The sequence below is a fragment of the Halorubrum sp. GN12_10-3_MGM genome, assembly GCF_005435235.1.
Classification (GTDB): domain Archaea; phylum Halobacteriota; class Halobacteria; order Halobacteriales; family Haloferacaceae; genus Halorubrum; species Halorubrum ezzemoulense.
Window position 1 is genome coordinate 1 of the sequence record NZ_SGUB01000015.1, and the last position, 55057, is coordinate 55057.

The window sequence follows — 55057 nt, forward strand, 5'->3', positions numbered from 1 at the left end:
CGGGATGGGCTCCACGACGGAGCCCATCCCTGAGAATCATCGCGAACCTCTGCTGCCAGTTCATACAGGCTAAGTTGTGCGCCTTCTATGAGATAGCAGCGAAATCAGTTCGGGCTAAACACGTACGATATTTATATACCCCTCCGTTGGGGTGTGACAGAAGTCCAATGTTCGACCGCATCCGTACCGCGGCCCTCTTCGGGCTGCACCAAGCGTCCGTCGCCGTCGGAATCTCGCTGTTCCCGGTGGCCGTCTTCGCGCGTCAGCACCTCGGCATCAACGTCCCGGTCGGTCGGCTCGTCGAGACGACCACCGAGGCCGTCGACCAGGAGTGATCGCGCGCCGACAGTAGCTCGTTCTCCCCAACCGACCAGACGCCGAGCGACGGAGAGACCCTCCTTCGACCCGCGATCCCGCACAGCTCTCCTCGTGCCCGTCGCAGCCCCGCAGCGCCCGCTCCGAGGTCCGTCGCGATCCAGTGTCCCCCGCCGCGGTCGGCCGGTCGCGGCCCGGCGACGGATAGGCCCGTCGGAACCGGTCGGCGGCCCCCGAAGGGTTGCCTTTATCAGCGCGCCGGGCGAATGTGGGCGTAATGCGAACACCGACTGGCGACCTCTCAGACGGGCCGGCTGCCGACCTCGGCCGCGACCAGCCTGTCTTCGGACCGGAGCTCGGCGAGTTCGAACACAGCGAGCGCCGCGCCGCGAAGGCGGAGGGCGACGGCGAGATGAAGACGGGGACCACTACCGTCGGCATCAAGGCCGACGAGGGCGTCGTGATGGCGACCGACATGCGCGCCTCCCTCGGCGGCATGGTCTCCTCGAAGGACGTCCAGAAGGTCGAGGAGATCCACCCGCGCGGCGCCCTGACCATCGCGGGCTCCGTCTCGGCGGCCCAGAACCTCATCTCGACGCTTCGCGCCGAGACGAGCCTCTACGAGGCCCGCCGCGGTAAGGACATGTCCATGGAAGCGCTGTCGACCCTGACGGGGAACCTCCTCCGCTCCGGGGCGTTCTTCGTCGTCCAGCCGATCCTGGGCGGCGTCGACGACGAGGGCGCGCACATCTACTCCATCGACGCCCTCGGCGGCACGACCGAGGAGGAGTACACCGTCACCGGCTCCGGGTCGCAGTACGCGCTCGGTGTCTTAGAGCAGGAGTACGACGACGAGGTCAGCATCGACGAGGCGAAGACCATCGCCGCGAAGGCGATCCAGTCCGCCGTCGAGCGCGACCTCGCCTCGGGCAACGGGATCAACGTCGCCGTCGTCACCGAGGACGGCGTCGACATCACCCGGTACAAGGAGTTCGACGACCTGCTGTAGTCGGCGTCAACGGGACGCCGCTTCGGTATTTCTTCGCGAGTCCCGACCCGCCAGCGGAGGCGCTCGCGGCCGCTCGGTCACCGCCGGAGCTCCGGCGGCGCCTGAATCCCGTCACCCCAGTAGAACCGCGGGCCGAGGACGAGGTAGCCGCTGGCGAGGAACAGTAGCGCGAACGCGAACCCCTCGCCGATCCACGCCGGGAGCGCGCTCGTCGCCATGTGACCGGCGGGGGTGAGGATCACGGCCGCCTGAACGACCCCCATCACGAGCGCGTCCTGCGCGTGGAGGTCCGGGTAGGTGACCGTCGACCCCATGAGCAGCGCGAACGCCGTCGTGGCCGCGACGAGCGGGACCGGGGCGGTGTAGCCCGCGATGACGGCGGCGGCGAGCACCGTCGCGGCCAGCGTCGTCGGAACGCCCACCGTCTCGCGGGCGCCGTCCTCGTCGGCCGTGTAGAGGCCGAGGCGGGCGACCGCGGCGGCGACGAACAGCGCGCCCGCGCCGACGACGGCGGCGACGAGCGCGGGGTCCGTCGCGAGCGAGCGCCCGTCGCGGACGACGGCGGCGACGAGCGCGGCGGGCGCAACGCCGAAGGAGGCGACGTCGGCCAGCGAGTCGAGGTACGGGCCGGCGGGAGTCGACCCGCGGTGGCGGGCGACGACCCCGTCGAGCCCGTCCGCGACGGCGGCGAGGAGGACGAGCCTGGCCGCGAGCGCGACGTCGACCGTCGCGGCGACGACGGCGAGGAACCCGACGGCGGCGTTGGCCACGGTCACCGCGTCCGCGAGCCCGAGCCGCCGAGCGAACCGCAGAGGCATACCGTATCGGTCGCCGAGCCGGGTTTTAGGGTTTGTTATCTCGTCGACCGCGCGGCGGCGGCCCGGTCGCGAGAGTCCGGGACTGCCGAGGTGTGTGTCGACCGAAACGGAGGGCGCGGCCGCGAGGCCAAGACGCCTCGGTCAGGGGACGTACCAGATGCCGCGGCCGAAGTCGAGCCATTCGCCGACCACGACGTGCGGCATCGCGATGACGCAGACGAAGATGGTGTAGAAGGCGACCGCGCCGGAGAGCAGCGAGCCGCCGGCCAGCGGGTTCGGCGCGACGGTCCACAGGGCGGTCGCGACGCTCGCCGTGACCAGCGCCCCGACGACGAGGACGCCCCACGCGACGACGAGCGAGACGCCTTCCGTCCGGTCGGGCTGCTCCTGTTCGACGACCATGCTCCGCGCCGACTGCCGAAGCGAGTACCACAGCGGGAAGTAGAGCCCGATGGCGACGACCACGGGCACGAGCGCGAAGTACGCGACGAGCAGCAGCGTCTCCGCGGCGTCGAGGAGCCACGACCGGCTGACGCCGCCGGTCGAGCGCAGGCTAGTCGCGAGGCCGCCGCCGAGGTGCGTCATCACGCCAAGCCCGAAGACCGCGCCGAGCGCCGTGGTGAACGTCTCCGGGTTCGAGGCGGCCGGGCCGGCCAACCGACCGTCGAAGACGCCCAACATGATGCCGGTGAAGCTGTAGTAGGTCTCGGTCCAGAAGACGGCGGGGACGATCATCACGGCGCCGCCGCGGATCAGCGCGGCGAGCGCTCGCTGGGGCTTGGTGGGGAGGTGGTCGGTTCCGATCAGCGCGTCCATCACGCGGAGGTCGCCGTGCCCGCCCTTCGCGACCGCCGTCCCGAACGCGAGCGCGAGCGCGGGCAACGGCGCGACGACGAACAGGGCCACGAACGACGCGACGAAGCCGAGGTAGAGCGCCACGTACCGCGCGCCGAACGGGAGCCCCCGCCGGCGGAGATTCGAGAAGTGTTCGTACCCCCCGTGCGGGAGGTTCAACGCGACCATCCCGACGAGGTACGCGATCATCTGAGTCCGGAGCGACACGTCGGTGCCGACCGCGGACAGGGCGCCGAATCCGACCGCGAGGAGGAGCAGCGCCACGCGCGAGGCACCGATGGCCGTCCGTTCCGGTTCACCGAGGAGTCGCCGCACCGGGCTCGCCGTCGTCGTCGACATGGACGTACGTACGGCCGTTACCGGGTTAGGGCCTCGTCGCCATTATTCGGTGTTTTATATTCGGGTCGTCCCCGCGACCGTCTCCGCGAGCGTTTCGCCGCTCCGAAGGGGGCGGTTCGGGCGGCGGCGTCAGTACGTGTGAATCACTTCGCCGCAACGCGTGCACTCGATCGTGTCCGATCTGAACAGCCGCTCCTTCTTCTCCGTGGGGCCGTTACACTCGGGGCAGACGCCGATGTTCCGTCCGTCCGCCACGCGCGCGGACAGATCGAGGAACTGCCCTTCGAGCCGTTCGATCTGTTCGGACTGTTCTTCGACGACCGATTGGAGTTCCTCGATCGTCTCCTCGCGCTCCTCGACCGCGGTGGACAGCTCCTCGATGCGCTGCTCGTAGGCGTCTATCGCCTCGACGTCGATGGTGACGTCGTCGGTCTCCTCCGCTTCCTGTTCCGCAGTGCTTTCGCTACGCTGTTCGGCTTCCGCCTCGGCGTCGTCGTCTGCCATACGAGACTGGTAGAGCCCCAGGGTCATTACTTTCAGGCCGACAACGTCACCCCGACCCGCAGCCCGTCAGGGTCGACCGGCGCCGGACCCCGCGCCAGAAGGGGGCGTCGTCACGGGGCGATACCTGACTAGGTTGGCATCGATCTGAATAGAATATACACAGTATAACGAAGTGGGTATGGACCCGATAGCGCTAACCGCAGCCGTTGGAGCTGATCTGCTCGGGGACGGTCGCCCCGAGACGCTCTGGTTGGGCATAGGCACGCTACTGATGCTCATCGGGACCTTCTACTTCATCGTTAAAGGATGGGGGGTCACTGACAAGGAGGCCCGTGAGTACTACTCGATCACGATCCTCGTGCCGGGGATCGCGTCGGCAGCGTACCTGTCGATGTTCTTCGGCATCGGCCTGACGGAAGTTCAGGTCGGCAGCGAAATGCTGGACATCTACTACGCGCGGTACGCGGACTGGCTGTTCACCACGCCGCTGCTGCTGCTCGACCTCGCGCTGCTGGCGAAGGTCGACCGCGTGAGCATCGGCACGCTCGTCGGCGTCGACGCGCTGATGATCGTCACCGGACTCGTCGGCGCGCTCTCGCACACGCCGCTCGCGCGGTACACGTGGTGGCTGTTCAGCACGATCTGCATGATCGTCGTGCTGTACTTCCTCGCCACGAGCCTGCGCGCCGCTGCGAAGGAGCGCGGTCCCGAGGTCGCGAGCACGTTCAACACCCTTACGGCGTTGGTGTTGGTGCTCTGGACGGCCTACCCGATCCTGTGGATCATCGGTACCGAGGGTGCCGGCGTCGTCGGCCTCGGCATCGAGACCCTCCTGTTCATGGTGCTCGACGTGACCGCCAAGGTCGGGTTCGGCTTCATCCTGCTCCGCAGCCGCGCGATCCTCGGCGACACCGAGGCACCGGAGCCCTCCGCGGGCGCCGAGGCCTCCGCCGCGGACTGATCGGCTAGCGGACCCGACGCGGCAGAACAACACGGTTCAACCGTTTCCAGCGTTCATTTTTCGACATGACTGACACTACCACCGAACAGCCGCCAGTGCTGCGTACACGGTCCGTCGTCGGACTCGCCGCCTGCGTCGTGACCGCGCTCGTCGGGATATTCCTGATCCCGACGCTACAGGAGCCGGGAGGCGGGTTCAACGCCCGGTTCTGGACGATGGCGGCCTTGGAGCTGGTCGCCATGATCGGCGTCGTCTACTTCGTCCTCAACCTCCACGAGGAGTCGGACTGAGGCGGGCGAGAAGCGCGGCTCGCGTCGCACCGCCGATCGCGGCGGTGCCGTCGTTCTCCGCACGAGCCGCGCCCGTTCCCTGACCGTTCACTTCTCAGGCAGCCCGGCGTCGGCCCTCCCGTCCCGGGTCGAGGGCGATGTCTCGGCGAGCGCGCGCTCGAAGTGGTCACGCCCGACGGTCGGGTCGACCGGTCCGTCGTCGACGATCGCGTCCTCGATCGCGAGCAGCCCGGCCTCCCGGACCAGCGCCGCGATGTCGCCGCCGCTGTAGCCGCCGGTGCGGTCGGCGAGGGCGTCGAGGTCGACGCCGGCCGCCGTCGGCATCTCGCGGGCGTGGATCTCCAGGATCTCCCTGCGCGCGTCTCGATCGGGGAGCGGCGTCTCGACCGCCTTCTCGATCCGGCCCGGCCGGAGCAGCGCCTCGTCGATGGCGTCCGGGCGGTTCGTCGCCGCGATCACCGCGACGTCGGTCAGCGGCTCCAGCCCGTCGAGTTCGGTCAGCAGCTGCGACACGACGCGCTCGCCGGCGCCGGTGTCGTCGCCGCGGCGCCGGGGCGAGATCGCGTCGACCTCGTCGAAGAAGATCACCGCCGGGGAGTTCTCGCGGGCGGTCGCGAACAGGTCGCGGACCGCCTTCTCCGACTCGCCGACGTACTTGTCGAGCAGTTCGGGCCCGTTCACCGGGATGAAGTTCGCGTCGCTGAGACTCGCCGCCGCGCGCGCGAGCAGCGTCTTCCCGGTTCCGGGGGGGCCGTACAGCAGCACGCCGGACGGGGGGTCGATCCCGAGTTCCGCGAAGCGGTCGGCGTACTCGAAGGGCCAGTACACCGCGCGCACCAGCTCCCGCTTCGCCTCGTCGAGCCCGCCGACCTCGTCCCAGCCGACCGCGGGGAACTCGACGGTGACCTCTCGCAGCCCGGTGGCCTCGACGTCGTCGAGCGCGGCGTCGAAGTCGGCCATCCGGATCGCGGTCCGGCCGTCGCGGCGGACCGCGCGCTCCAGCGCCGCGTCCGCGAGGACCGCCAGATCGGCGAACACGTACCCGTTGAGCCGCGCCGCGACCGCCTCGAAGTCGACATCCATCGCGAGCGACGCGCCCTCGCAGAGCGCTTCGAGCGCGTCGGCGCGCTCGGCCGCCGTCAGCGGCTCGACCTCCAGTTCGCGGTCGAACCGCCCGCCGCGGCGCAGCGCCGACGGCACGCCGCTGGGGTCCGTGGTCGCGCCGATCACGACCGTCCGGTCCCCCGCGCGGAGCTCGTCGACCGTCGACCGGAGGCGGTCGGCCAGCGCGGAGTCGGCGCCGTCGTCGGCCCCGAGCGCTTCGAGGTCGTCGAGGAGGACCACCGTCGGTTCCCCCGCGGGAACCGCCTCGACGAGCCGGTCGAGGCGGTCCGTGCGGTCGCTCGTCCGCTCGCCTCGGAGCCGGGCCGCCGAGGCGCGGACGAGCGTCGCGTCGGTCGCGGCCGCGACGGCCTCGACGAGCGTCGTCTTCCCCGACCCGCGCGGCCCGTGGAGGAGCAGCCCGAGCGTCGGAGAGCCGGCGGACTCGAAGGTCTCCGCCGCGTCGAACCGCGTGGAGACGGCGTCCAGGAGGCGGTCGAACGTCGCCGTCGGAACGACGCCGGCGCCGGGGCCACCGGTTCCCGGGGACTCGGCGACGACGTCCGGGCCGTCGTCGGCCGCGACGGCGATCTCGGTGTCGTCGCCGACGACCGCCGGCGACGAGGGGGTCACGTCCCGCACGTCGAACCGGAGCGTGAGCGCGCCGCCGAGGCGCGTCACCTCGACCTCGTCGCCGACGGCCACGGCCCGCCGATCGAGCCGGCGGCGGATGGCGTCCTCGCTCCGCTCGAGGTCGACGGACTGCCGGTGCCGGAGCGTGATCGACGACGCGACCGGGAGCGACGACGCCGCGACGGTCGCGTTGTCACCCGGATCGAGTCCGGCGCTCCGGCGGAGCCGCTCGGGGAGGAAGACGGCACGCGTCTGGGCGTCGACCGCGACGACCGGGGCGACGACGCGGTGCGACCCCTCGACGGCGATCGAACCGCCGGGGGCGACGCCGAGGTCGGCGAGGACGGCTTCGGGGAGGCCGACGCGGTCTTCGGGAACCGACGCGGGCGGCTCGCGGACCGGAACGCGCACGCTCATCGTGTCCGGGCTCGCTCGCGGGACGGTCCGGCGGCGACTATCGTCGACAGCATACGTCGATCGTTACGCCTACCGACCACAAAGTAATCACCCCCTAACTGGACAGCCGACTGGAGCCCGGGCGGTCGGTCCACGCCGTCCAAGTCGTCCGACCCGCGGGGGGAGACCCGGACCGCCGGAAGGCAGGCAAGCATTAACCCGTGTCGGTGCGAAGGGCGGAGCATGGCGAACGCTCGGGCGCTCCTCGTCCACCCGGAGGAGGGGAGCGATCGGATTGAGACGGCGCTCGGCGCCGCGGGGTTCGAAGTGACGCGCACTGACACGGCCTCGTCCGCGGTCGCGAAGGCGACGACCGGGGAGTACGACTGCGTCGTCAGCGAGTACGCCCTCGCCGGCGACGACGGGGTTGCGCTCGCGACCGCGATCGAGGAGTCCGACGCGGGCGTCCCGGTCGTGATGTTTACCGAGACGGACGAGGAGGGCGTCCCCGAGGCCGCCTTCGAGAACGGCGTCGACAGGTTCCTCCAGAAGAACGGGTCGGCGTCGATCGAACGGCTCGTCTCCGACGTCTCGACGGTCTGCTCGGGGGTGCCGACCTCGGAGCCGCGACAGGACGTGTCCGACCACGAGCCGTCCGCGGGAGAGGTGACGCGGGCCGTCGAGGACGCGCCGATCGGGATCAGCATGAGCGATCCGGACCTCCCGGACTACCCGCTCGTGTACGTCAACAACGCGTGGGAGGAGCACACCGGCTACCCGGTCGAGGAGGCGCTCGGCCGTAACCCGCGGTTCCTCCAGGGACCGGGGACGGACCCGGAGACCGTCGACGAGATCGGGGAAGCGATCGCGAACGAGGAGGAGGCGACCGTCGAGATCCGGAACTACCGGCGCGACGGGACCCCGTTCTGGAACGAGCTGACGGTCGCGCCGATCTACGACGAGGAGGGCGAGCTGGCCCATTACGTCGGGTTCCAGAACGACATCAGCGAGCGGAAGGCGGCGGAGCGGCTCGCCGAGGAGCGCGCCGAGAAGCTCGCGACGGAGCGGCGCTCGCTGGACAGGGTGTTGGGCCGCGTGAACGGGCTGTTCAGCGATATCAGTCGCATCCTCGTCGAGAACCGCGACTCGGGCGTCATCTCGGAGCGCGTGTGCGAGGTCGTCGCCGGCGAACCGGGGTACGCCGGCGGGTGGATCGGCGAGGTGTCGTCCGCGACCGGTCGGCTCGAGATACGCGCCGCGAGCGGCGTGGCGGTCGAGTCGGGCGCGACGTTCGACATCGAGGAGACGCCGGCGGAGGTACGGGAGACGGTCGAGACGGGGGAGCCGCACAGCGGCTCGATAGAGCACGTCGCCGACGGCCCGCTCGAACCGAAGACCGCCGGCGGGCGGCGCCTCCTCGTCGTGCCGCTGACGTACGGAGAGCGGCAGTACGGCCTGTTGGCTATCTACGGCAGCGGCGCGGACGTGCTCGACCGCCGCGAGCGGCGGGTGTGCGAGTCCGTCGGGAAGATGATCGCGAACGGGCTCCACTCCATCGAGACCACGGAGATACTCACGACCGACCGCGTGGTGGAGCTCGTGGTCGGGATCCGCGACTCGACGGCGTCGCTCGCGCGGATCGCAGACGCGGTCGGCGGGGAAGTCGAACACCTCGGGACGACGCGACTCGACGACGACGCCTGCGAACTGTACTTCCGCGCCGACGGCGAGGGCGTCGACCTCGACGAGCTCGCCTCCCTCCCGCTGGTCGAATCGATGCGGACCGTCTCGGAGACGAACGACGGCGTCAGCTTCGCCGTCACCATCACCGAGTCGCCGCCGCTCACCCAGCTGGCCGATCACGGCGGCGTCGTCGCCGAGGCGACCGCCACGCCGGAGGGAGCGACGCTGACGATAGAGGCGCCGCCCGAGCGCGACGTCCGGTCGATCCTCGACGTGTTCCGCGACGAGTACGAGGGCGTCGAGCTCCGCTCGCGCGTCGAGCGCGAGAGCCGCGACCGGACCGTCGCTGAGTTCGCGGCCGCGGTCGACGAGCGGCTCACCGACCGGCAGCGGGCGGCGCTGAAGACCGCCGAGCTGAACGGCTACTTCGAGTGGCCGCGGCCGGTCGACGGGTCGGAGATCGCGGAGCGGATGGGGATCACCCGACAGACGTTCCACCAGCACCTCCGCGCGGCCGAGCGGAAGCTGGTCGAGGCGTACGTCGATCCCCGGTCAAACTGATGGCCCAGGGGTCTGTGAGCGGGGGTGCCGCCGCATGAGCGACGAGCAGTCGAGCCCGAGCGACGACGGGCCGGACGCGGGCGACGATCCGTTCGCCGCGAGCGACGTGATCGTCGTCGCGGCCGACCCCGAGTCCGTGTTCGCGTTCCTCGACGATCCGGCGAACCACGCGGCGGTCACGCCCGGGCTCACGGACGTTCGGGACGTCGAACCGCTGGCGAACGGCGGGAAGCGCCTCTCGTACACCTACCGGATGGCGGGAGTCGGCATCGACGGCGAGATAGTCCAGACCCTCCACGAGCCGTCCGAGCGCCACGTCTTCGAACTCCGGGGGCGGCTCACCGGCACCATCGACCTCCGGACCGAGCCCGTCGACCGGGGGACGGAGCTGACGTACGCCGCGACGTACGGCCTGCCGGAGAACGCGCTCACGAGGCTCGGCGCACCCGTTGTCCGTCGGTTCAACGAGCGGCAACTCCGGGCGGCGCTGGAGAACGTCGCGGCCGAGTTCGACGGGAACGAGTGACGCTTCGGGAGCGGGCAGCGCGCGGCCGCGGCGCCGCGACCCGGGGACTGCGGGACGGTACGGCGTCGACAGGCGAACTATTAACCGTGGGATAGCCTAACTAGGAGGCATGGAACCGATCACCCTCCAAGCCGGCCTCGGCTTCGGGCTCGTGAGCGTCGGCCTGCTCGCGCTTCTGCTCGTGGTCGTCACGCTCTGGCAGTCGTTCGAGATTGTCGACGCCTACGAGAAGAAGACGCTCACCGTCTTCGGCGAGTACCGCAAACTGCTCGAACCGGGGATCAACCTCATCCCGCCGTTCGTCTCCCGCACGTACCCGTTCGACATGCGGACCCAGACGCTGGACGTGCCCCGGCAGGAGGCGATCACGCGGGACAACTCTCCCGTGACCGCCGACGCGGTCGTCTACATCAAGGTGATGGACGCGAAGAAGGCGTTCCTCGAAGTCGACGACTACAAGAAGGCCGTCTCGAACCTCGCGCAGACCACCCTCCGGGCGGTCCTCGGCGACATGGAGCTCGACGACACGCTGAACAAGCGCCAAGAGATCAACGCGAAGATTCGCAAGGAACTGGACGAGCCCACCGACGAGTGGGGGATCCGCGTCGAGAGCGTCGAGGTCCGCGAGGTCAACCCCTCGAAAGACGTCCAGCAGGCGATGGAGCAGCAGACCTCCGCCGAGCGCCGCCGCCGCGCGATGATCCTCGAAGCGCAGGGTGAACGCCGCTCCGCGGTCGAGCAGGCCGAGGGTGACAAGCAGTCCAACATCATCCGCGCGCAGGGCGAAAAACAGTCCCAGATCCTCGAAGCGCAGGGGGACGCCATCTCGACGGTCCTCCGCGCCCGCTCCGCCGAGTCGATGGGCGAACGCGCCATCATCGAGCGCGGCATGGAGACCCTAGAGGAGATCGGGAAAGGCGAGTCCACCACCTTCGTCCTCCCGCAAGAGCTCACCAGCCTCGTCGGCCGCTACGGCAAGGCCCTCTCCGGCTCCGACGTCCAGGAGATGGAGGGGCTCGACGGGAAGGAGTTCGACGCCGACACGCGGAAGATGCTCGGCCTCGACGACATCGACGAGATCCTCGGCCAGATCGAGGAGTCGGCGGAGATGAACGTCGAGGAGTTAGAGAAGGAGGCCGAGGCCGTGAAGTCGGGCGACGCCGGCGCGAGCATCAGGTCCGCGGACGAGGTCATCCAAGAGATGGACGACGAAGAGGCGGCGGAAGTGGAGAAGGAGCAGTAAATCGGCGCGGAGCGCGGTCAAGGCTGTCGATTCTCCGCGCCGAATTGGATCGAACGAAGTGTTTTTGTCGGGGCGTAGACTACTACTCGGCGTGACAGAGGGGTTCGACGGACGGAAACGCGAGACGCTCCGCCGCTTCGCCGCGGTCGGAGCGGCCGCGCCGTTCGTCGGCACCGCGAGCGCGGACGACGGAAGCGGGGACGCGAACGAGACGCGGGAGGCGATCCGCGGCTACGTGCCGACGACCCCCGGCGCGCACTTCTCGAAGCTCCGCGACGACCTCCGGCTCGGCACCGGCGAGGCGCAGTACCACCTCCGGAAGCTCGAAGAGGCGGGCGAGATCGAGTCGGTGAAGGACGCAGACTACCGGCGCTTCTTCCCCGCCGGGCGCTTCGACGAGACCGACAAACGGGCGCTCGGCTACCTGCGGCGAGAGACGCCCCGCGGGATGATCCTCGCGCTGTTGCGCGACCCGAGCGCCACCGGGGCCGACCTCGCGGAGGCCCTCGGCGTCTCGCGGCCGACGATAAGCGCGGCGGCCGCCGACCTGGAGGGCGCGGGCCTCCTCGACCGGACCGACGGCTACGCGCTGACCGAGCCGGAACGGCTGCTCACGCTCGTCGTCCGGTACGCCGACTCATTCGACGCCGAGGCCGTCGCGTTCGCCGACGAGGCGGCGTCGCTGGTCGCGTACGACCCCTGACTTCGGTCAGGCCGTGACCATCCACGTCGTGCCGGAGGAGTACCCCCACTTCTCGACGTCGATATCGGTGGCCGCGTCGACGACCGCGCTCATGTTCGCGCCGACCTCCTTCGCCGAGAGGTCGAGGTCGTTGGCGATCAGCCGCGACTTGAAGTACGTCCGGTCGGACGCGTTCTCGCGGAGGTACCGCAGGATACGCGCCTGTTTCGCGGAGAGGCCGGCCGATTCGGCTGCGACCGCGTCCGGGTGAGCCGTGCTCATACAGCCATCACGTCATCACCCCGCATAAGCCGGTTGGTAGGTCGGGTTAACACGCCGCTGTCCTGCGGTTTTCTACGGTGAGACGAGCGAGAGTCCCGTCCCAGCAGCGGGTTTGGGTACGGTCTTCGAACCGGGGCGGCGACGCGGACAGGCTCAGTACAGTTCGGCGACGAAGGGACCGAGCGCGCCGCTCACCGCGGCCGCGAGCGCCTCCGCCCGGTCGACGCGACCGTTCGTGAGCGCCCCGACGGCGCCGCCGCGCGTCGCGACGCCGTCGGTGCCGAGGAGGTCGTCCATCACGGGACCGAGTTCCGCCCCGTCGTCGATGCGGGCGGCGACGTTCGCCGGGAGCGCGAGGCTCGGCCCGGCGGCGCGGCCGACGCGGTCGCCGTCGGTCACGGCCGCCCACATGATCAGGAACCGCTCGTCGGCGCCGTCGAATCCCGCGACGCCGCCCTCGATGCCGACGCCGAGGTCGCGGTCGGGTTCGAGCGCCGCGCGGGCCCGGTTCTCCGCGCCCGCGACCGTCTCGGCGTGGCCGGTCGGCTGCTCGCTCACGCGGGAGTCGACCGGGACCGACTCGACCGCGACGCCGGTCGGACCGCCGGGGAGGTCGTCGTCGCCCGCCGACCCGACCGCCAGCTCGACCGCGCGCCGCTTCACCGGGTTGCCGCTGCCGACGCCGACTCGCAGGATCGTCATGTCCGGGCGTCGTCGTCCGGCGCCGAAAACGCCTCGGGATGGAGCAAGCGCGCCAGCCGCTCGACGCCGTCGATCAGGGCGGGGCTCGGCTGGTTCAGGAGGGAGTCGTCCAGGACGTGAACGGGGGCATCGACCCACTCGCGCCCGGCGACGCCGGCGGGGTCGACGCGGTCGCCGTGCCCGCAGACGTGGACGACGACGTGGTCGGGATCGGCGCGCTCGACGTCTGCGGGCTCCACCTCGCGGGAGCGCTCGCCCGGCTCGGCGAACGGGTAGCGTCCGCCGGCGGCGCGGACGGCGTCGGGGACCCAGTTGCCGGCTGCCATCGGCGGGTCGGACCACTCCTCGCAGTACACGGTCGGACGGCGGCGGTCGGCGACGGCCTCGGCGATTCGGTCGAGTCGCTCGCGGGCGTCGGCCGCGAGGCGCTCGCCGGCCTCGGGGCGGCCCACGTCGGCGCCGCGGGCCGCGAACCCGTCCAACGCGTCGTCGAGCGTTGCGGGCTCGCGGTGCGCGACGTCGAGGCCGCGGTCGCGGCAGGCGGCCGCGAGGTCGGCCTGGAGCGCGTCGCTCGTGAGGACGACATCCGGGTCGAGGGCGGCGACGCGGTCGAGGTCGGGGTTCAGCCACCCGCCGACGGCGGTCGGGAGGTCGGGACCGTGCGCCGACCCGGGGTCGGAGCCGTCCGGGAGGTCGCAGTGGGCGGTGACGCCGACGAGGCGGTCGGCCGCCCCGAGGCCGGCGACCGTCGCGGTCGCGCTCGGTGCGAGCGAGACGACACGGGGCGCGGACATGGCGTCCGATCCGGTCGCGGTCGTCTCAACGGTTTCGATCGCCACGCTGACGCGGCGCCGCGGCGGTGATAGCGGCCGCGGGCGGCCGAGGTCGTCCGCGCGTCCCGACCGATCGGGGATCGGCGAAAACGCGTGATAGATCGTGTTCTTTTGTCGAGATCCGAGCGACACGTTCCGGTCGTTTTAAGTTATCTTCTGCCGACGGTAACGTAAGATCGCTCTCGGGCAGTTTCAGTTTCCGGGGGCCACCGAGCTATGAGTGAACGACTACACACACGGGGGAGTCGCTCCCGAACGGAGACGAACGAGGAGGAATCGGAGAACACGGACGAGACGCTCAGCTGCCCGGAGTGCGGCGGGCACGTCATCAACGACGAGGAACACGGGGAGACCGTCTGCAGCGACTGCGGGCTCGTCGTCGAGGCGGACTCGGTCGACCGCGGCCCGGAGTGGCGCGCGTTCGACTCCCGCGAGAAGGACGAGAAGAGCCGCGTCGGCGCCCCGACGACGAACACGATGCACGACAAGGGGCTCTCGACGAACATCGACTGGCGCGACAAGGACGCGTACGGCCGGTCGCTCGGCGCGCGCCAGCGCCAGAAGATGCAGCGGCTCCGCAAGTGGAACGAGCGGTTCCGCACCCGCGACTCCAAGGAGCGCAACCTGAAGCAGGCGCTCGGCGAGATCGACCGCATGGCGAGCGCGCAGGGGCTCCCGGACAACGTCCGCGAGACGGCCTCGGTCATCTACCGACGCGCGCTCGACGAGGACCTGCTCCCCGGTCGCTCCATCGAGGGCGTCTCCACCTCCTGCGTGTACGCCGCCGCCCGGATGGCCGGCGTCCCGCGCAGCCTCGACGAGATCGCCGACGTGTCGCGCGTCGAGAAGGCCGAGATCGCGCGGACGTACCGCTACGTCGTCCGCGAGCTGAAGCTCGAAGTGAAGCCGGCCGACCCCGAGCAGTACGTCCCCCGGTTCGCCTCCGACCTCGAACTGAGCGAGGAGTCGGAGATGCGCGCGAAGAGCCTCCTCCGCAACGCCAAGGAGAAGGGCGTCCACTCGGGTAAGTCGCCGGTGGGCCTCGCCGCGGCCGCCGTCTACGCCGCCGCGCTCCTCACGAACGAGAAGACGACGCAGGCCGCCGTCTCGGAGGTCGCCGACATCTCCGAGGTCACCATCCGGAACCGGTACCACGAGCTGCTGGAGGCCGAGGACGGCCTCGTCGCGTAAGCGGACGCTTTCCCCGCCGACCCGACCGACCCCCACGCCGTTCTACCCCGACCAGCTAAGTCCCCGCCCGCGGTACGCCCGCGTATGTTCGAGGAGTTCGTCCTCGCGGCGAGCACGGCCGACCTCTCCGAGGAGCCGCGGGCCCGCGACCACGCCGACGCGGTGGAGTTCCGGATGGACCTCGCGGACGCCCCGCGCGACCAGCTGGCGAGCTACGACGGCGAGCTCCCCCTGCTCGTCACGAACCGGGCGTCGTGGGAGGGCGGCGAGGCCGACGGGCTCGCGCGCTACGACGCGCTCTCCGACGCGGTCGCCCGCGACGCGGTCGCCGCGGTCGACGTGGAGCTCGCCGCGCTGCGCGGGACGCACCCGGACCCGGCCGAGGAGTCGCACGCGACAGCGCTGCGTGACGCGGCCCGAAGGGAGGGGGTGGCGGTGGTCGCGTCGGTCCACGACTTCGAGTCGACGCCCGAGCCGGCCGCGCTGGTCGACCTGCTCGCCGACGCCGCGAGCGAGGGCGACGTGGGGAAGCTAGCGACGACCGCGACCGCCCCGGCGGACGCGCTGGCGATGCTCGAGGCGACCCACGAGGCGACCGTCGCTGGCCATCGGGTCGCGACGATGTGTATGGGCGAGCCGGGGCGTCACACCCGCGCGGTCGCCCCGGTCTACGGCTCGAAGATCGGCTACGCGCCCGTCGACCCCGCGGAGGCGACCGCGCCGGGGCAGTACCCGCTCGCGACGCTCCGAACCCTCGTCGACAGGCTTCGAGGCGGCGAGCCGGGCGCGTAGAGGCGGCGAGCCGGACGCGTAGGGACAGCAAACCGGGCGCGCGTAGGGGCGGACACTTTTCACGCCCGCCGTCGAACTACGGCGGTGAGATGGCCCTCATCGGATCGGATCAGTCGTCGGTGGTCTCCGCGTTCGGCCTCCTCATCGCCCTCGTCGCGGTCGTCGGCACCCGATTCCTCGGGTGGGAGTGGGGGTCCGGCCGACTCGTCCCGACGCTCGTCGGCGTGGCGGTCGCCGGGGTCGCCGTCGCGGTCGTCGCCGGGCGGGTACTGGACTGAACGCGGCGACCGCGTCGCCGTCGCGCACGTCGATCCGGTCGCCAGGCCCGGCTCGCCGCGTCGCCGACCGGCCGACGCGCCCGGGACGGAGCCAAACCGCTTTACGACCGCCCGCGTAAGTGTCGTCAATGGCGACGTGCGACGAATGCGGGGAGTACGAGAACCTCCCGTACCAGTGTAAGCGGTGCGGCCAGACGTTCTGCGCCGAGCACCGACTGCCCGAGAACCACAACTGTCCGGGCCTCGCCGAGTGGGACGACCCCGGCGGGGTCTTCGACAGCGGCTTCGACGAGAGCGTCGAGGGCGGGGCCGCGGGCGGCGCCGCCGACGCGCGGGGCGGCGGGGGCGGAGTCGTCGACCGCGTCAAGCGTCGGGTCGACCGCGAGACCGGCACCGGCGGGTTCGTGAGCTTCTTCCGCAACAACGCGACGTACGCGATCCTGCTGGCGATGTGGGTCACGTTCGTCGCGCAGTGGGTCGCGCTGTTCGTCGGCGGCCAATCGCTCCACAACACCCTGTTCGTGCTCCAGTCGGAGGCGGTCACGAACGTCTGGACGTGGGTGACTTCGGTGTTCTCGCACGCCCCGGGACAGCTGTTCCACATCATCGGCAACAGCGTGGTCATCCTGTTCTTCGGCCCCCTCGTCGAGCGCGCCGTCGGGTCGAAGCGGTTCGCGGCGTTCTTCTTCGGGGCGGGGATCGCCGCGGGGCTCGGCCACGTCCTCTTCGCGATCGCGACGAACGCCCCGCCGACGGGGGTCCTCGGCGCCAGCGGCGCCGGCTTCGCGATCCTCGGCGTCCTCACCGTCTGGCGGCCGAACATGCAGGTCCTCCTCTTTTTCGTCATCCCGATGAAGATCAAGTACCTCACGTGGGGGATCGCGGTCGTCTCCGCGCTGCTCGTGGTCACGAGCGGCACGGGCGGCGTGGGCGGCATCGCGCACCTCGCGCACCTGATCGGGTTCGCCATCGGGCTCGCGTTCGGCAAGCGCAACGAGGGGCTCGCCCGCTCCGCGGGCGGCATGGGCGGCGTCTCGATGGGCGGCGCCCGCGGCCCCGGGGGTCCAGGAGGCCCCGGCGGTCCGGGCGGACGCTTCTAATGGACCTCGCGCGGCCCGATCTCCGTCCCGACCCGTCGCTGTCGCGGCAGGAGATGGAGTCGCTCCAGCGCGAGATCGCGGCGGCCGCGGCGTTCGACGACGACCACGCGCTCGACCCGGCCGCCGTCGCGGTCGAGTCGGCCGCCTCGCTCGCCGACGGCCTCCCGCCGGCTCGCCCGGACGCGGTCGCGAACGAGACGCTCCCCGGTACCGGCGGCGCGGTGGAGGAGTCCGGTGTGCCCACCGTCGTCGGCGTCGACCAGGCGTTCCGCACCGACCGCGCGGGCGACCGTCCCGACGCCGCCGTCTCCGCCGCGGTCGCGCTCCGCGGCGGGACCGTGGTCGAGTACGCAAGCGCGACCACGCCGCTGTCGATCCCGTACATTCCGGGCCTGCTCGCGTTCCGGGAGGGCGAGCCGATACTGGCCGCGCTCGACGCGCTCGACGCCGAGGCCGATCTGCTGGTCTGCGACGGCTCCGGGCGGATCCACTTCCGGGAGGCGGGGCTCGCGACGCACGTCGGCGTCCTGTGCGACGTGCCGAGCGTCGGCGTCGCGAAGAGCCTCCTCTGCGGCGAGCCGGACGAGCCGACGGCCGAGCGCCCCGCGGGCTGGCGGACGCCGATCCGCGCGGACGACGCGGTGACGACGGCCGAGCCGGGGACGGTGATCGGCCACGCGTTCCAGTCGCGCCAGTACCCGAACAGCAGGCGGGTGAACCCCCTCTACGTCAGTCCCGGGCACCGCGTGTCCGCGGAGAGCGCCGTCGACCTCGTCGCGGCGCTGTGCGCGGGCTACAAGCTCCCCGAGCCGACGCGGCTCGCGGACGCGCACGCGGAGCGGGCGAAAGGCGACGCGGAGTGAGCGCGGAGGCCGTTTCGGACCGACACTGTGTCACCTGTTACCACGGGCAGGCGGTTTTTAGACGGTCGCCCGCGAACGCAGAGACATGGGAGACGACGACGCCGAGAGTCCGATGTCCGCCGAGGAGTTCCGGTCGCTGACCGACGGGCTGGTGCGACAGAGTTCGGGCGGCGGGACCACCGTCTACAAGAACGCCGCGGGGGTCGGCTGTCCGAACCCGGACTGCGACCGCGGCGTCTTCCAGACGCTGTTCGTCAGCGACCACGGCTGGCAGCAGATCGGCGCCACCCGCGACGGGATCGACCTCTGTCTCGTCAACACGGAGTCGAAGCGGCTCGTCTTCATCCACGACGAGTAAGCGGTTCGGCGCGACGCCGTCAGTCGTCGTCCGCGGGGGAGCCGGCGTCCGGCTCGGCGGCGCAGCGGTTCGGACCGAGTTCGAGTTCGATCGCGGCGGTCTCGTCCGCCGGCGACTCGACCCCGCGGTTGGCCGCGATCACCGACTCGTAGTTCGGCGGCTTCTCCGGCAGCGTCCGCGTGATCCGTTCGACGAAGTCGTCCGCGTCGAGGCCGAGGACGTCGATCTCGCCGCGCGCGGCGCCGACCGTCGTGAAGACGGGCTCGCCGGGCTCGACCTCCCCGGTCGAGCCGTCGTTCGCGACGGCGAAGTGGCCCGGGCAGACGACGACGCCGTCCGGCTGCGCGAGCAGCGTCCCGTGGAGCGAGTCGTACAGCCGACGGGCCGCGCCCGCGGCACCCCCGTCCGAGACGCCTCCACCGTCCGCGCCGCCCTCGCCGCCGTCGTCCGCCGAGAACTGGAGCTCCGTCCGGCCGACGCTGTCGGTGAACAGCGTGTCGCCCGTGAGCACCGCCGCGTCGCCGACGAGGTAGCTCGCGCCGTCGTCGGTGTGCCCGGGCGTCGCGAGCGCCTTCAGGTCGACGCCGCCGGCGTCCAGCGTCTCGTTGCGTTCGATCGGCTCGAACTCGGAGGCCACGTCGCGGGCAGCGGCCGCGGCGGGCAGGTAGTACGGGACACCGAGGTCGTCAGCGAGCGCCCGGCCGCCCGAGAGGTGGTCCGCGTGAACGTGCGTGTCGACAACGGCCGCGATCGACGCGCCGCGTTCGGCGGCCGCCTCGACCCACTCGTCGCCGTGTCTGGAGACGTCGATAGCGACGGCGACGCGGTCGGAGCCGTCCCGGGCGTCGGATCGGTCGGCGGGAACGTGGTCCGCGTCGCCCGGCTCGCGACCGCCGACCACGAGGTAGCCCAGACACCCCTTCGCGCGGCGCTGGACCTGGACGAGGTCGAGCGGCGGGGCCGCGTCGGGCCGGTCGCCGAGCGGGACCTCGGTGCTGTCGTACACCGCGGACCAGCCGCGCATGCCGTCGGCGACGACGGTCACGTCCTCGTACCCCGCGGCGTCGAGCTCGGCGGCGAAGTCGTCGGAGGCCTTCCCCTTCGCGCACAGCGTGATTACGCTGTCGTCGGTCGAGAGCCCGGTCTCGCGTTCGAAGTCGTCGACGTCGAACTCGTGGAACGGCTTGTAGAAGTAGTGGACCGCGTCCGCCACGCGCCACCCCGCGAAGCTCTCCTCGGGTCGCGTGTCGACCACGGCGAACGAGCGCTCGCCGCGCCGTCGCTCGTCGATCCTGTCGCGGAACTCGTCGGCGGCTATCGTCTCGACCATGGTGCTCCCATCGCGCCGCGGGATCAAAAGCGCTGCCGCCGACACGGCCGAGGAGCGAAGCGGGCGAGCGCGATGAAGAGGATTTATTCGGACCGCCGGGCGACCGGGCGTATGGTCGAGGCGTTCGCGGTCGCCAGCGGGAAGGGCGGCACGGGGAAGACGACGAGCACGCTCGCGCTCGGGATGGCGCTCGCGGCCGATCACGACGTGACCGTCGTGGACGCCGACACCGGCATGGCGAACCTCCTCTTTCACGCCGGGCTCGACGACGCGGCGGTTACCCTTCACGACCTCCTCGTCGAGGGCACCGCGACGGACGTGAACGAGGCGACCTACGAGCGGTTCGGACTCTCGGTCGTCCCCTGTGGCACCTCGCTCGCGGGCTTCGAGGCCGCGGAGCCGGAGCGGCTCCGCGACGTGGTGGCCGAGCTCGCGCGCGACACCGACGTGCTCCTGCTCGACTCGCCCGCCGCGCTGGGCTCGAAGTCCGCCGTGCTGCCGGTCGTCCTCGCGGACCGCGTCGTCGTCGTCGTCGAGCCGACGATCCCCGCGCTCTCTGACGGCCTGAAGGTCCAGGAGTACGCGCGCTCGTACGGCACGGAGACGGCCGGCGTCCTGTTCAACAAGGTCAGAGGCGGGGCCGACGACGTCGCCGCGCAGGCGGAGCGCCACTTCGGCGGCCCCGTCCTCGCGAACGTCCCCGAGAGCGACGCGGTCCGCGCGGCGCGCCGGGCCGGCGAGCCGCTGATCGCGCACGCGCCGGAGAGCGAGGCCGCCGCGCGCTACCGGCGGGCCGCCGACCGGCTCGACGTGCGCGACGGCGACGGCGACGCGGTCGCCGACCGGTTCCGCAGCGCGGTCGTGCCCGACACGCCATGAGCGGAAGCCCGGAGGGCGACGGGTCGGCGTCGCCGACCCTCACCGTCCCGCGGGGGACGCTCCTGCGCTCGCGGGTAGTCTCCGACGTGGGAACGACGCTGTCGCGCGCGCTCGACCGCGGGCTGACCGGCTACGCGACGCTCGTCCCGCAGGAGACGCTGCTACTCTCGGGCAAGGCACGCGGCGTCCTCACCTTCGAGGACGGCGTGCCCGTGCTGGCGTACAACACGGTGACGGACAGCGGCGGGCCGGACGCGCTCGCGGAGCTCGCGGTCCCCGGCCCCTACCGCGTCGAGCTGTACGCCGTCGACCGGAGCGGACTGGCGGCGGCCCACGAGGAGGAGTCGCTGCGGGTCGCGCCCGACGCGGCCGCGACCGAGCTGGCCGACGACGCCGACCTCGCCGAGCGGACCCGCGACGCGGCGCCCGGAGAGCGACTGCGCGACGGCGACGACGAGGACGACGCCGTCGCCGCCTTCCTCGCGGACGACGACCGGATCGATGCGATCCGCGAGCAGGCGCGAGCCGAGGCCCGCGACCGGGCGGCCGAGTGGGGGCTCGACGACGCGCTCGACGGATCGGCCGAACCGGACGGGGACGACGCCGACGCGGCGGCCGGGGACGGTGCGGTGAGTGGGGGCGCGGTCGACCGCTGACCGAACGGTTATTCCGGCCCGGCCCGTCATGTCAGTATCACGGTCCTCCGACTGCTGCGGCTGACGACGACCGCCGACTTCGCGAGCTGGTACGCCGCCGGCCGCGCGTACACGGCCGGCGTCGCCGAGGGAATGGGCTTTTCGGGCGTCGACAGCCTCAACGGCGACCGAGTCGAGCGCCGCCTCCGGACGGCCCCCGACGAACTGACGCCGGACGAGGCCCGGTCGGTCGCGGCGACGCTGCTCGCGGACGGGGCGTTCTCGGAGCCGTACTGCGAGTGGCTGCCGACGTGGTACGAGCTCGCGCTCATCGCGCCGGTGCGGTACTGCGACTGGCGGCTGCGCCGAGTCGCCGGCGCGGTCGCCGACCGGGCGTCCGTGACCGCGACCGCGCCGCGGTTCTCGCGGCCGGCCGACGTGCGGATCGACGGCGCGCCGGCGCTGTCGCGGGCCTCCGGCTTCCGCGAGCGGTTCCTGCTCGCCGACTCGCTGCTCCACTTAGAGTGGTTCGTCCACGTCGCGGCCGCGGACGGCATCGACGTGCCCGCCGACCTTATCGCGCGGACCCGCGAGGAGTCGCTGTCGTACTACGGCGGCGATCGGGACCACCTCTCGCCGGACGTGCGTCGGTTCCAGCGGCACCTGTTCGCCGACGACCGCTGGGTCCGGCGCGTCGACGAGGCGTACGACCTCGACAGCGCCCTGTTCGGGCTCTGGGAGCGACTGCTGCGCGACGAGCGTCGGCGGCTCGACGAGAGCTGACGACGCGGACTCCGAGCCGAGGACAGTCGTCCGGAATGCTGTTACAGACCCTGTAAATCGTTACGGGATCCGAACGCGGAACGGGAGGTAAGTATAGACCGATTCATCGATTATGAGGTTGTACGAACCGGTATCCGGTTCGCTGTCCCCGACGCTCCGGCCCTCGTTTTGACGGACGATCGGTGTTCAGTCGTCGACGAACTGTTTCCGGTCGGGCTACCGCACGGTGCCAGTCGCTCGTTCGCGGGTTCGCGTCCGGGACGATCCCCCATGCTGCGCCGTCGGAGACAACTCGGTCCCGAGTTGTGTTTTATTCACCGTTTCGCATGCCGGAAGCTTCATAGGTCGCCTCGCGGATCCTCCGGGTACACGAATGGCAGTACTCTTGCTGGAGGACGTCGACGCCGACGACGTCGGGACCGTCGGTGGGAAGGCCGCGTCGCTCGGCGAACTCATCGGTGCGGGGCTCCCGGTGCCGCCGGGGTTCGCCGTCACCGCGGGCACGTATCGAACGTTCATCGAGGAGGCCGGGATCGACGACGAGCTGTTCGACGCGGTCGACGTGGACCCGGAGGACTCCGCCGCCCTCCGCGAGGCCGAGGCGACCGCCGAGCGGCTGATCCTCGACACCCCGTTCCCCGAGGAGGTCCGCGAGGAGATACTGGAACAGTACCGGGCGATGGGCGAGGACGGCGAGGAGGCGTTCGTCGCGGTCCGCTCGTCCGCGACCGCCGAGGACCTCCCCGACTCCTCGTTCGCCGGCCAGCAGGAGACGTTCCTCAACGTCCGCGAGGACGACCTCCTCCGGCGCGTCAAGGAGTGCTGGGCCTCGCTTTTCACCCAGCGCGCGATCTACTACCGGCAGCAGCGCGGGTTCCCGCACGCGGACGTCGACATCGCGGTCGTCGTCCAGCGGATGGTCGACGCCGAGAAGTCCGGCGTGATGTTCACCAGCCACCCCTCGACGGGCGACCCGCAGGTCACCATCGAGGCGGCGTGGGGGCTCGGCGAGGCGGTCGTCTCCGGAACCGTCTCGCCCGACAACTACGTGTACGACCGCGAGCGCGGCGCGGTCGACGAGGTCACCGTCGCGGACAAGAAAGTCGAGATGGTGAAAGACCCCGACACCGGCGAGACGGTCCAGCTCGACGTCGACGAGGACCGGCGGAGCGAGCGGGTCCTCTCGGACGGGGAGATCGGCGACCTCGTCGAGCTCGGCGAGCGCGTGGAGGACCACTACGGCGCCCCGCAGGACGTCGAGTGGGCGATCTACGGCGGCGAGATATACATGCTCCAGTCGCGCCCGATCACGACGATCCGAGAGGACGCCGGCGACGAGGGCGGAGCGAGCGGCGCCGACGCGGCGGCCGCCGACGGCGAGGGCGCGACGACTGCGCGGGGCGGCGACGACGACGCGGACGTGCTCGTCGACGGGCTCGGCGCCAGCCCGGGCGTGGTCTCCGGGGCCGTCCGGCTCGTCCACAAGCTCGACCACCTCGATCAGGTACAGGAGGGGGACGTGATGGTGACGGAGATGACGATGCCCGACATGGTGCCGGCGATGAAGCGCGCCGCCGGCATCGTCACCGACGAGGGAGGGATGACGAGCCACGCCGCGATCATCTCCCGCGAGCTCGGCGTCCCCGCGGTCGTCGGGACGGGGAACGGGACCCGCGTCCTCGAAGACGGCCAGCAGGTCACGCTCGACGGTGACAAGGGGACGCTCCGGGCCGGCGAGGACGAGTCGGCCGAGCCGGGCGAGGAGTTCGAGCCGGTCGAGGCCGCGCGCCCCGAGACCCCCGTCAAGCCGATGACGGCGACGGAGGTGAAGGTGAACGTCTCGATCCCGGAAGCGGCCGAGCGCGCGGCGGCGACGGGCGCCGACGGCGTCGGCCTGCTCCGGATCGAACATATGGTGCTGTCGCTCGGGAAGACGCCCGAGACGTACATCGCCGACCACGGCGCCCGCGCCTATCAGGACGAGCTGATCGAGGGCGTCCGGCGCGTCGCCGACGAGTTCTACCCGCGACCGGTCCGCGTCCGGACCATCGACGCGCCGACCGACGAGTTCCGCGAGCTGGAGGGCGGCGAGGGCGAGCCGGCCGAGCACAACCCGATGCTCGGCTGGCGCGGGATCCGCCGGAGCCTCGACAAGCCCGAGCCGTTCCGGCAGGAGCTGGCCGCGTTCGCGCGCCTCTACGACATGGGGTACGACAACTTGGAGGTGATGTTCCCCCTGGTCAACGACGCCGCCGACGTGGAGGGGATCGCGCGGCACATGCGCGAGGCCGGGATCGACCCCGAGACGCACCGCTGGGGCGTGATGATCGAGACGCCCGCCAGCGCGCTCCAGATCGAGGAGCTCGCCGAGGCGGGCATCGACTTCGCCTCCTTCGGGACCAACGACCTCACCCAGTACACGCTCGCGGTCGACCGCAACAACGAGCACGTCGCCGACCGGTTCGACGAGCTCCACCCCGCCGTGTTGCGGCTCATCGGCGACACCATCGAGACGTGCCGCGAGCTCGGCGTCGACACGAGCATCTGCGGGCAGGCCGGCTCGAAGCCCGAGATGGTCGAGTTCCTCGTCGAGAAGGGGGTCTCCTCGATCTCGGCGAACATCGACGCGGTCCGCGACGTCCAACACGAGGTGAAGCGGACCGAACAGCGCCTCCTACTCGATTCGGTTCGCTGAGTCCGCTCGCGGTGCGTTTCTCTCCCGGCGCCGAGAGCGGAACGGGTAAGAGCCGCCCCACGTAACAGGGTGGCAGATGCGACAGCCGGAACCGGAGCCGCAGTCGTTCGACCGGGTGCTCTCCTCGATGTGTACCGAGCCGCACCCGGACGCCCGCGCGGCCGCCGAGCGATTCCTCGCGACGAACCCCGGCGACCCCGCGACGTACGAGTCGGTGGCGGAGCTGGAGGCCCGGGCGGTCGAGGGGCTCGCGACGCTCGCGGCCCACTCGGCCCCCGCCGACGCCGCGGGGTACGTCACCTCCGGCGGCACCGAGGCGAACGTCCAGGCGGTGCGGTCGGCGCGGAACCGACACGGCGGGAGCGACGGGAACGAGGTCAACGTCGTCGCGCCGGCGAGCGCGCACTTCTCGTTCACGAAGGCCGCGGAGGTGCTCGGGGTCGAGCTGCGGACGGTCCCCCTCGACGACGACTTCCGGGCCGACGTCGACGCCGTCGCGGCCGCGGTCAACGACGGGACCGCACTCGTCGTCGGCGTCGCCGGCAGCACGGAGTACGGGCGGGTCGACCCGATCCCCGAGCTGGCGGCGATCGCCGAGGAAGTCGGGGCGCGGTTCCACGTCGACGCCGCGTGGGGCGGGTTCGTCCTCCCGTTCACCGACCACGCGTGGGCGTTCGCCGACGCCGCGGTCGACACGCTGACGATCGACCCCCACAAGTACGGGCAAGCCCCGGTGCCGGCGGGCGGCCTGCTGGCGCGCGAGGACGCCGCGCTCGACGCGCTCGCGGTCGACACCCCCTACCTGGAGTCCCGGTCGCAGGCGACGCTGACCGGGACCCGGAGCGGCGCGGGCGTCGCGGGCGCCGTCGCGGCGATGGACGCGCTGTGGCCCGACGGATACCGCGAGGCGGCCGAACGCGCGGCCGACAACGCCGACTGGCTCGCCGACGAGCTCGCGGATCGCGGCTACCGCGTCGTCGAGCCGGAGCTCCCGCTCGTCGCGGCCGACGTGCCCGAGTCGGAGTTCGAGTCGCTCCGCGACGCCGGCTGGAAGGTGTCGCGGACCGGCGCCGGCGAACTCCGCGTCGTGTGTATGCCGCACGTGACGCGCTCGGCGCTCCGGGCCTTCGTCGACGACCTCGACCGGATCCGGCGGTAGATTTCGCTGTGATTTCCGGCCGCCGAGGCGGCGATTTCTTATAAGTAGAGCGGGGTCGACGCCGCGTTCGGATCAACATATTCACTACGGGTCACCACGAACCGCCTCGTATGAGTTCGGACGACGTCTCTCGGCGCGCGTTCATGCGGACGGCCGGCGGTGCGGCGGCCGCCGCCGGCGCGGCGACGGCGACGGCGGGGACGGCGGCGGCACAGGAAGTGGAGCCCGACTGGCCCAGCGCGACCGAAGGGAACGTCGGGTCGTACACCGACGCCCGCGGTCAGGACTCGGTGACCATCTCGGTCGGGGCGGGCGACCAAGGCCTCGCGTTCGACCCGACACTCGTGTGGGTCGACGAGGGGACGACGATCACCTGGGAGTGGACGGGCGCCGGCGGCTCCCACAACGTCCAGACGGTCGAGGGCGGCGGCCCGGCCAGCCTCGACAGCGGCGACCCCGTCGGCGAGGAGGGAGCGACGTACGAGTACGAGACGTCGAGCGAGGACGCCGGGATCACCCACTACCACTGCGTGCCCCACACCGCGGTCGGCATGCACGCCGGCCTCGCCGTCGGCGAGGACATCCCCACCGTCGAGGTCGGCGGCGGCGGGTCGAACGCGGTGTTCGTCCCGGACGCCGCCCGCGCGCTCGGCATCGCGACGTTCATCGCGATGGTGAGCACGCTGGGGCTGGCGTTCGTCTTCATGAAGTACGGCGGCACGATCACCGGGCAGGACCAGGCGTAGCGGGCGGTCGCTCCCCTCTCGCCGTCCGTCGCGCCGGTCCGCGGTCCTCCCGACAGTTCGCGGTTCTTCCTCCGTTCGCGGGTCACCCCGCAGTCCCGTCACTCCCCGTCGACGAGCTCCTCGTACAGCGCGACGTACCGGTCGATAACCGCCTCGCGGTCGAACGACGCGAACTCGCGGTCGACCGCACGGCGTTCGAGGTCGCCGACCGCGACGAACTCGTCGGCCAGCTCCGCCGGGCTCGTGACGAGTCGCCCGCGCTCGCGCCCCTCGACGAGCTCGTGGGCGCTGGAGTCGGCCTGGTACTCCACGAGGGCGACGCAGCCGCACGCGACCGCCCACAGCAGGTCGGTCGCGAACGTCTCCCACGTGGCGGTGGCGACCGCGACGTGCGTCCCCTTGAGTATCGGGAGCCGCTCGTCGAGCGGCAGGTCGCCGAGGAACTCGACCCGGTCGGCGATCCGGAGGTTGCTGGCGGTCGCCTCGATCCGGCCGCGCTCGGGGCCGTCGCCGATCACCGCCGCGGTCCAGTCGCGGCCGCGCAGCTCGGCGAGCCCGAGCAGGAACGTCTCGACGTTGGCGTGGCGGTCGAGTCGCCGGGCGTACACCGCGTCGAAGCGGTCGTCGACGCCGGCGGACTCGACCGCGTCGAAGTCGATGCTCTCGGGGAGCACGCGCACGTCGTCGCCGTCCGCCCCGTGCTCGCGGACGCGGGTCTTCGTGGTCCGCGAGGGGGTCGAGACCGCGTCCGCGCGGCGGGCGAGCGGCCGGTACCACCGGCGGGCGTCGGCGGGGTGGTCGCGCCACCAGTCGACGACGACCGGGACCCGCGAGAGCGACCCCGCGACCGTGGCTGCGAGCGCCGGCGTCGGCGGGCTGTTGACCGCGTGGACCACGTCGGCTCCCGCGCGCCGGACCGCGGCCGGGAGCCGCGCGGCGAACGGGATCGGCGCGGGCTCGACGGTGACCGCCCGGAACCCGATCCCGTCCTCCTCGAAGGCGTCGTGGTCGCCGCCCCACCACTGTGCGCAGAGCCAGACCACGTCGTGGCCGCGGTCGGCGAGCGCGCGAGCGGTCCGCAGGGTCCGCGTTCGCGCCGGGGTCTCCCCGTGTCCGGGGGCGAAGAGCGAGGCGAACGCGACGCGCATACGCCGACCGCACGGGGGGAGTCGGTAAAAAGACACGGCATCTCGAGGAGTCGCGGGACCGCGGCGAGGGTTCCGTCACCCGAAACGGTTTCACGGCAGGCGCGGAACCGAGTGTCATGCGACAGTACGACATCGAACGCTACCTCAACGTGCGGAACGCGGGCGGCGCCGACCTCGGCCCCGACGGTCGGCTGTCGTTCCTCCTCGACACGACCGGCACGGGGCAGGTGTGGTCGGTCCGCGGGCCCGAGTCGTGGCCCGAGCAGCACACGTTCTTCGAGGAGTCAGTCTCCTTCGTCGACTCCTCGCCGGAGCGGTCCGAAGCGGTGTTCGGAATGGACGAGGGCGGCAACGAGCGCGCGCAGCTGTACCTGCTCAACTACGAGTCGGGGGGGATCACCGAGCTGACGGCCAAGCCGGAGGCGAAACACCGGTGGGGCGGCTGGGACTCGGCGGGCGACCGGTTCGCGTTCGCGTCGAACCGCCGCGACGAGGCCGTCTTCGACGTGTACGTTCAGGCCCGCGACGAGACCGGCGACGACGCGGAGCTGGTCCACGAGGGGGACGGCTGGCTCTCCGTCGCCGGGTGGTCGCCGAGCGACGACCGGCTGATCGTCCACGAGGCGCACTCCTCGTTCGACCACGACGTGTACACCCTCGACCTCGCGAGCGGCGACCTGACCCACCACACGCCCCACGAGGGCGACGTGCGGTACGCCGGTCCGGAGTGGGGGCCCGACGGCGAGAGCGTGTACCTCGTCACCGACCGCGACACCGACACGCTCCGCCTGGAGCGGATCGACCTGGAGACCGACGAGTTCGCCGTCGTCGCCGACGGGGGCGAGTGGAACGTCGACGGCGTCGCGATAGACGAGTCCTCCCGCCGGGTCGTCTACTCCCGGAACGTCGACGGCTACACCGAACTCACGGCGGGCGAACTCGTCGCCCCCGACCGCATCGACGAGTTCCCGGAGCCGGACCTCCCGGACGGCGTCGCCGGCGGCGTGAGCTTCGGGCCCGACGGCGACCGGTTCGCCGTGACGACGACGGGGAGCACCCACAACGCGAACGTCCACGTCGTCGACGCGACGAGCGGCGAGGCGGAGCGGTGGACGCGCGCCTCGACCGCGGGGATCCCGGCGGACACGTTCGTCGAGCGCGAGCTGGTCCACTACCCGACGTTCGACGGCCGGGAGATCCCAGCGTTCTTCTCCGTGCCCGAGACGGAGCCGCCGGAGTCTGGGTACCCGGTCGTCGTCGACATCCACGGCGGGCCGGAGTCGCAGCGGCGGCCATCCTTCGCCTCTGTGACGCAGTACCTGCTGAACAACGGGTACGCGGTCCTCGAACCGAACGTCCGGGGCTCCTCGGGGTACGGGAAGGCGTACTCCGGGCTCGACGACGTGGAGAACCGGATGGACTCGGTGAAGGACGTCCGGGAGGGCGTCAGCTGGCTCCACGACCACCCCGAGGTCGACCCGGACCGCGTCGTCGCGATGGGCGGCTCTTACGGCGGGTTCATGGTGCTCGCGTCGCTGACCGAGTACCCGGAGCTGTGGGCCGCCGGGGTCGACATCGTCGGCATCGCGAACTTCGTGACGTTCTTGGAGAACACCGGGGAGTGGCGGCGGTCGCTGCGCGAGGCCGAGTACGGCTCGCTCGACGCGGACCGCGAGTTCCTCGAGTCCGTCTCCCCGATCAACAACATCGACCGGATCGCGGCCCCGCTGTTCGTCCTCCACGGCGAGAACGACCCGCGGGTGCCCGTCGGCGAGGCGGAGCAGATCGTCGAGGAGGCGCGCGAACAGGGCGTCCCGGTGCGGAAACTGATCTTCGAGGACGAGGGACACGGGTTCGCGAAGCTCGACAACCGGATCGAGGCGTACCGCGGGATCGTCGACTTCCTCGCGGAACACGTCTGAAGGGTCGCCGCCCGGTCCCCGTGTCGCGCTCAGGACCGGCACGCCCGTCGCCGTGGCCGCCGGGGAGTCGGTGCGCCGTGGCCGCCGAATGCGGGTCCGGTGTGAAAGGGACGGCCGTCACCGTCGGTCGTCTCTCCGATTTTTCCAGAGCGGATACAGCTCTAAGAGCGCGATCAGTGAGATCGCCACACCCGCCACCAGCATCAGCGTGTCCGGGTTAATGTCACGCATGCTCGCAGTACGGTCCGCGGCCTCAAATCGTTTCGTGCGGTTCGCGGGAGGGTGGGCCGGCCGTCGGCGGTCCGAGCGACGGCGTCCGCTCGTGCGGAGTCGCCAGTGTTGACGGGGACGAGTCGCGTTCGCCGCTGATACCGAGATACATTAGCGTGGGGGCCGTACCGGACGTATGCTCCAAGATCCGGTCGACGCTGTGACAGACGACGAGCGCGTGTTCGCGGCGGTCATGATCGTGCTGTCGGTCCTGATCTTCGTGCTCGTGTTTCGGAGCGAGCGGTCGGGGTCATCGTGACGCCGCCGCCGGCGACGTGAGACGAATACGGCCCGAAGTAGGGCTCACAGCAAGGAAACACATATGCCCGTCTGGGGCGTTAATCGTATGTGAGCGATACAACAGAAGAGACGGCGGCAGAAGTTGTCGAAGAGGTCGGTAGTGACGGACTCGGACCCGCGGTGTTCGCGTCCGTGGGGTCGGTGGCGCTCGCGCTGTACTTCTACTACGTGCGCGGCGACAAGCAGCGCGGGCAGTTCGTCGGTCTGTGGCCCGTGACGATACTCGGTCTCGCATCCTATTTCAAGCTGGAAGAGATTCGAGAGGCGCTCTCGGCGAGCGACGACTGAACGGGGTCCACTCGGACCGTCTGATCGCGTCCCGACACGCCGTGGTCCCTTCCGGTGGCGTAGTTCGTCCGTGACCGCCGACGGACGCGAACGGCCGTGACGATTATACGCGTACGCGTGGGAGCATGAGGGAATGAACGGGTCCGAACCGCTCGGGCTGCTGCTCGATCAGGCCCAGGACAAGATCGCCCTGGTCGACGACGAAGGTCGGTTCACGTTCGTTAACGGGGCTTCAGAGCGGATTCTCGGCATCCCGCCGGCGGAGCTCGTGGGCGAGGTCGCCTTCGAGTACATACACCCGGACGACCGTGAGGCGGTCCGTGCGGCGTTCCAGCGAACGATCACCAGCGACGGGTTCGCCGAGGAGACCGTCGAGTACCGCCACCACACTGCGGACGGGTCGTGGGTCTGGCTGGAGAGCCGGATGTCGAATCTCACCGACGACGAACTCGACGGGTACGTCGTCAGCTCGCGGGACGTGACCGACCGCGTCCGCGCCGAGCGGCAGCGCGCAGAGGCCACCTCCCACCTCAAAGAAATCGCGGCGGTCTCCGGCGACGTCCTCTGGATGTTCGACGCGGACTGGTCGGAGCTCCTCTTCGTGAACCCCGCGTACGAGGACATATACGGCACGCCGACTGACGAGATCCGCGGCGACCCGGACAAGTTCCTCGACGCGGTCCATCCGGACGACCGGCCCGCGGTCGAGGAGGCGATGGAACTGCTCGCCGCGGGCGACTCCGTCGATATTGAGTACCGGGTGAACCCCGAAGAGAACTACAACCGGTGGGTGTGGGTCCAGGGCGAGCCGATAATCGAGGACAGCGAGGTCGTCCGCATCACGGGGTTCACCAAGGACGTCACCGACCGCCGCCGTCGGGAACGACAGCTCGTCGTGATGGACAACCTCCTGCGCCACAACCTCCGGAACGAACTCAACATCGTCCTCGGGACGGTCGAGGACCTCGAGGCCGACGTACCGGAGGCGGCGGAACACACGGCGGTGATCCGACGGGTCGGCGAACGCCTCCTCCAGACCGCAGAGAAGGAACGGGAGGTCATCGACCTCATCACCGACCAGCGGGAGACCGATCGGATCGACCTCCGGAGCGTGGTCGAGGGGTGCGTCGAGACCGTCAGGGACCGATACCCCGAGGGGTCGATCACGGTCGACGGCCTCGACGCGGTCACCGTCGACGGGCGCTGCGAACTCCGGTCGGCGGTGACCGAACTCCTCGAGAACCCGTTTCAGCACAGCGACGACGGGAGGCCGACGGTGACGGTCCGACTGCGTCGGACCGACGACGGCGCCGAACTCGTGATCGAAGACGACCTCCCGGCGATACCGTCGGTCGAGGCCGACGTGCTCACCGGCGACCACGACATGACGCACGTCTACCACAGCAGCGGCCTCGGCTTCTGGGTCGTCTACTGGAGCGTGGAGCTGTCCAACGGGGACGTCGCGGTCGACTCCGATCCGGCCGGCCGCGAGCGCGGCAACCGGATCACGGTGTCGCTCCCGCGGGCGGCGAAGTGAGCCGGACGCCCTACCAGTCGGGCCCGAAGTCGGGGTTCAGCTGCCGGTCGGTCCGGCCGAGCGTGTCGATGGCCTCGACGTCCTCGTCGTCGAGTTCGAGGTCGAGGCTCGCGAGGTTGTCGCGGATGTGGTCGATCCCGGTCGCCTTCGGGATGGCGGTGACGCCGGACTCGCGCAGCCACGCGAGGCTCACCTGCGCCGCGCTGACGCCGTGCTTCTCGGCGATGTCGGCGATCGCCGGGTCGTCGAGGATCTCCCCGCGGGCGAGCGGCGAGTAGGCGACGAGCTCGATGCCGTTGGCGTCGGCGTAGTCGCGGAGCTCCTCCTGGCGGAGCAGCGGGTGCATCTCGACCTGGTTCGCGAACGGCGCCTCGCCGAGCGCGTCCGTCGCGGCGTCGAGGTGTTCGGGTTCGAAGTTCGAGACGCCGATGCGGTCGATCAGGCCGTCGTCGCGGAGCTCGGCGAACGCCGGCAGCGTCTCCTCGGGCTCGTACTCCCCGGCCGGCCAGTGGACGTACATGAGATCGACCGCGTCGACGCCGAGCTTGTCGAGGCTCTCGCGGGTCGACGAGGCGACGTCCGCGGGCGCGAGCTCGTCGATCCACACCTTCGACGCGAGGAAGATGTCGTCGCGGTCGACGTCGCTCTTCGCGATCCCGTCGCCGACGGCCGCCTCGTTGCCGTAGATCTGCGCGGTGTCGACGTGGCGGTAGCCGGCGTCGAGCGCGTTCGCGACCGACTCGGTACACTGGGCGGGGTCGTCGTTCTCCCACGTGCCGAGCCCGAAAACGGGCATTCCGTTCCGCGTCGGCGTCGCGGGCTGCTGCTGTTGGTCTGTCATCGCTCAGGTCTACTCGCGTGAGCCGAAAGTCGCTTGCGGTAGGGGCGGGCGCGGCCGCGTCACGGGCCGCCCTCAGTCGTCCGCGAGCAGCGCCCGCGAGGAGTTCGTCACCACGAGGAGGCTCGACGCCCCCATCGCGACGGCGGCGAAGAGGGGGTTCAGCAGTCCGGTCGCCGCGAGCGGGATGGCGATCGCGTTGTAGCAGAACGCCCAGCCGATGTTCCCCTTCACGCGCCGGCCGGCCGCCCGGGCGAGCTCGAAGACGGTCGCCACGGAGCCGAGCTCGTCGTCGACGATCGCCACGTCGGCGGCGTCGGCCGCCATCGCGGTGCCGCCGCCGAGCGCGACCCCGAGGTCGGCCGCCGCGAGCGCCGGCGCGTCGTTGGTGCCGTCGCCGACCATCACGGTGACGCCGCGCTCCTTCAGCCGCCCGACCGCCTCGGCCTTCCCCTCGGGCGGCACGCCGGCGAACACCGACGAGACGGCGGCGTGCTCGGCGAACACAGTCGCGGCGCGCTCGTCGTCGCCGGTGAGGACGATCACCTCGACGCCCGAGCGATCGAGCGCCGTCACCGTCTCCTCCCAGCCCTCGCGGAGCTCGTCGCCGACCACGAGGAACCCCTCCGCGGCGCCGTCGCGGCCGACCGCGACCGGGACGCGCCCCACGTCCCGCGCGTCGGCGACCGCCTCGCGGACCGCGTCGGGGACGGTCCACCCGCGCTCGTCGAACAGGTCCGGGTGGCCGACGACGACCTCGACCCCGTCGACGACGCCGGAGACGCCGCGGGCGTGGTCCTCGAAGGACTCGACCGCGGGCCCGCCCGCGTCGGCCGAGGGGTCCGGCCCCTCCGTCGAGGCGTCGACCGCCTCCGCGCCGCCGTCGGCGACGGCCGGCCCGGTGCCGTCGCCGGTCGCGCCGTCGAGCGCGGCGCCCTCGGTGCCGACCTCGGCTCGCGCCGCCGCGACGGCCTGCCCGACCGGGTGCGCGGAGCGCGATTCGAGCGCGGCAGCGAGCCGGAGCAGGTCGTCGTCGACCTCGCGGGCGATCGGCCGCATCTCGCCGGTGGTCAGCGTCCCGGTCTTGTCGAAGACCACCGTGTCCGCGTCGCGGATCCGCTCGAAGACGGTGTCGTCGAACACGACGATGTTGCGCTCCAGCGCGTCGCGGATGCCGGCGGCGACCGCGAGCGGCGTCGCCAGCCCGAGCGCGCACGGGCAGGAGACGATCAGCACCGTCAGCCCGACGAGCATCGCGTCGGTCGGTGCCCCGCCGAGCGCGAGCGACGCGCCCGCGGCGACGACCGCGATGCCGAGGACGGCGGGGACGAACACCGTCGCGAGCCGGTCGGCGAGCTTCTGGACGCCGTGGTTCCCGCTCTGGAGGTCGTACACCAGCTCCGCGACGCGGTCGAGGCTGGAGGTCGCGTCCGGGCCGACCGCGACCGTGAGCGACCCGTCGGCGACGACGGAGCCGCCGACGACCGCGTCGCCGGCGACCTTCCGGACCGGGAGCGACTCGCCGGTGACGACCGACTCGTCGACCGCGGCGTCGCCGTCGACCGCCTCGCCGTCGACCGGGACCCGCTCGCCGGCGCGCACGAGGAGCCGGTCGCCCGGTTCGAGCGCGTCGACGGCGACCGACTCCGGCTCTCCGTCCGCGGTCAGCCGCCGGGCGTCGTCGACTTGGACGGCGGTGACCTCGGAGAGCAGTTCGGTCGCGCGGTCCTTCACCGAGTCCTCGTAGTGGTTGCCGACGGTGACGATGACGACGATGGCGACGGTCACGTCGTAGTATATCGAGGGCGACTCGACGAATATCACCGCGAGCGTGCTGTAGAGGTAGGCGCTCACTGCCGCGATGGCGACGAGGAGGTCCATGTTCGGCGAGCGCGTCTTCGCGCTGACGTACGCGCCCCGCAGGATCGGCTTCCCGGTGAAGAAGAGGACGATGGTGGTGAGGACGCCGATGACGATGAAGAAGTACGTTCCGGAGGTCGAGGCCATCGCCTGGTTGAGGTACTCCAGCGTGCGCTCGTTGTAGAACGGGAACGCGAAGTAGGTCGGGTAGATGAGGACGATGTACTGGAGCATGACCGCCATCCCGACGAGGACGCCCGCGGCGAGCCGCGCCGTCGCCATGTTCCGCGCCTGTCGGCGCGAGAAGGCGTCGTCGCGGTCGTACGCGCTGTATCCAAGCCCGCTCACGGTCTCGGTGAGGTCGTCGATGGTGACCGCGTCCGGGTCGTGGTCGATCCGCACCGTGTCGGTGACGTAGCTCGCGCTCGCGCCGCTGACGCCGTCGGCGTCGGTCGCGACCGTCTCGATGAACGCCTCGCAGGTCGCGCAGTGCATCCCGTCGACCTCCAGGAACGTCGCCTCGTGACCCTCGGGCACGTCGCGGTCGCCGGACCCGCCCTCGGCGTCGGGGTCGTCGGGCCCGCCCGCACCGTCGTCGCCGCGTTCCTGCCGCCGCTCGCGGACCGCGTCGGCGTCGACGTCGACGTCGCCGAGCGCGGCGTACACGTCGCGGCAGCCGGTACAACAGAAGCGGTTGCCCTCGCCGTCGGTGACGTCGACGCCCTCGGTCGGAAGCTCACAGAGGGTACACGCGGAGGGGTCGTCGCCCGCGTCCGGCGGTCGAGCGGCCCCGCTCATTTCACATGCCCCCCATGCCGGCGTCGAGCGGGTTCCAGAACGGGAGCCGCGGGTGCGGCACGTGGATCCCGACGGACATCAGCCCGTGAGCGAACAGCACGTAGCCGAGCGCGACGAACGCGACGCCGAGCAGCCGGTGGACCCGGCGGCGGTGGACGGGGTCGACGCTCTCGATCAGCGTCCCGTAGGCGAAGACGGCCGGGATCGTCCCGAGCCCGAGCGCGCCGAGCGCGACGCCGCCGGCGACCGCCGAGCCGCTGGCGAACGCGTAGAGGTACGCCGGGTAGAGGATCGGACAGGGTAACAGCCCGTGGACCGCGCCGAGCGCGACGATCCCCGGGCCGTTCGCGAGGCGGTCGACGTACCCGGTGAGCCACCCGGTGACGCGTTCGAGGCCGGGGAGGTGGACCCCGCCGGTCGCGCCGCCGAGGAGGTACCTGACGCCGACGAGGATGACGGCCGCACCGACGAGGAGGCCGACCCCGCCGCGGACGGTTTCGGCGGCGCCGGTCAGGGTCGCGGTGGTGACGAACACCGCGCCGCCGAGCGCGCCCAGCAGCGTTCCGATTGTCGCGTAACTCGCCGCGCGTCCGAGGTTGAACAGCGTGTGCTGGCGGACCTCGTAGGTGGTGAGGTGCCCCTCGCGGCCGGTCGCCCTGTCCGCCGTGCGCGCGGCGCCCGCCCCGCCGCCGTCGGTCCGGCCGCCGTCGGCGTCCATCCGACTCGCGTAGACGGTGACGAGCGGGCCGCACATGCCGATACAGTGGGCGCCGCCGAGCAGCCCGATCGCGAGGAACAGCAGGACGTCGGTCCCGAGGAGCGGCGAGAGGTCCATCTCTCAGTCACCCCTCGTTCGTGACGCGGGCGGGAATGGATTTCGGCGGGGGGCGGGCGGGCTCACGGCTCACTCCTCGACGACGACGGTCCCGTACATGCCGCCCTCGCGGTGCGGGATACAGACGTACTCGTGGGCGCCGGGGACCGTGAAGGTGTGTTCGAAGCGGTCGCCGTTCTTCAGGATGCCGCCGAAGTCGGACTGCCACGCCGCCTTGGCGGTCTCGAAGTCGTCGAAGCCGCCGGAGGCGAAGAACTCCGCGCCGTCAGGCAGTCCGCCCTCGGTCGCGGTGACGGTGTGCGACCGCGCGCTCGTGTTCTCCCAGACGACGGTGTCGCCGACCGAGACCGTGATCTCTCGGGGCTGATACGCGGCGGCGAGCATCCCCACGTCGAAGTCGGGTTCGCCGCCGACGTCCGCGCATCCGGCGAGGCCGACCGCCGTCGCCGCGCTCCCGACGGCGCCGGCCCGTCGAAGGAACCGTCTCCGGTACATACCTCTCCTCGGGGCCAGAACGGTTTCAATACCGCGGTCGCCCTCGGCGCGCGGGAACCTACCCGCCGACGAGGTCCTCGAAGACGCGGCGCTGCGCGGCCGCGAGGTGTTCCGAGAACGTGGCGCGGGCGATGCCGATGGCGTCGGCCACCTCCGTCGCGCTCGCCTCGCGGGGGTGTTCGAAGTAGCCGAGGCGCTGAGCGGTACGGACCACCTCCCGCTGCCGGTCCGTGAGCCGCCCCCGGTCGACGACGACAGGGTCCGATCGACTGTCGGCCCCGCCGGAGCTGGTGAGCCGTTCGAGCCGCGCGGACTCGCCGGTCGCCTCCAGCGCGTCGATCACGTCGCCCAGCGGGTCGGCCGCGGGCAGCGACAGCCCGAGCCGGACGCGGTCGGGCGCCGTCCGGACCGTCACCGACGAGACCGGGTAGCCGAGCGACTCGACCGCGTCGGCGGGGAACTGCCCCGGCGCCCTGCTCCGGCAGCGGTAGACGAACTCGTCGCCGCCGTCGAAGACGAGCTCGGCGTCGACGGCGCGGTCGGCGCGGAACTGCGAGACCACCCCGTCGTCGACGCGGATGCGGTCGACGTCCTCCGCGACCGCGCCGGGCGGCAGCACCGCCGCCACCGGCGCCGGCGTCGGGTCGCGGACGACCACCTCGACGCGGACGCCGGCGGTGCCGGGTCTGCCGGCCGCCCGCGACCCGTCCGAACCGCTCCGGGCCGCCTCGGCGTCGGCGACGCCGCCGTCGCTCGCGGCGACCGGCGCTCCGCTCCCGACCGCGTCCGGAGCGCCGTCGGCTCCGGCGGTGCCGGAGGATCCGAAGCGATCGGCAGGACCGGAGTCAGACGACCGCGACCGCCGTCCCATATGTCGATCAAACGGTCGAAGTCGGAAAAAAAGCGAGCCGAACGAGTACGCGTCGCCGCCGCTCGCTGGAGCGCGTAATAAAGCCCCGTCGAGAGTTGGCGTCGACTGACGGGGACCGAGACCAAATCGCACACATGAGCGACGAGTCGCTTCGGAGGCAGTCGGTGGGCGTAGTGGGGGCGGGCGTTGGGGGGCTCTCCGCGGCGGCGTACCTCGCGGCCGCCGGCGCGGAGGTGACGGTGTACGAGCGCGCCGAGCGCGTCGGCGGGGTCGCCGGTCGGATCGAACTCGACGGGTTCCGGTTCGACACCGGGCCGTCGTGGTACCTCCTTCCGGACCTGTTCGACCGGTTCTTCGACGACTTCGGTCGGTCGACCGAGGAGTTCTACGACTTGACGCGGCTCGACCCCCACTACCGCGTCTTCTGGGACGACGGCGACAGCGCCGACGTGCCCGCCGATCCCGACGCGGCCGCCGAGCTGTTCGAGTCGTACGAGGCGGGCGCTGGCGAGGCGTTCCGCGAGTACCTCGCCGACGCCGAGCGAGCGTACGACGCGGGGATGGACCGGTTCGTGCTCCCCGGACGATCGCGGTTCCGAGACTACCTCTCGCTGGACGTCCTCGCCGGGGGACGGGAGCTCGACCTCCTCTCCACGCTCGACGAGACGGTGCGGTCGTACGTCGATCACCCGAAGCTCAGGCAGCTGTTGGAGTACACGCTCGTCTTCCTCGGCGGGTCGCCGCACAACACGCCGGCGCTGTACCAGCTGATGAGCCACGTCGACTACGGGCTCGGCGTCTACTACCCCATGGGCGGGATGTACGAGGTGATCGAGGCGGTCGAAACGGTGGCGCGCGACGCCGGCGCAGACGTTCACACGGGCGTCGAGGTGACGGCGCTGGAGCCGATAGACGGCGGCGTCGAAGTCGAGCTCGGCGGCGACCGCTACGTCCACGACCGGGTCGTCTGTAATGCGCCGCCGGCGCACGTCGAGCGCGAGCTGCTCCCCGACGGCGCCGTCTCGCGGGTCGGCGACTACTGGGACCGGCGGACGTACGGGCCCGCGGCGCACCTGCTGTACCTCGGCGTCGAGGGGGAACTGCCGGAGCTGGAACACCACACGCTCGCGCTGCCGACGGACTGGGACCCGCACTTCGCGGCGATATTCGACGACCCCGCGTGGCCGACTGGGGAGACGGACCCGGTCGTGTACGTGAACGTGCCCTCGCGCACCGACCCGTCGGTCGCGCCCGACGGCCACGAGGCGGTCGTGACGCTCGTGCCGCTCGCGCCCGGGCTCGACGACACCCCCGAGCGACGGACGGCGCTCAGGGAGCGCGTCCTCGACGCCGTGGCGTCGCGGGCCGGCGCCGACCTCCGCGGCCGGATCGTCGCCGAGGAGTCCGCGTGCGTCTCCGAGTTCGCCGAGCGGTTCGACCAGCCCGGCGGGAGCGCGCTCGGACTCGCGCACACGATGCGACAGACCGGCCCGCTCCGCCCCGGGCCGCGCGTCCGCGGGACCGACCGGCTCTACTACGTCGGCGGGAGCAGCAACCCGGGGATCGGGGTGCCGATGTGCCTGCTCGGCGGCGAACACTGCGCGGCCGCCGTCGAGGCGGACGTCGGCGCTGGCCCGCTGGACCGACTCCCGCTGGTCGGTCGATGACCGCGAGGGACGAAACGATCGTCTGGTATTTAACCGATAAATAAGAATATTTCGAATAATACGAGTCGGTTCCGGAATCTGTTAGAAAAACCTTACCAGTCAGGTTGGTACATTTAATAAATACGCCACGTGATACACACCGTCGCATGATCGAAACAGCAGCGGCCGACATACTCGCAGGCGGAATGGTCCCGCTCGAAATGACCCAAACGCAGATCTTCGAGGCCGTTCAGAGCGACACGCTCCTCGCTTCGTCGCTCTGGATCAACATCGCCCTCGCGGGCCTCTCGATCCTCCTCTTCGTGTACATGGGCCGGAACGTGGAGGACCCGCGCGCGCAACTGATATTCGTGGCCACGCTGATGGTCCCGCTGGTCTCTATCTCCAGTTACACCGGCCTCGTCTCCGGGCTCACGGTGAGCTTCCTCGAAATGCCGGCCGGCCACGCATTGGCCGGGCAGGAGGTTCTCACCCCGTGGGGCCGGTACCTCACGTGGGCGCTGTCGACGCCGATGATCCTCATCGCGCTCGGCCTGCTGGCCGGGTCGAACACCACGAAGCTGTTCACGGCCGTCGTGGCCGACATCGGGATGTGCGTCACCGGCCTCGCGGCCGCGCTGACGACGTCTTCGTACCTGCTCCGCTGGGTGTGGTACGCGATCAGCTGCGCGTTCTTCGTCGTCGTCCTCTACATCCTGCTCGCCGAGTGGGCCGAGGACGCCGAGATCGCCGGGACGGCGGACATCTTCAACACGCTGAAGGTGCTCACCGTGGTCCTCTGGCTCGGCTACCCGATCTTCTGGGCGCTCGGCGCCGAGGGGTTGGCGGTGCTTGACGTCGCGATCACCTCGTGGGCGTACAGCGGGATGGACATCGTCGCGAAGTACCTCTTCGCGTTCCTCCTGCTCCGGTGGGTCGTCAACAACGAGCGGACGGTCGCCGACGTGGCGTCCGGCCTCGGCTCGGGCTCGCGCGGCGGTGCGGCGCCCGCCGACGACTGAAGCCGGTCGCGTTCTCTCGGACCTTTTTTCGGTCGCTCGCCCGCCAGCGGTCGGCGTGACGACCGAGAGCAAAGCGCTAAACCCGCGGCGGCGGTGAATCGGGACATGAAACAGGCGATCGTCGCGCGGACGGACATCGGGATGGGCGAGGGGAAGCTCGCCGCGCAGGTCGCGCACGCGTCGCTGTCGGCGTATCAGGACGCGAGCGAGCGGGCGCGGAAGAAGTGGCAGGGCGAGGGACAGAAGAAGGTCGTCCTCAAGGGCGACTCCGAGAGCCGGCTGTTCGAGCTGGCCGACAAGGCGGACAGGGAGGGGCTCCCGTACGCGATCGTCCGCGACGCCGGGCACACACAGTTAGAGCCCGGCACCGTCACCGCGCTCGCGGTCGGGCCGGCCCGCGACGACAGCGTCGACCGCGTGACCGGCGACCTCTCGCTGTACTGAATGGCCCCCGAACGCACTCTCCGCGAGGCGCACCCGACCGAGCGCGCCGTCGGGATCGCGTACTACGTCAGCGACGCCGACGGGATCGGCGGCCGGCTCCGCGAGTCGCCGGAGGACTTTCGGGTCCGGGAGCTGGAGGCGTTCGACGCGGAGCCGCTCGGCGCCGAAGCGGGGAGCTACCCCGAACTCGTCGTCCGGGCGACGCTCCGCGACTGGGACACGAACGACTTCGCGCGCCGGCTCTCGGACGCCCTCGGGATCAGCCGCGAGCGCGTCTCGTGGGCGGGGACGAAGGACAAGCGCGCCGTCACCACGCAGCTGTTCACGGTCCGCGGGGTCGACGCGGACGCGCTCCCCGAGATCCGCGGCGCCGATGTCGAGGCGCTCGGCCGGGCGGGGCGGAGCCTCTCGTTCGGCGACCTCGCCGGCAACGCCTTCGAGATCCGCGTCGCGGACGCGGTCGGGGAGGCACCCGAGCGTGTCGCGGACGCGGTACAAGACCTCCGGGCGTTCGCGGGCGGCGCGGACGGGCCGAACGACTCCTCGACCGGTGAGCGGGCGTTTCCGATCGAGGCGACCGTCGGCGTCCCGAACTACTTCGGCCAGCAGCGTTTCGGCAGCCGGCGACCGGTCACCCACGTCGTCGGGCTCGCGATCGCCTGCGAGGACCCCCGCGAGGCGGTCCGGCTGTACGCGGGTAACCCGGCCGAGACGGAGCCGGACGACACCCGCGCCGCGCGCGACCGTGTGAACGCGGCCTTCGGCGTGAGCGACGGTTCCGGAGCCGACGACGGCTTCGGGGCCGACGGCAGTCCCGGCGACGGCGGTCGCGCCGCCGACGGCACGGGCGACGGCGACTGGGCCGCGTGCCTCGACGCGATCCCCGGGAAGCTCCGGTTCGAGCGGTCGATGGTCCACCGGCTCGCCGACCGCGGCGTCGACCCCGACGCGCCGCCCGACGACGAGGACTGGTGGCACGCGCTGGAGGCCGTTCCCTCGAACCTCCAGCGGCTGTTCGTCAACGCCGCGCAGTCGTTCCTCTTCAACCGGATCATCAGCGAGCGGCTGCGCCGCGGCCTCCCCTTCGACCGCCCCGTCGCCGGCGACGTGGTCTGTTTCGCCGACGGCGACGCGCCCGGGGAGCTGTACGCGCCCGACGCGGACCGGCTCCAGCGGGTCGACGCCGACCGCGTCGACGTGGTCGCCAGGCACTGCGAGCGCGGGCGGGCGTTCGTCACCGCGCCGCTGGTGGGCACCGAGACGGAGCTCGGCGACGGCGAGCCCGGCGAGATCGAACGCGAGGTGCTCGCGGACGCCGGCATCGAGCCGGGGGACTTCGACCTCCCCGGCGAGTTCGACTCCGCGGGCACCCGGCGGGCGATCCTCCTTCGGACCGACCTCGACGCGTCGTTCGCGGACGGCGACCCCCGGTTCGCGTTCGCGCTGCCGAGCGGGTCGTACGCGACCGTGCTGCTCCGCGAGTTCACGAAGCGCGGCCCGCTAGCCCGCTGATCGATCCGCGTTTGTGTATTTTCGTTAACCTCGAGGCGGCGGAAACCACCACGATACTGCGACACGTTCCGAGCCGTTTTTGTGCGGCTGTCGTCAATCGAGGCCATGACCCGAATCGTCGTCATCGACCTCCACGGCCAGTTCACGCACCTCGAACGGCGGGCGCTCCGCGACCTCGGCGTCGACACCGAGATCGTCTCGGCCGACGCGCCGGCCGACGAGGTCGACGCTGACGGGGTCGTCCTCTCGGGCGGGCCCGACATGGACCGCGTCGGGAACGCGCCGGACTACCTCGACCGCGACCTCCCCGTCCTCGGGATCTGCCTCGGGATGCAGCTGATCGCCAGCGAACTCGACGGCGCGGTCGGCGAGGGCGACTACGGCGGCTACGCCGACGTGGACGTGGAGATCGTCGACGACGAGGACCCGCTCGTCGGCTCGCTCGCGCCGGAGACGCGCGTCTGGGCCTCCCACGCCGACGAGGTGACCGAGCTGCCCGACGGGTTCGGTCGCACCGCCACCTCCGACGTCTGCGGCATCGAGGCCATGGCCGACCCGGACGCGGGGCTGTACGGCGTCCAGTGGCACCCGGAGGTCGCGCACACGGAGCGCGGCGAGGAGGTCTTCGAGAACTTCGTCGCGATCTGCGAGTCGGCCTGACGGCGTCGCGCGGACCCGAGGCCCGCCGGTAGCGGCGGTGAAAGAACGGAAGGAGACGGCGAGCGCCTACTCGTCGAACAGCTCGTCGACGGCCTCGCCCGCGGTCTCGACCGCCTCCTGCGCGACCGCCTCTCTGTCTGGCTCGGCGTCCGCGGGCGCGTTGAGGTAGACGTCGACGTCGAGGACCCCGTCCTCGAAGGTGACGGTGACGTCGAGATCCGTGACGGCCGACTGGTCGTAGTGTTTGAAAACGATCCCCTCGGCCGCCTCGGCGGCGGTGCGAACGACCTCATCGTCGCTCGGGTCCGAGGCGGCGTCGGCGTCGTCGGCCACGGCCTTACGCGCCGCCGGCGCCCGGGCCGCCCGGTCCCATCGGGCCGCCGCCGCCGGCGCCGCCCTGGAGCATCTGCTGGAGCTCGCTCTGGAGGTCGTCGAACTGCTCCTCGACGCGCTCCTCCTGCTTCGTGAGCTGCTCGACGCGGACCTCGAGCGAGTCGACCTTGTCCTCGAGGTCGTCGTAGGCGGACTCGTAGTCCGTCTCGACGAGGACCTCGCCGATCTCGCGGTACATGCCCGCGTCCTCGTCGACGTCTTCGAGGGCGTCGAGGGCGGTCTTCGACTCGTTGAGCGCGGACTGCGCCTGCTCCTTCTGCTCGGCGACCTGCTGTGCGGTCTCCTGAAGCTCCTGCAGCTCCTCGATCTTCTCCTGTGCCTCGGGCGGCATGTTCCCTTGCATGGGCGGACCGAGGCGGCCCGGACAGAAAAACCCCTTACTTCTCCGACGAGGGACAATTCGCAGCGCAGCGGACTGAAGGGCCGCCGTATCGGCATCTCCGGTGATCCTCAATCGCGGCCGGTACCGACGCGTTCGGCGACGGCGATCAGTCGCGACCAGCTGTTGACGCCGGCGCGCAGCGCCACGAGGTCGTCGGCGAGCACGCGGATCCGGACAGCGTCGCCCTCGCGGTCGACCGTCGCGGTCGAGCGGGCGTCGTCGATCTCGCCGATCTCGGGGCCGAGCGCGTCGGCCACGACCCGTGCGCGCCGCTCGGAGGGGTAGGTGAACGAGAGGACCGTCTCGTGTGCGCGCGTCACGGTCCGAGAGGGAGACGAAAGCGTCGGATTACTCGACGTTCACTTCCTTCACGTCGCCGCCGCGCTCCTTCAGGAGGACGCGGTGGCCGCAGTACGGGCAGCGCACGCCGCCGTACTCGTCGAGGGTGACGTCGCGCTTACAGCGGGAGCACTTGTAGCTCATCGTCCTATTCCTCGTCGGCGAGCGCGGCGCGGATGGAGCGGCGGACGGTGCGACCGCCGGGCGTCTCGGGGCGGTACGCGCCGCCCGTGAACGTCTCGCCGGTCTCCTCGTTGACCCAGATGCCGGTACCCACGCGCTTGACGTCGTCGCCGTCGACGGTCGCGTTGCGCATCTCCTCTTCGATGTCCTGGACCCGCTTGCGGGCGACCCGGCCGTAGCGAGCGCCGAATCGGCCCGCGCTGCCGGTGCTTCGAGCCTTGTCCTCAGCCATAGTAGCCACTCCTACCGCCAGCGCAGGTAAAAAGGCTGCGAGTCGCGGCGGTTGGAAAGTCACGCGCGACGAGAGAAGGCAACCGGATGTGACGGCGGCGCGTGCCTGCGAGCGGCCGGAGCGAAGCGGAGGCCGCGAGGGGCACGCGCGAGGGAGTCAGTCGCCCGAAGCGAAGCGAGGGCGAGTGACGAGGCTGGGGAGGTGTGAGGCACGGGGCGGCGCTGTGCGGGGTGGGACTCGAAGGGGCAGCCGTGAGGGCGCCGTAGGCGATGTAAGCACCGGAACGAGGGAGCGAACGAAGTGAGCGACCGAGTGAGGAGCACAGCGAGCGTACGGCGCCCTCACGGCTGGGGCTTTGGCGGTGGGAACCGGCGATCTGTAGCTGACCGAGCAGAGTTGAGCGGCTTGAGCTTCGGCTGTGTTCGACTCCGGAGTACCGATATGAATGGAACACACACCCGCGTATCGACCGCAACACATTTCACAACCAAGTAATACTACCAAGTTGTATGGACGGATTCAACGGCTTCGCGGACGTGAGCGAGACCGACGTGACGAAGGCGATCGGGAACGAGTGGACCGACGGATTCCTCGATTTCACCGACTCCGAGGTCATCGTCCTCGGCGGCGGCCCCTCCGGACTGATGGCCGCGAAGGAGCTGGCCGAGCGCGGCGTGAAGGTGATGATCGTCGAGAAGAACAACTACCTCGGCGGCGGCTTCTGGCTCGGCGGGTTCCTGATGAACACCGTGACGGTCCGGGACCCCGCCCAGGAGATCCTCGACGACCTCGACGTGGAGTACGAACCGGTCGAGGACGTGGACGGGCTCTACACCGCCGCGGGGCCGGAGGCCTGCTCCGGGCTGATCAAGGCGGCCTGCGACGCCGGCGCGCGCGTCCAGAACATGACCGAGTTCACCGACCTCGTCGTCCGGGACGACCACGAGGTCGGGGGGATCGTGATGAACTGGACGCCGGTCCACGCGCTCCCGCGCGAGATCACCTGCGTCGATCCGATCGCGGTCGAGTCCGACCTCGTCATCGACGCGACCGGCCACGACGCGGTCGCGATCAGCAAGCTCGACGAGCGCGGCGTCCTCTCGGCGCCCGGGATCGAGCACGCGAAGGAGCACAACACCGGCATGGACCAGACGGGCGACGGCGAGTACGGCGCGCCCGGCCACGACTCGCCCGGCCACGACTCGATGTGGGTCGGTGAGAGCGAGGACGCGGTCGTCGAGCACACCGGCGTCGTCCACGACGGCCTGATCGCCTCCGGGATGGCGGTCGCGACCGCCCACGGCCTCCCGCGGATGGGCCCGACGTTCGGCGCGATGCTCGTCTCCGGCAAGCGCGCCGCGCAGTCCGCGCTCGACGAGCTCGGCGTCGACGCGCCCGAGGTGTCGCTGTCGACCGGTAGCGCGCCCGCGCCCGCCGACGACTGAAAATCCGTCACCGCTGACGCTGCGGCGACCGACCCTCCACCGTTCCGATCGCTCGGCGATACGTACTCGACTGCGGAGCGACCGCGAACGCCGGCAGGGCCCCGGTCGCGGGCTCCGTGTCCGGGACCCGCGAGGGGACCGTTCTTCACGAACGTTCACTCGGGAGCGACTCAACCGGGTGCCTTTTTCAGCCGCTACGCCGAACCCGGCGGTATGCGAAACGCCAAGATCGTCTGTACGATCGGTCCCGCCTCGGACGACCGGGACACGATCCGCGGCCTCGCCGACGCGGGGATGTCCGTCGTCCGACTCAACGCCAGCCACGGGACGACCGACCACCGGGAGACGGTGATCGAGCGCGCCCGCGCCGTCGACGACGAGATCGACGACCCGCTCGCGGTGATGGTCGACCTGAAGGGGCCGGAGGTCCGCACCGCCGAGATCGACGACCCGATCGCGCTCGCCGAGGGCTCGGAAGTGAGCTTCCTCGAAGGCGACGACGCGACGCCCGAGCGCGTCGGGCTCACCCACTCGATCGGGGCCGCCGAGCCGGGCGACACGATCCTCCTCGACGACGGCCGGATCGAGTGCCGCGTCGAGCGCGTCGACGGCGAGTCCGTGGTCGCGACGGTCGTCTCGGGCGGCAAGCTCGGCTCCCGGAAGGGCGTGAACCTGCCGGGCGTCGCCATCGACGTGGACCTGATCACCCCGGAAGACGAGGCCGAACTCGACCTCGCGGCCCGGACGAACGCCGACTTCGTGGCGGCCTCGTTCGTGCGCGACGCGGACGACGTGTACCGGATCGCCGACGAGCTGGAGGCGCGCGGCGGCGACGACATCCCGATCGTCGCGAAGATCGAACGCGCCGGGGCGGTCGAGAACCTGGAGGGGATCGTCGACGCCGCCGACGGCGTGATGGTCGCCCGCGGCGACCTCGGCGTCGAGTGCCCGCTTGAGGACGTGCCCGTGATCCAGAAGCGGATCATCCGGACCTGCGTCAACGAGGGCGTCCCCGTCATCACCGCGACGGAGATGCTCGACTCGATGGTCTCCTCGCGGCGGCCGACCCGCGCGGAGGCCTCCGACGTGGCGAACGCCGTCCTCGACGGCACCGACGCCGTGATGCTCTCCGGCGAGACCGCGGTCGGCGAGGACCCGATCAACGTCGTCGACACGATGGACCGGATCGTCCGGCAGGTCGAGTCTAGCGACGAGTACGCCGAGACGCGCGAGCAGCGCGTCCCGACCGCCGAGGAGGGCTCCCGGACGGAGGCGCTGGCGCGGTCGGCGCGCTACCTCGCGCGCGACATCGGCGCCTTCACGGTGGTCGCGGTCTCCGAGTCGGGCTTCACGGCGCGAAAGACCGCGATGTTCCGCCCGGGCGTCCCGGTCGTCGCGACGACGCCGAACGACCGGGTCCGCCGACAGCTCGCCCTCTCGTGGGGAGTCCGACCGGTGTTGACCGAGTACGCCAACGACATGGAGTCGATCCTCGACAACGCGGTCGACGCCGCGCTCGACCGCGGCGGCGCGGCGTCCGGCGACACCCTCGTGGTCCTCTCCGGGATGCTCACCGAGCTGGAGGGGACGAACACGACGAACACCCTGAAGGTCCACGTCGCCGCGGAGACGCTCGTGACCGGGAAAGGGGCCGTGGCCGGCCGCGTGGCCGCCCCGGTCCACCGGACCGAGGACGGCGACCTCGACGCGCTCCCCGAGGACTCCGTGGTCGCGCTGGGGCCCGAGTTCAACGGGGAGTTCGGCGGCGACCTCGACCGGATCGCCGGCATCGTCGACGCCCGCGAGGGGATGACCGGCTACCCCGCCGTCGTCGCCCGCGAGCTGGGCGTCCCGATGGTCTCCGGCGCCGCCCTCCCCGAGTCGGTCGCCGACGGGACCACGGTGACCGTCGACGGCGAGCGCGGCGTCGTCTACGACGGCGACGTGCTCCGCGCGGCCCGCGAGCGGTAAGTACCGGCGACGCCCGCGACGCGACCGCCGCGCTCGGTCCGGGACCGACGCGCCCGCCAGCCATTTATTACGGAGTCGCGTACGAGGTCGTATGAGCGACGAATCCGGCGACGGTGCCCGCGACGGAGACTCGGCCGTCGAGGCCGGCGACGACGCCGTCACCGGCGATCGGAGCCGAGCCAACGACGCGGGCGAGAAGGGCCCGGACGGCGGGACCGAGTGGCGCTTCTCGGTCGACGACGTGGGGCCGGACGGGGTCACCGAGGACACCGCCACCCCGGCGGACGAACCGATCGAGCCGGGCGACATCACCCTCGAACACGCGGCGTTCGTCGTCCTCGGCGTCGCCCTCACCGTCGGCACCTTAGTGGTCGGACTCTGAGTCGGACGCCGCGGGGAGACCGGACGAGGAGCGTCGAGAGCGTCCGAGCGACGAGCGGCGAGACGGCCCGAGGGGAGAGCGTCAACGGCTCGTCGGACGCCGCGCGACCGCGCGCACCACCACTTATCAGGCCGCGGCCGTAGGACCGAACATGAACGCGCTGGCACAGTCCGGACTCCTCTCGCCGGACACCCTCCCCCTCCTGCTGTTGACCGCGGGGCTGCTGCTCTCGATGGCGGAGGCGCTCGCGCCGGGGGCGAACTTCATCGTCGTCGGCATCGCGCTCATCGGTGCCGGGCTCGGCGGGCTGGCGCTGACCTCGCTCGGCGTCGCCGGCGCCCTCCTCACCCTGTTCATGGCGCTGCTGACGCTCGTGTTCGGTGCGGCCGCCTTCTACGCCTACCACGAGTTCGACTTCTACGGCGGGAAGGGGCAACAGCAGACCAGCGACAGCGACTCCCTGAAGGGGAAGACCGGAACCGTCACGGAGCGCGTGACGCCCACGGGCGGCGAGGTGAAACTCGCCGGCGGCGGGTTCAACCCACACTACTCCGCCCGGTCGATGGAGGGGACGATAGACGAGGGCGAAGAGGTGATGGTGGTCGACCCCGGCGGGGGGAACGTCGTCACCGTGGAGTCGATGGGGTACGTCGAGGACGACATCGACCGCGAGCTGGCGGCCGACCGCGCGCGGAAGGCCGCGGCGAGCGAGGCCGAGCGGGAGGCGGACGCGGCCGAAGAGGGCGCCGACCCGGAGGCCGAACTCGAACGGGAGTGACGCGGTCGGCGGCGGCGCGTTCGACCGAAAAAGCACTTGTGTGTCGCCCCGGATCGCTTGGGCGTGCCCTCCCCGCTCGCCGTCCTCACGAGTCCGATCGGTAGCGTCCTCGACCGCGTCCGCGACGCGTTCGACTCTCCCCGCGCCGGGACCGTCGCGGTCGCGATGCTGGTCGTCGTCACGATCGGCACCAGTGTCGGAATCATCGCGCTCGGGGCCGTCTTCGACGCGACGGTCGACCAGCAGATCACGGTCGACAACCCGGATCGCCCCTCGGAGTCGACCTGCGAGACCTTCGGCGACGACCCCGACTCCGCGTTCGCAGAGGAGTGTGACGAGCCGAAGCAAATCGAGGTCGACGCGGGCGAGGAACTGAGCGACGCCGCGAACGGCTACATCCACTACGGGCTGCTCGGCGTCCCGATCTGGTGGGTCGCGTTCGCGCTCGCGCTCCACGTCGGGGCGCTCGTCGCGGGCGGCTCCGGCTCCGTCGGCGACTCCTTCGTGATCGCCGGGTGGGCGATCGGGGCTGAACTGCTCCGGCTCGGCGCCGGGATCGTCGCGATCTGGTACACGCTCTCGAACGCGGCGCCCGCGGGGTCGTCGTTCGAGGCGCTCACGACGGACCTCGTCGCCGCGATCACGAGCGCGACGGGGCCGCTGCTGGTCGCGTCCGCGGTAGCGATCGCGATCCAGTGGGTCGTGGTCGTCGGCGGGCTGGAGGCCGTACACGACCTCGACCGCGGCCCCGCGGCGGGGGTGGCGACGTTCTTCGCCGCGATCGCCCTCCTGATCGCGGCGGTCTGAGCGCTCCCAGAGCGGTCGGCCCCGGGCGTCGGTTCGAGCGCTCGGAGCCGCCGATTCGGGTGTTTTTAAGCCGCCGGCGCTCCCCCTCTCGGTATGATCCTGTCCGACGCAGACATCCTCGACCGGCTCGCCGAGGGCGACCTCGCGATCGAGCCGCTCGACGACGTCGACCAGCAGGTCCAGCCCGCCAGCGTGGACCTGCGGCTCGGCGAGCGGTTCCTGGAGTTCCAGCGCACCAACATCCCCTGTATCCACCCGACAGACGCCGGCGAGGTGAGCGAGTACGTCACCGAGACGACCGTCGCCGAGGGCGACGAGTTCATCCTCCACCCCGGCGACTTCGTCCTCGGGACGACCGCCGAGCGGGTCAGGATTCCGGACGACCTCGTCGCGCACGTCGAGGGGCGCTCTTCGCTCGGGCGACTCGCCATCGTCGTCCACGCCACCGCTGGGCTGTGCGACCCCGGCTACGAGGGCCAGATTACCCTCGAACTCTCGAACCTCGGGACCGCCCCCGTGGCGCTCTCGCCCGGCATGCGCGTCTCGCAGCTCACCTTCACCGAGCTGAAGCGGCCCGCGGACCGGCCGTACGGCGCCGAGCGGGGCTCGAAGTACCAAGGACAGGACGGCCCGCAGGCGTCGCGGATCGGCGACGATCCGGAGTTCGCCAACGATAGCCGCACCGATGAAGCGGCCGGAGGTGACGGGCGATGAGGTTCATCGAGGAGGTCGTCGTCGACGAGTTCCTGCCGACCGTCCGCTCGATGCTCGCGGAGGACCTCCGCGACCGCGGGTTCACCCAGAGCGAGGTCGCCGACGCCCTCGGCATCTCGCAGTCGGCGGTCTCGAAGTACGCCGCCGGCGACGTGGCCAGGCACGAAGACATCGTCGCGGACGAGCGCGTACGCGACCTCGTCGAGCGCGTCGGCGAGGGGCTCGCGAGCGGCGACCTCACGCCCGTGGCCGCGCTCGTCGAAATCGAGGTGCTGATCCGCCAGCTGGAGGAGGGCGACCTGCTCGCCGACCTCCACGAGGCGGCGATGCCGGGGCTCGCCGACGCCGACGTGGAGTTCTCGGTCCACGACCCGGACAGCGGGCTCCGCGAGCGCGAGCGCGTCCTCACCTCGGTCCGGCGCGGGCTCCGCACCCTGACGAACGCCTCCGGCTTCGCCGGGCTCATCCCGAACGTCGGCGCGAACGTCGCCGAGTGTACCGACGACGCCGCCACGGTCGACGACGTGGCCGCGGTCCCGGGCCGGCTCGTCGACGTGAAGGGCCGCGCGATGGTGCCCGGCGAGCCGGAGTTCGGCGTGAGCGAACACGTCGCGACGGTGCTGCTCGCGGCGCGCGAGGCCGGGTCCGGCGTCCGGGGCGCGGTGAACCTCCGGTACGACCCGGAGACGGTCGCGGCGCTCGGCGAGTCGCACCCGACCGTCGAGTTCGACGCCGAGCGCGAGACCCGCGAGGCGGTCGCCGACGCGGTCGCGGCCGCCGACCGCTCGGCGGACGACGAGGCGGAGACGCTCGTGGCGTACCAGACCGGCGCGGTCGGCGTCGAGCCGATCGTGTACGTCCTCGCGCCGACCGCTGCCGAGGCGGCGCGGATCGTCCGCGGCCTGCTGTGACGCGGGGCAGGTCGTCCGCGACCGACCGTGACCCCGTCACGGGCGACGGGTTTTAGACCGGACCGTCCAAATTCACGGGCGTGACACGGACACGGCGGTCCGGGATGCGGACGCGCTCCTTCTAGCGGCGGGCGGACCCGTCGCGGCGGCGACGGCCGGTAGCGCGGCCGACGCCGGCGCGGCGGCGAATCCCGCCGCCCTTCCGCAGCGCCCGGACCGTCGACCCGGCCGCGGTGTGACCAGTTCCCGAGCCGGCCGCGACGGCCCAGAACCAGCGGGCTTTAGACCCGATCGACCGACATACGACATACACACACCACATGAGCCACGACGACTTCCCCACGGCCGACCCGGCGGTGGTGACCTGTGGGCTGCCGTACGCCAACGGCGACCTCCACATCGGTCACCTCCGCACCTACGTCGGCGGCGACGTGTACAGCCGCGCGCTCGAACGACTCGGGCAGGAGACCGCGTTCGTCTCCGGCTCCGACATGCACGGCACGCCGGTCGCGGTCAACGCCGAGCAGGAGGGCGTCTCCCCGGAGGCGTTCGCGCTCGACTGGCACGAGCGCTACGCGGAGACGTTCCCGAAGTTCAACGTCGAGTTCGACAACTACGGCCACACCCACGACGAGACGAACACGGCGGTGACTCAGGAGCTCGTCCGCGACCTCGACGAGGCGGGCCACCTCTACGAGAAGGAGATCATGGTCGCGTACGACCCCGTCGACGACCAGTACCTCCCGGACCGCTACGTCGAAGGGACCTGCCCCTACTGCGGCGCGCACGCCCGCGGCGACGAGTGCGACGAGGGGTGCCAGCGCCACCTCGAACCCGGCGAGGTCGAGGACCCCGAGTCGACGATCACCGGCAACCCCGCGGAGTACCGCGAGCGCACCCACCAGTTCTTCGCGGTCTCCGAGTTCGCCGACTACCTCTCCGAGTTCCTCGACCGGCTGGAGGGCACCTCGAACGCCCGCAACCAGCCTCGCGAGTGGATCGAGCAGGGGCTCCAGGACTGGTGTATTACCCGCGACATGGACTGGGGGATCGACCTGCCCGGCGGGAACCCGCAGGACCTCGTCCTCTACGTCTGGGTCGACGCCCCGATCGAGTACATCTCCTCGACGAAGCAGTACTCCGAGCGCGTCGGCGCGGACGCGTTCGACTGGGAGGCGGCCTGGAAGGAGGGCGCCAGCGACGACCACCCCGAGGGCGGCGAGATCGTCCACGTGATCGGCCGCGACATCATCCAGCACCACACGATATTCTGGCCCGCGATGCTGGAGGCGACCGACCACGCGGAGCCGCGCGCGGTGATGGCGAGCGGGTTCGTCACCCTCGACGGGAAGGGGTTCTCGACCAGCCGCGACCGCGCGGTCTGGGCCGACGAGTACCTCGACGAGGGGTTCCACCCGGACCCGCTGCGCTACTACCTCGCCACCAACGGCGGGTTCCAGCAGGACGTGGACTTCTCGTGGGAGAAGTTCGCCGAGCGCGTCAACACCGAGCTCGTGGGGACCGTCGGCAACTTCCTCTACCGCTCGCTGCTGTTCGCCCACCGCAACTTCGAGGGCGGCCCCGACGCCGACGCCCCGAGCGACGACGTGGCGGCGCGGATCGACGAGGCGGTCGACGACGTGGCCGCCGCGGTCAACGACTACTCCGTGCGGGCGCTGGGCGACGCGGTCACCGACCTCGCGCGGTACGGCAACGAGTACATCCAGCGCAACGAGCCGTGGAAGCTCGTCGACGAGGCCCCCGACGAGGCGGAGCAGGTCATCTACGACTGCGTCGCGCTCGCGAAGGCGATCGGGGTCCTCTTCGAGCCGCTGGGCCCCGAGAAGAGCGAACGACTCTGGGAGCAGCTCGGCGAGCCCGGCTCCGTCCACGAGACCACCGTCGAGGCGGCACGGGAGGGCCCGGCGGGCGACCTGAGCGAGCCGACCGAGCTGTTCGAACAGATCGAAGACGAGCGCGTCGAGGCGCTCAACGAGAAGCTCGAAGCGCGCGTCGCCGAGGCGGAAGCGGACGACGGCGACGAGGAGCGCGACGACGACGCGGACGCGACCGACGACGACGGAACCGACGCGAACGCCGACGAAGCCGACGCCGACGACACCGACATGACCGACATCGAACCCCTCAGCGACGACCGCATCAGCTTCGACGACTTCCAAGAACTGGACATCCGCGTCGGGCGGATCGAGGACGCGGTCGGGATCGACGGCGCCGACGACCTGCTGAAGCTCACCGTCGACCTCGGCGCGGAGACCCGGACGATCGTTGCGGGGCTCAAGCAGCTCCACGACGTCGACGACCTGCCCGACACGAAGGTGATCGTGCTCGCGAACATGGAGAAGGCGGAGCTGTTCGGCGTCGAGTCCAACGGGATGGTCCTCGCGGCCGGCGAGGAGGCCGACCTCCTCACCACCTACGAGGGCGCCGGACCGGGCACGAAGGTGAAGTGAGGCGACGGACCGGCCGGCGCAGCGCCGCTCAGGCGTCGAGCACTTCTATCAGGTTCCCCTCGGGGTCCCTGACGAACAGGACGGTGGTCCCGCTCTCGGTGGGCCGAGGCGGGCTCAGCGTCTCCACGTCGTCCGCGAGGCCGTCGTAGAACGCCTCCACGTCGTCGACGGAGAGGCCGAGGTGCGTCGCCCCGGGACGGTTCAGCTCCGGCGGGTCGGGGCTCTCCTCGCCGACCGGCTCGTATTCGACGAGCTCGACTATCGAGCCGCCGGCGTCGAGGTGGGCGAACTCGGCCGACGCGTCCTCGACGGCGACCGCCTCGGCGAAGGCGTCGCCGCCGACCGCGAACTCGGCGACGAGGTCGAGGCCGAACGTCTCGGCGTAGAAGTCGACGGCGCGGTCCAAGTTGGCGACGGTGATCCCGACGTGGTGGGCGGTTGGGTCGGACACGGGTAGGCGCTCGGCCGGCGCCGGGGAAACCGTGTCGTCTTAGAGCCCGAACAGGCGAGCGACGAGGCCGGCGAGGACGACCAGCGCGCCGAGAACGAACGTCCCCGGGAGCGGGAGAACGAACAGGAGCGCGCCGACCAGTATCAGGAGCGTCGAGGTCCGCATCACCGTCGTTTCGGCGTCGCGACCGATATACCTTCGGACGAGCGACCCCCCGGGACCGAAACGACCATTCCGCCGCCGGCCGACCCTCCGGTATGCACGTGGTCGTCAACGCGGCCCAGAGCGTCGACGGGAAGCTCGCCACCCGCCGCCGGGAACAGCTCCGGATCTCCGGCCCGGAGGACTTCGACCGGGTCGACCGGGTCAGGGCGGCCGCGGACGCGGTGCTCGTGGGCGTCGGCACCGTCCTCGCGGACGATCCGCACCTCACCCTCGACGAGGAGGACCGTCGCGTGGGGCGGCTCCAGAACGGGCGACCGGGCGACCCCGCGCGCGTCGTGGTGGACTCGACCGGACGGACGCCGACGGACGCTCGGGTCCTCGACGACGCGGCGACGACGTATCTCCTCGTCTCTGCCGCGACCGACCGCGACCGTCGAGCGGCGCT

The 55057-nt window shown here is 71.3% G+C and carries 59 protein-coding genes (1 of these 59 cut by a window edge); 38 read left to right on the plus strand and 21 right to left on the minus strand.

Annotated features, from left to right (window positions below; genetic code table 11):
• Positions 1–167: 167 nt before the first annotated feature.
• Together EXE47_RS18735 and psmB are read left to right on the plus strand one after the other, a co-directional pair.
• Positions 168–335, plus strand: a complete 168-nt coding sequence (locus EXE47_RS18735) for a hypothetical protein (RefSeq protein ID WP_167373065.1) — start codon at positions 168–170, stop codon at positions 333–335.
• Between the two features lie 257 nt (positions 336–592).
• On the plus strand, positions 593–1324 hold the full coding sequence (gene psmB / locus EXE47_RS11675) for an archaeal proteasome endopeptidase complex subunit beta (protein WP_049931335.1): 732 nt from the start codon (positions 593–595) through the stop codon (positions 1322–1324).
• Positions 1325–1401: 77 nt separating this feature from the next.
• Here psmB and EXE47_RS11680 read toward each other — a convergent pair whose 3' ends face one another.
• The 3 genes from EXE47_RS11680 to EXE47_RS11690 all read right to left on the minus strand — a co-directional run bounded on the left by EXE47_RS11680 (position 1402) and on the right by EXE47_RS11690 (position 3840).
• Positions 1402–2142 (minus strand): protein sorting system archaetidylserine synthase, encoded by a 741-nt coding sequence (locus EXE47_RS11680; RefSeq protein WP_049931336.1) that lies wholly within the window; start codon positions 2140–2142, stop codon positions 1402–1404.
• A 141-nt stretch (positions 2143–2283) separates the two neighbouring features.
• A complete protein-coding gene (locus EXE47_RS11685) occupies positions 2284–3336 on the minus strand; it encodes a Brp/Blh family beta-carotene 15,15'-dioxygenase (protein ID WP_049931337.1) in 1053 nt (350 codons plus the stop codon).
• Between the two features lie 129 nt (positions 3337–3465).
• Complete coding sequence (locus EXE47_RS11690) at positions 3466–3840, minus strand: SlyX family protein (protein ID WP_049931338.1); 375 nt, start codon at positions 3838–3840, stop codon at positions 3466–3468.
• Positions 3841–4018: 178 nt separating this feature from the next.
• On the opposite strand from EXE47_RS11690, the gene EXE47_RS11695 reads away from it, so the two are divergent.
• Together EXE47_RS11695 and EXE47_RS11700 are read left to right on the plus strand one after the other, a co-directional pair.
• Positions 4019–4801, plus strand: coding sequence for a bacteriorhodopsin (locus tag EXE47_RS11695; RefSeq protein ID WP_080508572.1), 783 nt, complete (start codon positions 4019–4021; stop codon positions 4799–4801).
• 65 nt (positions 4802–4866) lie between these two features.
• Positions 4867–5091 carry a hypothetical protein gene (locus EXE47_RS11700; RefSeq protein ID WP_049931340.1) on the plus strand — a complete coding sequence of 75 codons (225 nt, stop codon included), beginning with the start codon at positions 4867–4869 and terminating at the stop codon, positions 5089–5091.
• 87 nt (positions 5092–5178) lie between these two features.
• Here the strand turns inward: EXE47_RS11700 and EXE47_RS11705 are convergent, their stop codons facing one another.
• Positions 5179–7242, minus strand: coding sequence for an AAA family ATPase (locus EXE47_RS11705; RefSeq protein WP_089307932.1), 2064 nt, complete (start codon positions 7240–7242; stop codon positions 5179–5181).
• Between the two features lie 222 nt (positions 7243–7464).
• On the opposite strand from EXE47_RS11705, the gene EXE47_RS11710 reads away from it, so the two are divergent.
• The 4 genes from EXE47_RS11710 (at position 7465) to EXE47_RS11725 (ending at position 11937) form a co-directional block, all read left to right on the plus strand.
• Positions 7465–9465, plus strand: coding sequence for a bacterio-opsin activator domain-containing protein (locus tag EXE47_RS11710; RefSeq protein WP_137708344.1), 2001 nt, complete (start codon positions 7465–7467; stop codon positions 9463–9465).
• A 34-nt stretch (positions 9466–9499) separates the two neighbouring features.
• Positions 9500–9991: an SRPBCC family protein gene (locus EXE47_RS11715; RefSeq protein WP_086219634.1), complete on the plus strand. Its 492-nt coding sequence runs from the start codon at positions 9500–9502 to the stop codon at positions 9989–9991.
• 109 nt (positions 9992–10100) lie between these two features.
• Positions 10101–11234, plus strand: coding sequence for an SPFH domain-containing protein (locus EXE47_RS11720; RefSeq protein WP_085682739.1), 1134 nt, complete (start codon positions 10101–10103; stop codon positions 11232–11234).
• A 91-nt stretch (positions 11235–11325) separates the two neighbouring features.
• Positions 11326–11937 carry a MarR family transcriptional regulator gene (locus EXE47_RS11725; RefSeq protein WP_049932491.1) on the plus strand — a complete coding sequence of 204 codons (612 nt, stop codon included), beginning with the start codon at positions 11326–11328 and terminating at the stop codon, positions 11935–11937.
• 6 nt (positions 11938–11943) lie between these two features.
• Here EXE47_RS11725 and EXE47_RS11730 read toward each other — a convergent pair whose 3' ends face one another.
• The 3 genes from EXE47_RS11730 to EXE47_RS11740 all read right to left on the minus strand — a co-directional run bounded on the left by EXE47_RS11730 (position 11944) and on the right by EXE47_RS11740 (position 13694).
• Positions 11944–12198 carry a hypothetical protein gene (locus EXE47_RS11730; protein ID WP_049932489.1) on the minus strand — a complete coding sequence of 85 codons (255 nt, stop codon included), beginning with the start codon at positions 12196–12198 and terminating at the stop codon, positions 11944–11946.
• Between the two features lie 153 nt (positions 12199–12351).
• On the minus strand, positions 12352–12900 hold the full coding sequence (locus tag EXE47_RS11735; RefSeq protein WP_049932488.1) for a DUF84 family protein: 549 nt from the start codon (positions 12898–12900) through the stop codon (positions 12352–12354).
• Positions 12897–13694, minus strand: coding sequence for a cobalamin-binding protein (locus tag EXE47_RS11740; RefSeq protein WP_089308097.1), 798 nt, complete (start codon positions 13692–13694; stop codon positions 12897–12899). Before EXE47_RS11740 ends, EXE47_RS11735 begins: the two co-directional genes overlap by 4 nt.
• A gap of 255 nt (positions 13695–13949) precedes the next feature.
• Here EXE47_RS11740 and EXE47_RS11745 point away from each other — a divergent pair, with 255 nt between their 5' ends.
• The 6 genes from EXE47_RS11745 to EXE47_RS11770 all read left to right on the plus strand — a co-directional run bounded on the left by EXE47_RS11745 (position 13950) and on the right by EXE47_RS11770 (position 18315).
• Positions 13950–14924: a transcription initiation factor IIB family protein gene (locus EXE47_RS11745; protein WP_006114298.1), complete on the plus strand. Its 975-nt coding sequence runs from the start codon at positions 13950–13952 to the stop codon at positions 14922–14924.
• An 84-nt stretch (positions 14925–15008) separates the two neighbouring features.
• Positions 15009–15716 carry a type I 3-dehydroquinate dehydratase gene (locus EXE47_RS11750; RefSeq protein ID WP_049932486.1) on the plus strand — a complete coding sequence of 236 codons (708 nt, stop codon included), beginning with the start codon at positions 15009–15011 and terminating at the stop codon, positions 15714–15716.
• A gap of 89 nt (positions 15717–15805) precedes the next feature.
• Entirely contained in the window at positions 15806–15994 is a 189-nt protein-coding gene (locus EXE47_RS11755; protein ID WP_049932484.1) for a hypothetical protein, read from the plus strand.
• Positions 15995–16122: 128 nt separating this feature from the next.
• Complete coding sequence (locus tag EXE47_RS11760; protein ID WP_049932482.1) at positions 16123–17094, plus strand: rhomboid family intramembrane serine protease; 972 nt, start codon at positions 16123–16125, stop codon at positions 17092–17094.
• On the plus strand, positions 17094–17957 hold the full coding sequence (locus EXE47_RS11765; protein WP_089307934.1) for an endonuclease V: 864 nt from the start codon (positions 17094–17096) through the stop codon (positions 17955–17957). The genes EXE47_RS11760 and EXE47_RS11765 overlap by 1 nt, the downstream gene beginning before the upstream one ends.
• Positions 17958–18042: 85 nt before the next feature.
• Positions 18043–18315 carry a hypothetical protein gene (locus EXE47_RS11770; protein WP_004596496.1) on the plus strand — a complete coding sequence of 91 codons (273 nt, stop codon included), beginning with the start codon at positions 18043–18045 and terminating at the stop codon, positions 18313–18315.
• A gap of 19 nt (positions 18316–18334) precedes the next feature.
• Here the strand turns inward: EXE47_RS11770 and EXE47_RS11775 are convergent, their stop codons facing one another.
• The gene (locus EXE47_RS11775) at positions 18335–19645 is read right to left on the minus strand and encodes an MBL fold metallo-hydrolase (RefSeq protein WP_089307935.1); all 1311 of its coding nucleotides are present in this window, start codon (positions 19643–19645) and stop codon (positions 18335–18337) included.
• Positions 19646–19756: 111 nt separating this feature from the next.
• Here EXE47_RS11775 and EXE47_RS11780 point away from each other — a divergent pair, with 111 nt between their 5' ends.
• The 6 genes from EXE47_RS11780 to EXE47_RS11805 all read left to right on the plus strand — a co-directional run bounded on the left by EXE47_RS11780 (position 19757) and on the right by EXE47_RS11805 (position 26542).
• Entirely contained in the window at positions 19757–20524 is a 768-nt protein-coding gene (locus EXE47_RS11780) for an AAA family ATPase (RefSeq protein WP_089307936.1), read from the plus strand.
• Positions 20521–21180, plus strand: a complete 660-nt coding sequence (locus tag EXE47_RS11785) for a hypothetical protein (protein WP_049932476.1) — start codon at positions 20521–20523, stop codon at positions 21178–21180. The genes EXE47_RS11780 and EXE47_RS11785 overlap by 4 nt, the downstream gene beginning before the upstream one ends.
• A gap of 132 nt (positions 21181–21312) precedes the next feature.
• A complete protein-coding gene (locus EXE47_RS11790) occupies positions 21313–21942 on the plus strand; it encodes a hypothetical protein (RefSeq protein WP_049932475.1) in 630 nt (209 codons plus the stop codon).
• 373 nt (positions 21943–22315) lie between these two features.
• Positions 22316–24637: a phosphoenolpyruvate synthase gene (ppsA, locus tag EXE47_RS11795; RefSeq protein WP_086216187.1), complete on the plus strand. Its 2322-nt coding sequence runs from the start codon at positions 22316–22318 to the stop codon at positions 24635–24637.
• A gap of 76 nt (positions 24638–24713) precedes the next feature.
• Complete coding sequence (mfnA, locus tag EXE47_RS11800; protein WP_089307937.1) at positions 24714–25796, plus strand: tyrosine decarboxylase MfnA; 1083 nt, start codon at positions 24714–24716, stop codon at positions 25794–25796.
• Positions 25797–25906: 110 nt separating this feature from the next.
• On the plus strand, positions 25907–26542 hold the full coding sequence (locus EXE47_RS11805; RefSeq protein ID WP_049932469.1) for a halocyanin domain-containing protein: 636 nt from the start codon (positions 25907–25909) through the stop codon (positions 26540–26542).
• Positions 26543–26640: 98 nt separating this feature from the next.
• Here EXE47_RS11805 and EXE47_RS11810 read toward each other — a convergent pair whose 3' ends face one another.
• Positions 26641–27690 (minus strand): glycosyltransferase, encoded by a 1050-nt coding sequence (locus tag EXE47_RS11810; protein ID WP_089307938.1) that lies wholly within the window; start codon positions 27688–27690, stop codon positions 26641–26643.
• A gap of 116 nt (positions 27691–27806) precedes the next feature.
• On the opposite strand from EXE47_RS11810, the gene EXE47_RS11815 reads away from it, so the two are divergent.
• The 4 genes from EXE47_RS11815 (at position 27807) to EXE47_RS11825 (ending at position 32007) form a co-directional block, all read left to right on the plus strand.
• On the plus strand, positions 27807–29612 hold the full coding sequence (locus EXE47_RS11815; RefSeq protein ID WP_089307939.1) for a S9 family peptidase: 1806 nt from the start codon (positions 27807–27809) through the stop codon (positions 29610–29612).
• Between the two features lie 406 nt (positions 29613–30018).
• Positions 30019–30141, plus strand: coding sequence for a hypothetical protein (locus EXE47_RS19215; protein ID WP_254921814.1), 123 nt, complete (start codon positions 30019–30021; stop codon positions 30139–30141).
• An 89-nt stretch (positions 30142–30230) separates the two neighbouring features.
• The gene (locus tag EXE47_RS11820; protein ID WP_049932464.1) at positions 30231–30470 is read left to right on the plus strand and encodes a hypothetical protein; all 240 of its coding nucleotides are present in this window, start codon (positions 30231–30233) and stop codon (positions 30468–30470) included.
• A 133-nt stretch (positions 30471–30603) separates the two neighbouring features.
• Positions 30604–32007 carry a PAS domain-containing sensor histidine kinase gene (locus EXE47_RS11825; protein ID WP_199237895.1) on the plus strand — a complete coding sequence of 468 codons (1404 nt, stop codon included), beginning with the start codon at positions 30604–30606 and terminating at the stop codon, positions 32005–32007.
• A 10-nt stretch (positions 32008–32017) separates the two neighbouring features.
• Here the strand turns inward: EXE47_RS11825 and EXE47_RS11830 are convergent, their stop codons facing one another.
• From EXE47_RS11830 to EXE47_RS11850, 5 genes are all read right to left on the minus strand, one after another.
• On the minus strand, positions 32018–32803 hold the full coding sequence (locus tag EXE47_RS11830; protein ID WP_094495235.1) for an aldo/keto reductase: 786 nt from the start codon (positions 32801–32803) through the stop codon (positions 32018–32020).
• A gap of 117 nt (positions 32804–32920) precedes the next feature.
• Positions 32921–35503, minus strand: coding sequence for a cation-translocating P-type ATPase (locus EXE47_RS11835; protein WP_137708345.1), 2583 nt, complete (start codon positions 35501–35503; stop codon positions 32921–32923).
• Position 35504: 1 nt separating this feature from the next.
• Entirely contained in the window at positions 35505–36338 is an 834-nt protein-coding gene (locus EXE47_RS11840; protein WP_049932459.1) for a sulfite exporter TauE/SafE family protein, read from the minus strand.
• A gap of 69 nt (positions 36339–36407) precedes the next feature.
• Positions 36408–36833, minus strand: coding sequence for a plastocyanin/azurin family copper-binding protein (locus tag EXE47_RS11845; protein WP_137708346.1), 426 nt, complete (start codon positions 36831–36833; stop codon positions 36408–36410).
• Between the two features lie 58 nt (positions 36834–36891).
• A complete protein-coding gene (locus EXE47_RS11850) occupies positions 36892–37704 on the minus strand; it encodes a helix-turn-helix domain-containing protein (protein ID WP_089307941.1) in 813 nt (270 codons plus the stop codon).
• 134 nt (positions 37705–37838) lie between these two features.
• On the opposite strand from EXE47_RS11850, the gene EXE47_RS11855 reads away from it, so the two are divergent.
• From EXE47_RS11855 to EXE47_RS11875, 5 genes are all read left to right on the plus strand, one after another.
• Positions 37839–39371 (plus strand): NAD(P)/FAD-dependent oxidoreductase, encoded by a 1533-nt coding sequence (locus EXE47_RS11855; RefSeq protein WP_137708347.1) that lies wholly within the window; start codon positions 37839–37841, stop codon positions 39369–39371.
• Positions 39372–39571: 200 nt separating this feature from the next.
• Positions 39572–40372 (plus strand): bacteriorhodopsin, encoded by an 801-nt coding sequence (locus EXE47_RS11860; RefSeq protein ID WP_086220664.1) that lies wholly within the window; start codon positions 39572–39574, stop codon positions 40370–40372.
• A gap of 105 nt (positions 40373–40477) precedes the next feature.
• Entirely contained in the window at positions 40478–40816 is a 339-nt protein-coding gene (gene pth2, locus EXE47_RS11865; protein ID WP_089307943.1) for a peptidyl-tRNA hydrolase Pth2, read from the plus strand.
• Positions 40817–42328 (plus strand): tRNA pseudouridine(13) synthase TruD, encoded by a 1512-nt coding sequence (truD, locus tag EXE47_RS11870; protein ID WP_137708348.1) that lies wholly within the window; start codon positions 40817–40819, stop codon positions 42326–42328.
• A gap of 105 nt (positions 42329–42433) precedes the next feature.
• Positions 42434–42988, plus strand: coding sequence for a GMP synthase subunit A (locus EXE47_RS11875; protein WP_049932452.1), 555 nt, complete (start codon positions 42434–42436; stop codon positions 42986–42988).
• Between the two features lie 66 nt (positions 42989–43054).
• Here the strand turns inward: EXE47_RS11875 and EXE47_RS11880 are convergent, their stop codons facing one another.
• The 5 genes from EXE47_RS11880 to EXE47_RS11900 all read right to left on the minus strand — a co-directional run bounded on the left by EXE47_RS11880 (position 43055) and on the right by EXE47_RS11900 (position 44517).
• Entirely contained in the window at positions 43055–43321 is a 267-nt protein-coding gene (locus EXE47_RS11880; RefSeq protein ID WP_049932451.1) for a DUF3194 domain-containing protein, read from the minus strand.
• A 4-nt stretch (positions 43322–43325) separates the two neighbouring features.
• The gene (locus EXE47_RS11885; protein WP_008440520.1) at positions 43326–43712 is read right to left on the minus strand and encodes a prefoldin subunit beta; all 387 of its coding nucleotides are present in this window, start codon (positions 43710–43712) and stop codon (positions 43326–43328) included.
• 119 nt (positions 43713–43831) lie between these two features.
• Positions 43832–44083, minus strand: a complete 252-nt coding sequence (locus EXE47_RS11890) for a KEOPS complex subunit Pcc1 (protein ID WP_086220662.1) — start codon at positions 44081–44083, stop codon at positions 43832–43834.
• Between the two features lie 28 nt (positions 44084–44111).
• Entirely contained in the window at positions 44112–44246 is a 135-nt protein-coding gene (locus EXE47_RS11895) for a DNA-directed RNA polymerase subunit P (protein WP_004049526.1), read from the minus strand.
• Positions 44247–44250: 4 nt separating this feature from the next.
• Positions 44251–44517: a hypothetical protein gene (locus EXE47_RS11900; protein ID WP_049932448.1), complete on the minus strand. Its 267-nt coding sequence runs from the start codon at positions 44515–44517 to the stop codon at positions 44251–44253.
• Between the two features lie 509 nt (positions 44518–45026).
• On the opposite strand from EXE47_RS11900, the gene EXE47_RS11905 reads away from it, so the two are divergent.
• From EXE47_RS11905 to metG, 8 genes are all read left to right on the plus strand, one after another.
• Positions 45027–45962 carry a sulfide-dependent adenosine diphosphate thiazole synthase gene (locus EXE47_RS11905; RefSeq protein ID WP_089307945.1) on the plus strand — a complete coding sequence of 312 codons (936 nt, stop codon included), beginning with the start codon at positions 45027–45029 and terminating at the stop codon, positions 45960–45962.
• Between the two features lie 213 nt (positions 45963–46175).
• Entirely contained in the window at positions 46176–47933 is a 1758-nt protein-coding gene (gene pyk / locus EXE47_RS11910; protein WP_137708349.1) for a pyruvate kinase, read from the plus strand.
• A 91-nt stretch (positions 47934–48024) separates the two neighbouring features.
• The gene (locus tag EXE47_RS11915; protein ID WP_049932443.1) at positions 48025–48315 is read left to right on the plus strand and encodes a hypothetical protein; all 291 of its coding nucleotides are present in this window, start codon (positions 48025–48027) and stop codon (positions 48313–48315) included.
• Positions 48316–48466: 151 nt separating this feature from the next.
• A complete protein-coding gene (locus EXE47_RS11920; RefSeq protein ID WP_086216198.1) occupies positions 48467–49093 on the plus strand; it encodes an NfeD family protein in 627 nt (208 codons plus the stop codon).
• A gap of 63 nt (positions 49094–49156) precedes the next feature.
• Entirely contained in the window at positions 49157–49900 is a 744-nt protein-coding gene (locus EXE47_RS11925) for a YIP1 family protein (RefSeq protein WP_049932439.1), read from the plus strand.
• Positions 49901–49993: 93 nt separating this feature from the next.
• The gene (gene dcd / locus EXE47_RS11930) at positions 49994–50614 is read left to right on the plus strand and encodes a dCTP deaminase (protein WP_086216200.1); all 621 of its coding nucleotides are present in this window, start codon (positions 49994–49996) and stop codon (positions 50612–50614) included.
• Entirely contained in the window at positions 50611–51525 is a 915-nt protein-coding gene (locus EXE47_RS11935; protein ID WP_089307948.1) for a thiamine-phosphate synthase family protein, read from the plus strand. The genes dcd and EXE47_RS11935 overlap by 4 nt, the downstream gene beginning before the upstream one ends.
• A 320-nt stretch (positions 51526–51845) precedes the next feature.
• Positions 51846–53996, plus strand: coding sequence for a methionine--tRNA ligase (metG, locus tag EXE47_RS11940; RefSeq protein ID WP_137708350.1), 2151 nt, complete (start codon positions 51846–51848; stop codon positions 53994–53996).
• A gap of 28 nt (positions 53997–54024) precedes the next feature.
• Here the strand turns inward: metG and EXE47_RS11945 are convergent, their stop codons facing one another.
• Together EXE47_RS11945 and EXE47_RS19220 are read right to left on the minus strand one after the other, a co-directional pair.
• Positions 54025–54447 carry a VOC family protein gene (locus EXE47_RS11945; protein WP_049932432.1) on the minus strand — a complete coding sequence of 141 codons (423 nt, stop codon included), beginning with the start codon at positions 54445–54447 and terminating at the stop codon, positions 54025–54027.
• A gap of 39 nt (positions 54448–54486) precedes the next feature.
• Complete coding sequence (locus EXE47_RS19220; protein WP_254921775.1) at positions 54487–54612, minus strand: hypothetical protein; 126 nt, start codon at positions 54610–54612, stop codon at positions 54487–54489.
• Positions 54613–54704: 92 nt separating this feature from the next.
• Here EXE47_RS19220 and EXE47_RS11950 point away from each other — a divergent pair, with 92 nt between their 5' ends.
• Positions 54705–55057, plus strand: partial view of a 2,5-diamino-6-(ribosylamino)-4(3H)-pyrimidinone 5'-phosphate reductase gene (locus EXE47_RS11950; protein ID WP_094592854.1) — the 5' portion only. 328 nt of this gene lie beyond the right edge of the window; the window shows 353 of its 681 coding nt (coding positions 1–353); the start codon lies at positions 54705–54707; the stop codon falls past the right edge of the window.

Bases quoted from the DNA above. Each gene is read 5' to 3' on its own strand.
- EXE47_RS18735 (WP_167373065.1), top strand. From the start codon at position 168: ATGTTCGACCGCATCCGTACCGCGGCCCTCTTCGGGCTGCACCAAGCG.
- psmB (WP_049931335.1), top strand. From the start codon at position 593: ATGCGAACACCGACTGGCGACCTCTCAGACGGGCCGGCTGCCGACCTC.
- EXE47_RS11680 (WP_049931336.1), bottom strand. From the start codon at position 2,142: ATGCCTCTGCGGTTCGCTCGGCGGCTCGGGCTCGCGGACGCGGTGACC.
- EXE47_RS11685 (WP_049931337.1), bottom strand. From the start codon at position 3,336: ATGTCGACGACGACGGCGAGCCCGGTGCGGCGACTCCTCGGTGAACCG.
- EXE47_RS11690 (WP_049931338.1), bottom strand. From the start codon at position 3,840: ATGGCAGACGACGACGCCGAGGCGGAAGCCGAACAGCGTAGCGAAAGC.
- EXE47_RS11695 (WP_080508572.1), top strand. From the start codon at position 4,019: ATGGACCCGATAGCGCTAACCGCAGCCGTTGGAGCTGATCTGCTCGGG.
- EXE47_RS11700 (WP_049931340.1), top strand. From the start codon at position 4,867: ATGACTGACACTACCACCGAACAGCCGCCAGTGCTGCGTACACGGTCC.
- EXE47_RS11705 (WP_089307932.1), bottom strand. From the start codon at position 7,242: ATGAGCGTGCGCGTTCCGGTCCGCGAGCCGCCCGCGTCGGTTCCCGAA.
- EXE47_RS11710 (WP_137708344.1), top strand. From the start codon at position 7,465: ATGGCGAACGCTCGGGCGCTCCTCGTCCACCCGGAGGAGGGGAGCGAT.
- EXE47_RS11715 (WP_086219634.1), top strand. From the start codon at position 9,500: ATGAGCGACGAGCAGTCGAGCCCGAGCGACGACGGGCCGGACGCGGGC.
- EXE47_RS11720 (WP_085682739.1), top strand. From the start codon at position 10,101: ATGGAACCGATCACCCTCCAAGCCGGCCTCGGCTTCGGGCTCGTGAGC.
- EXE47_RS11730 (WP_049932489.1), bottom strand. From the start codon at position 12,198: ATGAGCACGGCTCACCCGGACGCGGTCGCAGCCGAATCGGCCGGCCTC.
- EXE47_RS11735 (WP_049932488.1), bottom strand. From the start codon at position 12,900: ATGACGATCCTGCGAGTCGGCGTCGGCAGCGGCAACCCGGTGAAGCGG.
- EXE47_RS11740 (WP_089308097.1), bottom strand. From the start codon at position 13,694: ATGTCCGCGCCCCGTGTCGTCTCGCTCGCACCGAGCGCGACCGCGACG.
- EXE47_RS11745 (WP_006114298.1), top strand. From the start codon at position 13,950: ATGAGTGAACGACTACACACACGGGGGAGTCGCTCCCGAACGGAGACG.
- EXE47_RS11750 (WP_049932486.1), top strand. From the start codon at position 15,009: ATGTTCGAGGAGTTCGTCCTCGCGGCGAGCACGGCCGACCTCTCCGAG.
- EXE47_RS11755 (WP_049932484.1), top strand. From the start codon at position 15,806: ATGGCCCTCATCGGATCGGATCAGTCGTCGGTGGTCTCCGCGTTCGGC.
- EXE47_RS11760 (WP_049932482.1), top strand. From the start codon at position 16,123: ATGGCGACGTGCGACGAATGCGGGGAGTACGAGAACCTCCCGTACCAG.
- EXE47_RS11765 (WP_089307934.1), top strand. From the start codon at position 17,094: ATGGACCTCGCGCGGCCCGATCTCCGTCCCGACCCGTCGCTGTCGCGG.
- EXE47_RS11770 (WP_004596496.1), top strand. From the start codon at position 18,043: ATGGGAGACGACGACGCCGAGAGTCCGATGTCCGCCGAGGAGTTCCGG.
- EXE47_RS11775 (WP_089307935.1), bottom strand. From the start codon at position 19,645: ATGGTCGAGACGATAGCCGCCGACGAGTTCCGCGACAGGATCGACGAG.
- EXE47_RS11780 (WP_089307936.1), top strand. From the start codon at position 19,757: ATGGTCGAGGCGTTCGCGGTCGCCAGCGGGAAGGGCGGCACGGGGAAG.
- EXE47_RS11785 (WP_049932476.1), top strand. From the start codon at position 20,521: ATGAGCGGAAGCCCGGAGGGCGACGGGTCGGCGTCGCCGACCCTCACC.
- EXE47_RS11790 (WP_049932475.1), top strand. From the start codon at position 21,313: ATGGGCTTTTCGGGCGTCGACAGCCTCAACGGCGACCGAGTCGAGCGC.
- ppsA (WP_086216187.1), top strand. From the start codon at position 22,316: ATGGCAGTACTCTTGCTGGAGGACGTCGACGCCGACGACGTCGGGACC.
- mfnA (WP_089307937.1), top strand. From the start codon at position 24,714: ATGCGACAGCCGGAACCGGAGCCGCAGTCGTTCGACCGGGTGCTCTCC.
- EXE47_RS11805 (WP_049932469.1), top strand. From the start codon at position 25,907: ATGAGTTCGGACGACGTCTCTCGGCGCGCGTTCATGCGGACGGCCGGC.
- EXE47_RS11810 (WP_089307938.1), bottom strand. From the start codon at position 27,690: ATGCGCGTCGCGTTCGCCTCGCTCTTCGCCCCCGGACACGGGGAGACC.
- EXE47_RS11815 (WP_089307939.1), top strand. From the start codon at position 27,807: ATGCGACAGTACGACATCGAACGCTACCTCAACGTGCGGAACGCGGGC.
- EXE47_RS19215 (WP_254921814.1), top strand. From the start codon at position 30,019: ATGCTCCAAGATCCGGTCGACGCTGTGACAGACGACGAGCGCGTGTTC.
- EXE47_RS11825 (WP_199237895.1), top strand. From the start codon at position 30,604: ATGAACGGGTCCGAACCGCTCGGGCTGCTGCTCGATCAGGCCCAGGAC.
- EXE47_RS11830 (WP_094495235.1), bottom strand. From the start codon at position 32,803: ATGCCCGTTTTCGGGCTCGGCACGTGGGAGAACGACGACCCCGCCCAG.
- EXE47_RS11835 (WP_137708345.1), bottom strand. From the start codon at position 35,503: ATGAGCGGGGCCGCTCGACCGCCGGACGCGGGCGACGACCCCTCCGCG.
- EXE47_RS11840 (WP_049932459.1), bottom strand. From the start codon at position 36,338: ATGGACCTCTCGCCGCTCCTCGGGACCGACGTCCTGCTGTTCCTCGCG.
- EXE47_RS11845 (WP_137708346.1), bottom strand. From the start codon at position 36,833: ATGTACCGGAGACGGTTCCTTCGACGGGCCGGCGCCGTCGGGAGCGCG.
- EXE47_RS11850 (WP_089307941.1), bottom strand. From the start codon at position 37,704: ATGGGACGGCGGTCGCGGTCGTCTGACTCCGGTCCTGCCGATCGCTTC.
- EXE47_RS11855 (WP_137708347.1), top strand. From the start codon at position 37,839: ATGAGCGACGAGTCGCTTCGGAGGCAGTCGGTGGGCGTAGTGGGGGCG.
- EXE47_RS11860 (WP_086220664.1), top strand. From the start codon at position 39,572: ATGACCCAAACGCAGATCTTCGAGGCCGTTCAGAGCGACACGCTCCTC.
- pth2 (WP_089307943.1), top strand. From the start codon at position 40,478: ATGAAACAGGCGATCGTCGCGCGGACGGACATCGGGATGGGCGAGGGG.
- truD (WP_137708348.1), top strand. From the start codon at position 40,817: ATGGCCCCCGAACGCACTCTCCGCGAGGCGCACCCGACCGAGCGCGCC.
- EXE47_RS11875 (WP_049932452.1), top strand. From the start codon at position 42,434: ATGACCCGAATCGTCGTCATCGACCTCCACGGCCAGTTCACGCACCTC.
- EXE47_RS11885 (WP_008440520.1), bottom strand. From the start codon at position 43,712: ATGCCGCCCGAGGCACAGGAGAAGATCGAGGAGCTGCAGGAGCTTCAG.
- EXE47_RS11895 (WP_004049526.1), bottom strand. From the start codon at position 44,246: ATGAGCTACAAGTGCTCCCGCTGTAAGCGCGACGTCACCCTCGACGAG.
- EXE47_RS11900 (WP_049932448.1), bottom strand. From the start codon at position 44,517: ATGGCTGAGGACAAGGCTCGAAGCACCGGCAGCGCGGGCCGATTCGGC.
- EXE47_RS11905 (WP_089307945.1), top strand. From the start codon at position 45,027: ATGGACGGATTCAACGGCTTCGCGGACGTGAGCGAGACCGACGTGACG.
- pyk (WP_137708349.1), top strand. From the start codon at position 46,176: ATGCGAAACGCCAAGATCGTCTGTACGATCGGTCCCGCCTCGGACGAC.
- EXE47_RS11915 (WP_049932443.1), top strand. From the start codon at position 48,025: ATGAGCGACGAATCCGGCGACGGTGCCCGCGACGGAGACTCGGCCGTC.
- EXE47_RS11920 (WP_086216198.1), top strand. From the start codon at position 48,467: ATGAACGCGCTGGCACAGTCCGGACTCCTCTCGCCGGACACCCTCCCC.
- dcd (WP_086216200.1), top strand. From the start codon at position 49,994: ATGATCCTGTCCGACGCAGACATCCTCGACCGGCTCGCCGAGGGCGAC.
- EXE47_RS11935 (WP_089307948.1), top strand. From the start codon at position 50,611: ATGAGGTTCATCGAGGAGGTCGTCGTCGACGAGTTCCTGCCGACCGTC.
- metG (WP_137708350.1), top strand. From the start codon at position 51,846: ATGAGCCACGACGACTTCCCCACGGCCGACCCGGCGGTGGTGACCTGT.
- EXE47_RS19220 (WP_254921775.1), bottom strand. From the start codon at position 54,612: ATGCGGACCTCGACGCTCCTGATACTGGTCGGCGCGCTCCTGTTCGTT.